Genomic DNA, 57166 nt, shown 5'->3' with positions numbered 1-57166 from the left:
CCCGACCAGCTGCGAGAAGTTCCGCACGATCACATACAGCGCACCGACCAAGGCGATCAGCGCCGCGGTCGGGGCGAGCAGGGTGTGCCAGATTCGGCCGTCGTGGCCGCCGCGACGGAAGAAGACGATGACCGCGAGACAGGTCAGCAGCATCATGGCGAGTATGCCGAGCGTGCCCGCCCACGACAGCCACAGATAGACATCGAGCGGACCGCTGCCCGAGATCAGGAAGATCAGCAGCAGTGCGGCGGTGATGGCGCTGGTCGCCAGCGACGCCCGCGAGGGCGCGCGATGCCGTTCGTGGATCGCCGCGAGCGCGACCGGCGCGACCGCCTCGGATCCGAGGGAGCGCAGATAGCGGGCGACGACATTGTGCATCGACAGCACGCCCGCGAAATAGCTGGTGACCAGAAGTATCTGCAGTACATCGCGCATCACCGGCGCGACATAGGTCCCGGCCAGATCCAGATACATTCCGGTGGGATCCGACTCCGCGACCTCGAGGACCCGATCCGTGCCGACCCCGACCGCGGTCGCCCAGCCCGAGAACGCGTAGAGCGCGCCGATCAGGGCCAGCGCGAGGAAGGTCGCGCGCGGCACGGTGCGATCGGGATCGCGTGCCTCGCCGCGGAATACGACCGTGGCCTCGAATCCGGTGAAGGTGAGGAAGGCCAGCATCAGACCGAAGCCCGGCGCGTGCGCCCCGGTCGTGGCCGCCGCCGGTGACAGCGAGGCCAGGCTCAGCCCGTCGTGTCTGCCGCGCACCACGATGGCCAGATCGACCAGCAGCACGCTCGACGCCTCCACCACCAGCGCGACCCCGAGCACGCGCCCGCCGATCTCGATATTGCGATAGCCCAGCAGTCCCACGACCAGTCCGAAGACCGCGGCCCACAGCCACGGCGAGGTGTCGAATCCGGCCCAGCGCCGCACCAATTGCACCGCGACCTGCCCGACATAGGCCAGCGCGCTGCCGACCATCGCGGAGTAGGCGACCACCGCGACGAAGGCCGTGCCGATACCGGGCAGCTCGCCCAGTCCCTCGCGCACATAGGAATAGAAGGCCCCGGCGTTCGCGACGTATTTGGTCATCGCCGTGAAACCGACCGCGAACAGCATGAGCACCGCACCGGCGATCAGGAAGTACACCGGCGCGGCCACCGACCCGCTGGTCGAGAACAGCACCGGAATCAAGGCGACCACGGCTCCCAGCGGCGCGGCCGCCGCGGTCACCATGAATACGATCGATCCGACTCCCAATGTCCCCCGTGGAATCTCCCCCGAAGAACTCTTGCCAACCACCGTGCTCACCTACTACCGGACCGCCGCGAAAGCCTCAGCGTAATGGCCTCATCCGGTAACGCAACCGGAAGGTCTGTTTATTGCCTCGTCACGGGCTCAGCGGTCCTCCATCCGCGTGATCGCGGTGCGCAGGGTCGCGCGCGTGCGCGCCAATTCGTCGGCGCGGTGATCGAGCAGATCCAGTTGCGCGCGCAGGGCGGCCAGGACGCCGGGGCAGGCGCGCAGCACGCCGTCGTTCTCCGCGCAGGGCAGGATGTGCTGGATCAGGCGGGTCGACAGGCCCGCGTCCAGCAGCGCGCGAATTCGCGCGACGGTCTGTTCGGCGTCGGCGTCGTAGCTGCGGTAGCCGTTGGCCTGACGCTGCGCGGTGAGCAGGCCGACGCGCTCGTAATAGCGCAGCTGCCGCTCGCTGGTTCCGGTGCGCCGCGCCAACTCCCCGATCAACATCGCCCGCGGTGCTCCCGATCCGGTTTGACCCTGTCACTGTGTCAGGGTTCAACACTGCTCCGGCGGACCTATTCCGCCAGTGACAGGAGCACAGGATGATCATCGACGCACACAGCCACGTCCACGATCCGGTGGACCGACATCTCGCACTGCTGGACGAGGCGGGCGTGGACAGGGCGGTGTTGTTCGCGACCCGGCCGCATCCCGAGCGCGCCGCCGATCTGGAATCGCTGCGCGCGGAGATGAGCGCGCTGTCGGCGGCGCTCGACGGACGCGGCAAGGGACCGGAGAGTATGCGCCTCGCGTGGGCGGAGCTCGATGCCGCGCTCGCGGCGCATCCGGATCGTTTCATCGGATTCGGCAGCGTACCAACGACTCTCGAGCAGACAGAGATCGCGGAGTACGTCGAGCGAGAGGTGATCGCCCGCGGCCTGCGTGGTATCGGGGAGCTGACTCCGCCGCCGGGGCAGGCCGGTCGGATCGAGCCCATTCTGCGGGCCTCGGCCGAACACGACGGATTGCCGGTGGTGGTCCACGGTTTCGCGCCGACCACCGCGGCGGACCTGACGACCCTCGCCGAACTGGCCCGGCGCTATCCAACGGTTCCACTGGTGGTCAGCCAGCTCGGCGGCCTGGAATGGCTGCGGGCCATCGAACTCGCCCGCGAGGTACCTAATATCTACCTCGAATTGTCTACGGCCCCGGTCATTTTCGCGATTCGATTGGCCATTCGTGAACTCCCCGAGCGCACCCTGTTCGGCTCGGACGCCCCGTACGGCGATCCGGTCCTCGCGCGCACCGCCGTCGAGCGGGTCACCGCCCCGGGCGAGGTCCGCGACCTCGTCCTCGGCGGCACCCTCGCGAAACTGCTGCGCCTCTGAACCAGCCTCGCCGACAGCGCGGAAACCAGGCCGCCGTCGACGAGCAGGTCCTGGCCGTTGATATAGGCGGCCTCCGCGGAGGCGAGGAAGGCGACCGCGGCGGCCACATCCTCGACCGCGCCGATGCGGCTCAGCGGGACACTCGCCGCGGCGGCGGCTTGGGCGGCTACGGAGGTTTCGGCGAGCCGGGCTGTCGTGTGCGGCCGGTGCTCGGACGCTGCCGCGCCCGGCGTAGGTTCACTGACACCTCAGACGGGATAAACACGACGCGCTCTCAGGGGAGGGGCCCGGGCGGTCGCCTTGCGCGCGGTGACTGCCCGGGCCACGGGTCACCTACTCAGGTACAGATGCCACAGGCCGTCGCCTTTATCGTTGCGGCAGTCGTAGTGGGTCCATGTGTCGTTGTCCCGGTTGACCTGGACGTGCGGGCCATCGGTCTGGCAAGCGGCCTGAGTGCTGTAGCTGCCTTCGACTTCCACCTCGTCGGCATAAGCGAACCCGGCACCGAGACCGATCCCCGCGAGTGTGATCGCACTGGTGATGAAAAAGCGTTTGCCCATGATGCTCACTCCTTTTCGATCGACAGATGTACTCATCTTTTCCACGGTCATTGCGTCGCAATGACATCGGAGATCTCCCGCTGTTGAAAGCCGGGCCGCCACGAGTGATTACGGCTGGCCGCCGAAGTAGGCGTTGCCCGCATCCAGCAGATCTTGTCCGCCGCCGCTGAGCAGTCCGATGCCGCCGCCGATCATCGCGCCCGGGATACCGCTGCCCAGGGCGAAGGTTCCCAGTACCGCGCCGATTCCCGCGCCGAGCAGGGCATCCGGTGCGGCGTGGCCGACCTCCCAATTCCACCAGTCCTCGGAGGAGTTGAAATCGCTTCTGCGACGGACGTTCACGGTCGGCAATGCGTCATCTGCGAGATCACGCTCGCTCGATGTTTGCACCGGGCCCGCCGGGCGATCGCCCGGACCAGCGGCGGGCGGTGTGGCCTGTGCGGCAGCTCCCGCCAATCCGATCAGCGAGGCGGCCAGCACGGTAGTTGCAACGACCTTGACACCCATGTTCAACCTCCAGATTCGATTCCGGACCCGCCGAAACGAGCGGGCGAGCGCCGGAAGGGAAATCGAAAGCCCGGACGTGGACTTCCGTCGATGACGACGTGAGCGATGCGACGACATGCGCACCGTCACCCGAGAGCAGGCAACCAAGCCCCGGACAGCCAGGATGCGACGTGCTTGGTCGAACGACCAGAACTGAAGGCGTCATCGAGCGCCCGGATCGCGCCATCTCGGAGTCTTCGAGCGTGATCCACACCACCGCCGCGCGCGTGATTCGGGATGCGGTTCGACGCATGCGCGCATGTGAACCGGTTGCTGAACGCGGCTTTTACCGGTCCGTGGGTGCGGTCGAGGATCTTGTCAGGTCAGGAGTTTCCGGTCGACCCACCCGCGGATCGGCCCCCGCAGAAACTCTCGAAGCTGCTCCCGCCGCGAGGGCGCCGATTCGCTGGTCATGAGCCACGGTAACAATCGGAGCGATGCAGCGCCTCGAACAGCCAGTAGTGCGGTTGTCCGGCCGTGGGCGTGGTGATCAGTTCCGCCGTCAGGGTCCAGTAGCGGCGCAGGCGGGGGTCGGTGTCGGTCGCGTCGGTCAGCAATTGGGCGCGGAAGTCGGAGGTGTCGTGTTCGCCCCGGGCCGTGGCGTGGGCCTCGACGTATCGGTCGAGTTCGCCGCCGGTGCGCGGCGCGATGCCCTGCGAGACCAGCGGAAGGACATCGACGAGGACATCGCCCACGGCGTAGAACAGGCCGCGGCGGTTGCGAATGGCCTGGGGTCTGGTTCGCCAGAGTTGGCGGCTCATGACGGTGGAAAGGTCGGGATCGGTGGCGAGGCCGGTCAGTTCGGCGTAGTTCACCACCTCCTCGACCGAGGGGGCCTCGGGTGGGCGGGGGACATTCGCGCAGACGAAGGTGTCGAATTCCAGGCGCGCGAGGCCGGTGAGCACGCGCCGCCAGAATCGGATGAGGTGGTCGTGGGCGACGCCGCCATCCTGCGCCGAGGCCAGGAGCGCGAGCCGTCGAGTGCGTTCGGGCGGATCGGCCGCCCGCAGCGCCCGCAGCGCGGCCCGTCGCCAGGCCAGCGACCTGAATTCGATATCCAGCCTGGCGCTTTCGGCCGCGACGACCTCGGCGATCGATCGATCGCCGCGCAAGATCTCGGCGATCGAGGCCAATCCGAGCCCGAGCGCACGCAACTGCCGAATCAATCGCAATCGCCGCGACGCGCCGTCCGCGTCGAACATTCGATGCCCACCCGCACTGCGCCGCGAGTCGAGAATGCCCTCGTCGCTGTAGAACCGAATTGTCCGCACCGGCAGCCCGGTCCTGCGCGCCAGTTCCCCGATACCTATCAGCGCGCCGCGCGATATGTCTTCCGTCACAATAGGTTGAACCTCCACCCCGGTGGAGCTCCTAGCCTACTCGAGTACCTGTTCGAAACTCGCAGGGAGAAGGGAACACAGTGATATCCGATGCGAACCTGGACCCCACCGCGGTCGAGATCGGCGATTTCCTGCCCCGACCGCCCGACGCCGTATGGCGCGCCCTGACCGAACCCCACCTGCTGCAACGATGGCTGATGCGTCCCATCGGCTTCAGCCCGACGGCCGGAACGCATTTCACCTTCACCGCCCCGATGCAGCCGCCCTCCGAAATCGTCTGCGAGGTCCTGACCGTTCTGCCCGGCAGACAATTGACCTACAGCTGGGCCTATGCCCGATCCGAGCGCCCCACGAATTGGATCGTCGACTGGACGATCCACCCCCAGGGCCGCGGCACTCGACTCCTACTGACCCAAACCGGTTTCGACCTCACCGACCGCCGCCAGAAGATGACCCGCAATGCGATGGAGCGCGGCTGGCGAAATGTCCTGCCCCGCCTGCGCGCGGTCCTCGACGCCGCATGATCGGACGCTGCCCTTGTTCGGAAATGCCGACACGACCGCCGAGCACCGATTCGCGCTACGCGCGGGTCTGGCAGACGCAGGTGGTGGGTGAGCTGTTCCAGTTGATCAGCAGCCGTTGAAGGTCAGCCCAACCGCTCCCCCAGCTCACGTGCGGCCGCATTCACCGCCGTACCGAAGAGGAGCTCCGAATCCGGGGTCAATCGGCTGATCGGAATGTTCACGCTCAGACTCGCGATCGGCTTACCGGCGCCGTCGAGCACGACCGCGGCCACCGCGCCGACATCCGAACGCCACTCCCCGCGATTGACCGCGAACCCTCGATTGCGGATATCGGCCAGATCGGCGCGCAAAGCGTCCGGATCGGTGATCGTCGTATCGGTATAGCGCGGCAGTTCCTCGACGAGCAGACGCCGTACCGTCTCCGAATCACTGTGTGCGAGCACCGCTTTGCCATTGGCCGAGGCATGCAGCGGAAGTGAGTGCCCCAGCGCCATATTGGTGCGCACGGGCTTGTCGGTCTCCAACCGCTCGATCAGCACCATCTTCCCGTCCTCCGGAATCGTCAGGTGCACGGTCTCCTCGGTGTGCCGTCGCAGATTCTCCATGATCGGCAGGGCCGCGCCGCGCAGCCCCAGATCCCCACCGCCCGCACGGCTGCCGACGGCCAGCGCCTTGGTGGTCAGCACCCAGCGGGTGACCTCACCGGAAGCGGGCCGAATCCAACCGGCCGCGTCCAGGGTGACCAATATCCGCTGCACGGAACTCTTCGGCATGTCCAGGACCCGGGACAATTCGCCGACTCCGATCGGCTGGCGGATCGCGACCTCTTCCAGTACGCGCAGCGTATTCAGGACGTTGCGCAAAGTCTTGACTCCTCTCGACGCCATCCCTACCCTTGCTGAACCTTCTCACGGCACAGCGTGCCATAACACGGCACAGAATGGATGAGAATCCGATGACCGCACGCAGTGGACGGCATTTTCTGCAAATCCCGGGCCCGACCAACGTCCCCGACCGGGTACTGCAAGCCATCGCCCGACCGACCATCGACCACCGCGGACCCGACTTCGCGGAATTCACCTTCGACCTCACGACCAGACTGAAACCGGTTTTCGGTACCCGCGAATCGATCGTCGCCTACCCCTCCTCCGGCACCGGAGCCTGGGAGGCCGCCCTGGTCAATACGCTGTCTCCCGGCGACCGCGTATTGGCTTTCGAGACAGGACATTTCGCGAGCCTGTGGCGCGATATGGCCGAACGCCTAGGACTGACAGTGGATTTCGTGCCCGGCGACTGGCGTCACGGGGCCGATCCGGCGATACTCGCCGAAAAACTCGCCGCCGACACCGCATACGAGATCGCGGCGGTGATGGTGGTGCACAACGAGACCTCCACCGGCGTCACCAGCCGCATCCCGGAGATCCGCGCCGCCATCGACGAGGCCCGCCATCCGGCGCTGCTGCTGGTCGACACCATCTCCTCGCTCGGCTCGATCGACTACCGCCACGACGAATGGGGCGTCGATGTGACCGTCGGCTGCTCCCAGAAGGGCCTGATGCTGCCGCCCGGACTCGGTTTCAACGCGATCAGCGAGAAGGCCCTGGTCGCCGCGACGCGCTCGCGACTGCCGAAGTCCTACTGGGACTGGACGCCCATGCTCGACAACAACGAACGCGGCTTCTATCCCTACACCCCGGCCACCAACCTGCTCTACGGTCTGCGCGAGGCGCTGCTGATGCTCGAGGAGGAGGGTCTGGCGAATGTCTTCGCCCGGCACCGCCGCCACGCCGCCGCGACCCGGGCGGCCGTACACGGCTGGGGGCTCGAGGTCCTGTGCGTCGACGCGCGGGAGTACTCCGGATCGCTGACCGCGGTCCTGCTCGACGAGCAATACGACGCGGACAAGGTGCGCCGAATCATCCTGGAGCGCTACGACATGTCGCTGGGCACCGGCCTCGGCCGACTCGCCGGGCGGGTGTTCCGGATCGGCCATCTCGGCGATTTCAACGATCTGATGCTGGCCGGAACGCTGTCCGGCGTCCAGATGGGTCTCGAACTGGCCGGCGTCACCGTCGACCCCGCCGGATTGCAGGCCGCGCTCGCGGTCTTGCGCGCCGACTGAAACCCATTCCCCCGAAACATCTCTCGCTCCACCGCTGAGCCACCTCCCGCTGTGACGGCCTCCAGCTCGACTCCCAATGCTCCGCTTCGAGCGATCCTCGCCCGGCTCCTTCCCGAGTCGGGATCCGATATACCCGCCGACGCCCAGCCCGCGCCGGCCACCTACGAGGAGGTAGGTCGTTGTCCGATATGAAGCGCTGGACCTACATTTTGCCCGTCGTCGTCTTCATCTACGTCATCTGTTATATCGACCGAACCAATATCAGTTTCGCGCTCCCGCATCTCGAGGCCGATATGGGCCTCACCAAGGCCCAGCAGGGCCTCGCCAGCGGCATCTTCTTCTGGGGTTATCTGTTGCTGCAGATCCCCGGCGGATATATGGCCGAAAGATGGAGCGCCAGAAGGTGGATCGCGATTCTGCTGGTGCTGTGGAGTATGGCCGCCATGGCATCGGGGCTCACCGATACCGTCGGCGAATTGCTGCTCTCGCGCTTCCTGCTCGGCGTCGCCGAGGGCGGCGTGCAACCGGCGCTGATGGCCACCATCCGATCGTGGTTCCCGTTCGCCGAACGCGGCCGGGCCTACGCGATCTTCAAGCTGTACACCCCGATCGCGGCGATAGTCGCCGCCCCGTTCTCCGGAATCATTCTGACGTATATGGATTGGCGCTGGATGTTCATCATCCAGGGCGGCGCGCCGCTGATCATCGGCCTCATCGCGTGGCTCGCGGTGGTCCGCGACACCCCCGCCAAGGCCGGCTGGCTCTCGGCGGCCGAACGCGACCACATCGAGCGGTCGCGACTGGAGGAGGGTGAGCCGCTGCAGCATCGCGGCACCTTCCGGGCCGCGTTCACCAGCGGAATCGTCTGGCAGTTCGCGCTGATCTACACGCTCACGCAGATGGGCCTGCTCGGCCTCACGCTGTGGCTGCCCAGCGTGTTGAAGAAGGCGTTCCACACGGATATGAAGGTGGGCTTCGTCGCGATCCTGCCGCAGATCGCCGCGGGTATCGCCATCATCGCCGTCGGCCGATCCGCCGATCGGCGCGGCGGGCATGTGGCGCATATGTCACTGGTGCTCGGCTCCGCGGCGATCATTCTCGGCGGCGCGAGTCTTGTTTCGCCGCAACAGAAGTGGCTGGTGCTCGGGGCTATGGTCCTCGGCACCGCGGCCTCGATCGCCTGGTACGGGCCGTTCTGGGCGACGGTCACCAAACTCGTCCCGGCCGCGGCCGCCGGTGCGGGACTCGGCCTGATCAACGGCGTCGGCAATCTCGGCAGCTTCTTCGGACCGTATATCGGCGGCTGGCTCAGCGATCTGAGCGGCGGCGGTTATGCCCTGACCCAGGCGTTCTTCGGCGGCGTATTCGCCGTGGCGGCGCTATTGGTCCTGACGCTGCGCAAGAAGCTGCGCGCGGCAACGCAATCGGTCCCGGTCGAGCCCATCGTCGTGACCGAACCCGCGCCCGATCGCGCACCGCTCACCTGAGTAACGCCGTAATCCGCCGCGTACCCATAAGGACTCCCATGAACTCCCCCACGATCGACACCACCGTAGGTATGCGCCTGGAACGCGCACTGCGCGAAACCCTGCGCGGTGAGGTCGCTTTCGACGATTACAGCCGCCACATCTTCTCCCGCGACGCGAGCATGTACGCGATAACGCCACTGGGCGTGGCCTTTCCGCGCGATGGCGACGATGTCGCGGCGGCGGTGAAGGCGGCGGCCGGGCTCGGTGTGCCGATCGTGGCGCGCGGGGCGGGAACGAGCCTGGCCGGGCAGACCGTGGGCCCCGGGCTGGTCCTGGACCTGTCCCGGCATATGAACCGCATCGTGCGGCTCGATCCCGCCAGTCGCACCGCGCTGGTGGAGGTCGGGGTGGTGCAGGATCAGCTCAATCAGGCCGCGGCCGCGCACGGGCTGATGTTCGGTCCCGACACCTCGACCAGCAATCGCGCCACCATCGGCGGCATGATCGGCAACAACTCCGCGGGCAGCGGCTCGCTGACCTACGGCATGACGATCGATCACGTGCGGGCGCTGGATGTGGTGCTCGCCGACGGCTCCCGGGCCCGGCTCGAGGCCGTCGACGAGGCCGAGCGCCGTCGCCGGGCCGCCGCCGATACGCTGGAAGGCCGTATCTACCAACAGCTTCCGGAAATCGTGCGCGGCAATGAGAAGGCCGTCGAGGCGGGGATGCCCGCATTCTGGCGACGCGCGGGCGGCTACCGCCTCGATCGACTGCTCGGTTGCGGCGGTGAAAACCCCTTCGATCCGGCCAAATTCGTGGTCGGGTCGGAGGGGACGCTGGTGATCGTCACCCACGCGCTGGTCGATCTGGTGCCCAAGCCCGCGCATACGGTGTACGCGGTCGGGCATTTCACCGATACGGTCAGCGCCATCGCGGCTACCACCGACGCGCTGAGCCGTGAACCGCACCAGGTCGAGCTGATGGACCGCACGATCCTCGAATTGTCCAGGCGCAAAATCGAATACGCCGAATTGGGCAATATTCTGATCGGCGATCCCGGCGCGCTGCTGTTCGTCTCGTTCAGCGGCGACGACGAAGCGAGACTCATCGACGAACTGGATGAGCTCGAGGCGCTCTGGCGGCGCAACGGGCACGGCTATCACACGCTGCGCGCGGTCACACCCGCCGATCAGACGGCCCTGCTGAAGGTCCGCAAAGCCAGTCTCGGACTGCTGATGGCCGCCGGTGAGGGCACTCGCCGTCCACTCGCCTTCGTCGAGGACACCGCCGTGGATCCGGTGCATCTGGCCGAATACACCAAGCGCTTCAAGGAGATTCTCGACGATCACCAGATGGAAGCCGGGTTCTACGGCCACTGCTCGGTGGGCTGCCTGCACATTCGGCCCTTCGTCGATCTGACCGATCCCGGCGAGGTGAGCAGAATGCGCGCGGTCGCCGAGGCGGTCAAGGACCTCGTGGCCGAATACGGCGGGGTCAACTCCAGCGAGCACGGCGACGGCCTGGCCCGCAGCGAGTTCAATCGCGAGATCTTCGGCGAGGAACTGTACGCGTTGATGCGAAAGGTCAAGCGACTCTTCGATCCCGGCAACATCATGAACCCCGGCAAGATCGTCGACGCGCCCTCGATGACCGAGAATCTGCGCGACCGCGACGCGCTGCCACCCGCGCCGCCGATCACCACGGCGTTGAAATTCGAAGTGGTGGGCGGTATGCGGGGCGCGGCGGATCGGTGTATGAACATCGGCCTGTGTCGCAAGGCGACCTCGGGGGTGATGTGCCCGTCCTATATCGCCACCAAAAACGAGGAGCATGCCACCCGCGGGCGCGCCAACGCGCTGGTGAAGGCGCTGTCGGAACCGGATCCACACGTCGCGCTCGGCGATGAGCGACTGCACGAGATCCTCGACCTGTGCCTGATGTGCAAGGCGTGCAAGAGCGAATGTCCGATGAGCGTCGATATGGCCTCACTGAAGGCCGAGGCGCTGGCGCATCACCACGAGATCCACGGAACTCCCTTGCGCTCCCGGATTTTCGGCTCGATCCGTACCCTCAACCGAATCGGCTCGGCCACCGCGCCGCTGTCGAATCTGCCCGGCCGCATCGGTCTGCTGCGCCGCACGATGGATCGAGCCCTGGGCATCACGGCCGCGCGGCCGCTGCCGGTCTTCGCGCGGCTGAATCTGCTGCGCGAATTCCGTAGGCATCGGCGAGCGGCTGGGATGGTGGCGTCGCCGCTGGGCACCGTCAATTGGCTCGCCGACTCCTTCACCACCTATACCGAACCGCATATCGGCATGGCGGCCATCGAACTGCTGGAGCGCTCCGGCTGGCGGGTAGAGCTCGCGAGCGGGGGGTGTTGCGGACGGTCGAGTATGTCCAAGGGTCTGGTCGATGACGCGCGCAAAAAGGCTGCGAGACTGCTTGATTCGCTGTGTACCCGTACCGAGGCGGATTCGCCGATCGTCGGTTGTGAACCGTCGTGCCTGTTCATGTTGCGCGACGAGTACGCGGCGCTGCTACCGGATTCGGAAGCCGTGCGCGCGGTCGCGGGGCGCGTCAAGCAGGTCGAGGAGCTGCTCGTCGAGGCCATCGATGCGGGCCGGTTGGTCCTGCGAAACGATTCCCCGCTGGCCGGGCGGCGCATCGTCTTCCACGGGCACTGCCATCAGAAGGCCGAGGTCGGCACTGCCGCGACAATGGCTCTGCTGCGGCGGATTCCGGGTGCGCGGGTCATGGAGATCAACTCCGGCTGCTGCGGTATGGCCGGGTCGTTCGGATTCGAGTCCGAACACTACGAGATGTCGATGACCGTGGGCGGCGACCGGCTGTTCCCGGCGCTCGCGGCCGAACCGGAGGACACCATCGTCGCGGCGACGGGCGTGTCCTGCCGTCAGCAGATCTTCCACGGCACGGGCCGAACCGCCTGGCATCCGGTGGAACTCGTGCGCCAGGCCCTGACCGAGGAATAGGAGAAACTCCCCGATCCGTCACCCGCTGGATCACCCTGAAACCGGGCGATACCGTCGAGGTCGAGATCTCCGATATCGGCACACCGCGCAATATCGTGGCCGGACCGCCCTCACCCGTCAACTCGGCGAATCGGCCCCGAATGATCGAATTCCCGAGGCCGCAAGCAATGCCCTCACGATCAACTCTGGCCCGATACCCACGGGCAGATCGGACACCTGCCCGTCACCGACCTCCACCACCCGCCAGACACCATCCGTACGTAACGCGAGATCCGTGGTGACGAAGCGCGCACCCAATCGCGCGACACACAATGCGACGCCGCCCAATACGGGAACCGGGAACTCCCCCGGAGTATCGGGATGCGCGCCGACCAGTATCGGTTCCCCGTCCAACCACCACACCCGGACCTCCGTCGCCCTGTCCGCACCGAGGCCGAAGGATTCGAAGGCGCGCAATACGATTCCGCCCGCCAGGTAGGAGCCCTGTTCGGCGACAAAGGCGGACACGATCCGGCGCAGCGCGACGGTATCGGCGAGATTCGGTATGTAACAGGCGGTTTCCCAGGCATGCTTGGCCGACTTGACGTAATCCTTGACAATGCCAGCACCGCCGCCGAGCGACGCCGCCAGCGCGGCCACATCCGGAACCCGGCCCGGCTCGGCGGGCAGCCACCGGCTGGCCGGAGTCACCTCCGCGAATGCCTCGTACCAGCCGGGCAATTCATGCGCGGCCCGATACCTCGCGGCGTCGACGATCAGCGGTGTCCCCCGAGCCTCGAGGGCATCGGCCAAGGCGGCGTACGCGGCCGAGGGGATCATCCAGCCGCGATACCAGGCAGGCCCACCATCCCGCGGAACATTCCGAACCGCCCGCGCCGCATCGCCGTTCAGCAGCAGGTCGTGATCGATGAGCCCGACGGTCGCACCGAGCCCGCGTGCGGCGGCGGTCTCGGCGGCGAAGTGGGGATCGGTGCGTCGCTCATTGAGCGGATCGGCACACGACAGCAGGCTGAGCATCGAGAAGGGTTCTCCAGAGGTGTCTTCGTCAGTGGAAGTACTCGAAGGCGTCCTCGCCCGGACGCCAGGTCATCCAGGACTTGTCGGGGAATCCGGAGAGGGTCGCTATCTCCGGGCCGACGAGTTCGTCGTAGGTCGGGCGGAGCGTGATCGCTCCGGCGGGAAATTCGACTCGAAGACCGGCTTCGAATGCTTCGGCCGTGGCGACGACATGTTCGGTGATGAACGAACGCAGCGCGTCGCCGTAGCCGACCTCATCTTGTCGGATCCGACCGGCCGCCCTGTGCACCACGGGAAAGATATCGCAGGTGAGGGTCGGTCGGAGGTCGGAGATGTGGGAGTCGAAGCACAGCTGGACGTAGTCCATGACGAAGACGACCGAGAACAGTCGACATCCGACCAGTCGGGACAGCAGCTCGTTCGGAATGTAGGCCATGCCTTCCTCCCTCCGGTCCGATGACGATATGCAGGTCGTCCTCACATGCCAACTCATTTTGCATGGTCGCGCAGCCAGCGACCGAGATCGGCGAGCGGGGTCGGACCGATGGGACCGATCGGGTCGTGCTGGAGATCGATTGCCTTGCCGAGGGAATGGCCCGATCGAGGGTAGGTGAGCAGGGTGTGGTCCCCGTTGCCCTCGGCGGTCAGGGCGCGGTCGAGCCGGGTGGCGGCCTCGATCGAGACATTGCCGTCGTTCTCGCCGTGCTGGATCAGGACGGGGACAGCGCACAGCGCGGCCGCCGAGGTCGTGACATCGGGTAGCGCGGTGGGGCCGCCGTAGAGCCGGAAGACGCCACCGGCCAACTGGGTGTCGACGAAATATGCTGCCGCCGTGAGCAATTCGCTGTCGAGATCGATGCGGCCATCACCGTCGAGATCGAAGGCCGGGCTCAACACCGCTGGATCGGAGTCGAAATCGCCGAGCACACCGAGGAGTTCGCGCGCGACCACTCCCCCGTCGCCACGCAGCGCTCGGCGCACCTCGTCCACTCCGACCGAACCATCGACCGCGAACTGCCGCAGATACGGGCGCACCACCCGATCCCATTGCGCGACAAGCCCTTCGCGCCACGGCACGCCGACCACGCCGTGCAGCACGAGCCCGCGCACCTCCGGCATCCCCGCCGCGACCGCGGCCGCCACGGCCGCGCCCTCGCTCCAGCCGTACAGATAGATCCGCCGCGCATCGATCCGCGAATCCGCCCGCGCCATCCGGATCGCCTCGCGCGCGTCCTCGGCCAGCCGGGCCATCGTGAGTTCGGCCGCGAACCGCGGATCGACGTCAATTCCGTTCACGTAGTGCTTGTTGTACCGAAGGGCCGCAAACCCCTGTCCGGCACGGGATTCCGCCACATCCGCGAGCACATGCCCCCGCGAGGCCCCACCGACGCTCGCATCATCGCCGTTCATATCCTCCGGCCCGGACCCACCGACGAGCACGACCACCGGCGCGGGCCCACTCACGGCGGGCAGCCGCAGCATCTCCCGGGAGACGAAGTCCCCGAAGGGGATCGCCAGCGCGACGGAATCCCCGCCGGAGCCGGATTCCCTCGCACACGCCGCCGCGAGAACGGCGACGACGACGGTACAGGCCGCGAGTATTCGACTGGTGCGCACGTCCGCGACGCTATGCGGGAATTTCCGGACCGCTGCCATACCCCAGAGGGATGACGGCTCAGCGCTTCGGTATGCGCCGAAAACCGTTGCACCGTCAGAACACTCGCCCCCGATCGGCCAGCAGCAACGGCGGCAGCGGCACGGGGACCGGTGAGGCACGAAAAGCGTCGATCATGAGTGCGGCGAAACGACGAGAAGCCGCGATCCGCGCCGCGGGTGTACTCGCCCGAATCCCGTTGTTGGCCATGATCATGAGGATCATGTCCTCCATGCCGATGTCGGAGCGCAGCTGTCCGGCGTCCTTGGCGCGACGGAGCAGTTCCGCGGCTCCGGCCATCGAAGAGGTACGGATCGCGACGAAATCCACCGCATGGGGGAATGCGGACATCAAGGCCGCGGCGAAACCGTGATAGCGCGCCTGCAACTGGCAGACCCGCTCGACAACGTGACAGAAGCCGTGCCACGGATCGGGATCGGCGAGACCCTCCTCCACGGCGGTTCGGCAGGCGCGCATCTGATCGGCGAACGCCTCGGTGACCAGCGCCTCCTTGGTCGGGAAATGGCGATAGAGGGTGGCGGGGCCGACCTCGGCGCGGCGGGCGATCTCCCGCATCGGCACGTCCAGGCCGCGGTCGAAGAAGATCGTGCGCGCCGCCGCGAGAATGCGTTCGCGGTTGTCCCGGGCGTCGGCACGCACGGTACGAGTCAAATGGGCGGTCACCTCTCTCACTTTAGCTAAACGGACGGGGGCGTCCGTTACGTTCGATCGGGTGAAAGCAGTGATAGTGCAGGCATTCGGCGGTCCGGAGAATCTCGCGCTCGTCAACCTTCCCGATCCGAATCCGGCCGCGGGACAGGTATCGATCGCCACCGAGGCGATCGGTGTGGGCGGACTCGACGCCCTCATGCGAAGCGGTTCGCTGACCAGCTTCGGCTATACACCCGGCCGCGTGCTCGGCAATGAGGTGGCGGGCGTGGTTACCGCGGTCGGCGCGGGCGTCGACACCGAATGGATCGGTCGGCGCGTATGGGCGTTCACCGGCGAGGGCGGCGGCTACGCCGAACAGGCCGTCGCCGCGGCCGCGATGGTCGTTCCCCTCCCGAGCGCGCTGTCGGCCGCCGACGCGGTGACGCTCGGCACCTCGGCGATGGTGGCCCACTTCGCCTTGCGCCACGCGCATTTCGCGCGCGGCGAGTCGGTGCTGGTGCGCGGCGCGGCGGGCGGTATCGGCGTCATGGTCGTTCAGCTCGCGGCGCGCGCGGGTGCGAGCGCGGTGGGGGTGACGACCTCGTCGGCCGAGCGCGGCGAGCGACTGCGCGAGCTCGGCGCGACCCATGTGCTCGACCGGGCCGGAGACGGGGCCGACGCCCGCGCGGGCTACGACGTCATCATCGATATCGTCGCCGGTGCGGATCTACCCTCGTTCTTCGCCAGGCTGAATCCGAACGGCCGCATGGTGGTCGTCGGCGCGATGGCGGGCATGCCGCCCGCGGACTGGGGTGCGGAAATGGTGACGGCCTTCCGCAAGTCGCTGTCCTTCGCGACCTTCAGCGCCGATACGATACCCGCCGCCGACAAGCACGCCGGGATCACCGAACTGTTCGCGGCCGCCGGTCGCGGTGAGCTGGAAGCCGTTGTCCACAAGGAACTTCCATTGAGGCAGGCCGTCGCGGCCCATCACCGGATGGATGCGGGCGAGGTGTTCGGCAGAATCGTGCTCGCGGTCTGACGAACAGCGTTCCACACGGGGAACAATGTTCGGGTCGAGCTATAGTGCGAGGCATGGCCACCGACCCCAGGCAGCGTCGGGCAGCGCGACACGCGCAGCCCGCCGCCACGCCCGCGAATCCGCCGACCCGCAAGGAACCCATCACGGTCGAGCGGATCACCGACGCCGCGCTGCGAGTCGTGGCCGAACAGGGCTACGACGCCCTGACCATTCGCAGTGTCTCGAACGCTCTCGGTACGGGCCCGTCCTCGCTCTACGCCCACATCGTCAACAAGGCCGATATCGATGACCTGCTGATCGACCGACTCTGCAGCCGGATCACGCTGCCGACACCCGATCCGGACCGGTGGCGCGAGCAACTGCGCGACGTCTATACGCAGTTGCGCGATCAATATCTGCAGTACCCGGGGATTTCCCGGGCCGCGCTCGCCACGGTATCGACCAATCTCGCGACCCTGCGCGTGAACGAGGGGATTCTCGCGATCGTGCTCGCCGGTGGCATCGACATTCGAACCGCGGTCTGGGGGATGGACGCCATCTCCCTCTACGTCGCGGGCTATGCGCTGGAGACCTCGCTGGTTCGGCAGCGGCAGAAGTCGTCGGATGAGACCTGGGTGCTGAGCCGAGCGGAACTGGTGCGCCGGTTCACCGCGCTGCCCGAGGCCGAATTCCCGAACACCAGGCGGTATGCGAACGAGCTGACCTCCGGCGACGGCCACGAACGCTTCGACTTCACCCTCGGACTGCTCATCGACAGCCTCACCCGACCGACCTCGATCTGATACTTGTCGGTGCCGTCACATACCTTTGGGCGCATCGTGATCGACCGGGAGGGACAACTGCTCAAACACGCCGCCGCCGCGGAACGGATCTGGTTCCAACGGTTCTGGGCGGGCCTCGACGAATCCGAATGCGACGGCTACTCCCGCCGCGACGAGGGCACCTTCGCCGTCGCCGACGGCGAATCGCTCGCCGATGTCATCGCCGAGTTCGAGCGCGCCAGTCAGCGGTCACGAGAGATCGCGTCGCGCTTCGCACTCGACGACACCGTGGACATCGCCCGCGAGGGCACGGTCAGCATGCGATGGACCCTGCTCGCCATGAGCGAGGAGTTCGCCCGGCACGCGGGCCACGGCGATATCCTCCGCGAACAGATCATCGCGGCCACGCCGTGAGTCCCGGCCCCGAGCCGTAGTCGTCCGGCCGCGGCGGTTGGTGGTCAGCAACGCGCGGACGCGGCGGGACGCGGCGGGGCCGTGGGCGGCTTCCACCCGGGACGTCAGCGTCGGCAGATCCGGTCGAAAGCCTTGGGCCTCGGGCGTTTCGAGGACCGCGGTCGCGACCGCGGTCCCGAGGTGGGCCGCGGTCGCCGCGTCGGCACCGCAGCGCAGCGCGGCCAGGAATCCGGCGCGGAAACCTGTGCCCGCGCCCCCGCGCCGCGCCGGGGCCTCGGTCGGTACCGCCGCGATTCGCCGGGCCGGTGCGGTGGCGGATTCGATGATCGCTCCGTTCGCACCGAGCGTGGTGACCCAGCATTTCACCTTCGACAGCATCGTCGCGCTCGTCCAATCCGCTCGATCGATCAGCGAATCCCGTTCGCGTTCATTCGTGAACAGCAGATCGGCCCCGGTGACGAGCGTCCGGACCTCGTCGCGCGCGAGCCGGGAAAACCGCGGACCCGGGCTTGCCACCAGCGAGTATCCGCCGCCGATGACGTGCCGCGTGCGCGCGAGCATGCTGGCGGAGTCATCATCCGCGACCACCACCCAGCCCATATCGTCGAACTGCTTCAGCATCGGAACCGGGTCGGAGCTATCGGTCCGCCGCACGTCCACGCCGTGGCCGAGCAGCAGCCGCCGCTCGTCGAAGCCCGCGCACGGCGCGGCCAGCAGCACGGGTGCCGCGCCGAGTACGGCGAGACCGTAACTCAACTCCGCCGCGTCGCCCGCGATGGAACCTGTAATGGAAATGCGCATTCGTCCTCCCGCTGTCACATTTCGAGCAGTATTCGAGTGCCGTGCAATCCGCCCGCCTCGACTCGCTGATGCGCCTTTACCGACTCGGAAAGCGGCAGGATTTCAACCGTCCGCGGCCGAAACGACATATCGAGCACACTTCCGTTGACGGCGTCCGCGGCCGCCCGCAACTCGCGCGTCGTAGCCCTCGATATGACGAAGCCGCGTATGGTCGCGTCCCGCATGTAGAACTCGCCGACCGGAAGTATCGAGCGCGACGCGGGCCCGGCGAGAAGTACGATTCGCCCCCGGGGCGCGAGCACCCCGAGCGCCGAGGGGAGGTCGTTTCTCCCCGATGTATCGACATGCAGATCCACACCGCGCGGCGCGAGCTTCATGATCTGCTCGACCAGATCACCGCGCCGGTAATCGATGACATGGGTCGCGCCCAGCTCGAGGCAGTACTCGTGATCGCGCGGATGAGCCGTCGCGATGACGACCGCGCCCGCGTTGGCGGTCAACGCGACCAGCGCGCTTCCGACCGAACCCGCTGCGCCGCCGATCAATACGGTCTCCCCGAACGCCAGCCTGCCCTGAGCGAACGCGGCGAGATAGGCGGTGGCCCCGGGGTGCGCGACGGCCAGCAGATCGGTCGGCTGCACCCCGGCCGGTAGGCGATACAGCCGATCCGCGCGCACGACCGCCAATTCCGCGGCCGCGCCCTGCCGCTGGTCGTGGCCGAGGCTGTTGCACCACACCCGATCTCCCGGTCGGAATTCGCGGCTATTGGATTCGGCGACAATACCGACGAGATCGCGCCCGATGACGAATGGGAAATCGAGCGGGGTCACATATCGACCCGAACGGACGAAAGTGTCGACGCGATTCACCGCGGTCGCGGAAACACGCACGAGGATCTCCCCCGGACCCGGGACCGGATCGGGCAGATCACCGTACCGGATGTTCTCCGGTGGTCCCAATTCTTCGATGTAAGCGGCGCGCATGCCTTTAAATTTTCCCGCTCCGGCCCCGGCGGTCGAGCCTTCTCCGATAGGTGTGTCACGTCACCGGCGCCGGTCGGCGTTACCCGCCCTAGAACGATGGTCTAGTATCGGATCATTGTTCTGGCAATGGGGCGCTGTTCGGGCCCCGGGAGGGATAGCTCGCCAATGCGCACTGTTGACATCGCGGATGTCGGAAGCCTGACCACTTCGCTGCGCGGACCGATCTTCACCCGAGACGCCGACGCCTACGACGCCGAGCGGGCCGGCTTCCAGACCGCCCGCTGGCATCGGCCCGAATTGATCGTGGGCGCAACGGGTCCCGCGGATATCGCCGCCGCCGTCACCTTCGCGGTCGATCGGGGATTGCCGGTCGGCGTGCAGGGCAGCGGCCACGCCCTGCTGGCCGTGGCCGCCGAGGAAGGCGTCCTGATCAACACCCGGCGGATGCGCGGCGTCCGGGTGAACAGCGAGACGCGGTCCGCATGGTTGGGCGCGGGCGTGCGATGGGATCAGGTGATACATGAAGCCGCGCAATTCGATCTGGCCCCGCTGTCGGGTTCGGCCCCGCATGTCGGGGCGGTGTCCTATGTGCTGGGCGGAGGGCTCGGACTGCTCTCGCGACGGTACGGCTACGCGGCCGATCATGTCCGCAGTCTCGATGTCGTGACCGCGGACGGCCGGCCACGCCATGTGACCCACCGATCCGATCCGGATCTGTTCTGGGCGCTGCGCGGCGGCCGAGACAACTTCGGCATCGTCACCGGTATGGAGATCGACCTCGTGCCGGTCCCGCGGTTCTACGGCGGGTCGATGACATTCGACTTCGACGACGCCGCGAGCATGGTTCAGGCGTATCTGCAATGGACCGAATACATTCCGGACGAACTGTCCTCGTCGGTCGCGCTGATCTCCTTCCCCGATGCGGACACCGTCCCGCCGCATCTGCGCGGACGGCGCATCGTGCAGATCCGTATGGCGTATCTCGGTGGCGCGGAAGCGGGTGAGCGGCTGGTCGCGCCGCTGCGGGCGGTCGCCACGCCGATCGTCGACACCCTGTCGGAAATGCCCTATTCGGCCGCCGGAACCATCTACAACGATCCGATCGAGCCCGGCCCCTTCGAGGGGGACAATCTGATGCTGGGCCCGTTGAGCGACGAGGCGGCCGTCGTCCTGGTCGATCTCGTCGAATCCGGCTCGCCGGTGCCCCAAATGGTCGAACTGCGGCAGCTGGGCGGCGAACTCACGCGCGGGCCCGCCGTGGGCAATGCCGTCGGGCATCGTTCGGCCCAGTTCGTCCTGGTGTTCGCCACCCGTACCGATCTGGCCGATATCGATGTCGTCCGGTACGCGCATACCCAACTGCTGCATACATTTTCGCGATGGAGCACCGACGGGCAGATGCTCAACTTCATGACCGGCGAGGGCGGCGCGCGGCATGTGCGCAATGCCTACGACCCGGACGATTATCGCCGCCTGGCCACCCTGAAGGCGCGCTACGATCGCTCCAACACCTTCCGCCTCAATCATAATATTCCGCCGAGCACCCTGAGTCCGGCGTAGCGCGCTCGACAGCGGCAACGTAGTCGGAGCGATCCGAATACGTTGCCGCTGAACTACTTTCGCCAATCAATCACTACGAGGCGGACCCGATGCGCGGCCGTTCACCCTCTACCACCGCCATCCGATCGGGTGCGCGCATGATCTGCGCGACGAGCGCCGCGACCACGATCAACCCGATATCCATCAGCAGCGCGATCGAATAGCCGTGTGCCGCCGCGTCCGTGGCGGTGCGGCCGGGCAGATAACTCGCCGCGGCCCCGATCGCCACGGTGTTGTACAGCGCGGTGCCGAGCGAGCCGCCCACCTGCTGGGTCGCGTTGTACATCGCGGACGCGGTACCGGTGTCCGACGGCCGGGTGCCCGCGATGGCCGCGCTCGTGGTCGCCGCCATGACGCAGCCGATCCCGAGCCCGATCAACAGCTGCGCGGGCAGCAGATAGAGCAGGAAGACATGCGCCGCATCGGGAGTGAGGCGCACCAGAATCAACAGCCCCAGCGCGGTCGCCACCAGACCCGGCGTCACCAGAGTGGTGATCGATACCCGCGCGAGCAGTCGTCCGGCGATCAGGGTCGAACCCGCCGCGCTCGCCACGGTGATCACCACGAGGGTGAGGCCGGATCGCAGCGGCGAATATCCGAGCAGCGTCTGGGTGTAGTAGGTCATGTACAGGTAGAAGCCGAACAGGGCGACCTGCAGCAGCCATATCGTCGCGAAGGCGCCACCGCGGGCTCGGTCGGCGAGAATCCGCAACGGCAGCAACGGATTTCGTGCACGTGACTCGACGAAGACGAACAGCACCACCAATACCGCGCCCCCGCAGAGCAATTCGAGCACCACCGGATCCGACCAGCCGCGCGACTGCGCCCGATCGAGGCCGAAGACCATGGCGGCCACGCTCGCGATGCTGACCACCGTTCCCGGAATATCCAGACCCCCGCGCCCGCCGTCACGTTCGTCGCGCCGCAGCGCCGGTGAACCGATCAACGCGCACAGCGCGATCGGAACATTGACGAACAGACACCAGCGCCAGTCCAGATATCGGGTCAGCAGACCCCCGACCACCAATCCGAGCGCGGAACCGCCCGCGCCGATGGCCGCGAAGACGCCGAAGGCCCTGCCCCGCACCGCGGCCGTCGCGTCGGCGCAGGCGATCGAGAGCAGCGACAGTGCAGCGGGGGCGAGGAAGGCCGCACAGATTCCCTGAACGGCCCGCGCGGCGAACAGGACGGGCGCGGTGGCCGCGAAACCGCCCAGAGCGGACGCCGCGGCGAAGCCGATGAGTCCGGCGATCAGCGTGCGCCGATGTCCGACCGATCCGCTGATCCGCCCGCCGATCAGCAGCAGCCCGCCGAAGGCGAGCGTATAGGCGGTGATCACCCACTGCCGACTGCCGTCGGACATCTGCAGATCACGCTGTGCCGACGGGAGTGCGACGTTCACGATGGTCGCGTCGAGCACGATCATCATCTGCACCAGACTCACCAACAGCAAGGTCGTCCACAGACGCGTGCCTACCCGCTCGTCCGTTTCCATGATTTCCCTCCGGCTCGACCAACCCCTCCTACTAGAACATAGATCTGGTACAGGATCAACGTTCTACCGGCGCATCAGCATGCGGCGGCGTACCGGTTCGGGGTGCTCAGTCGCGTCGCTGGAGCTGGACGGCAAGCCCGTCGAGCAGGTAGGTCAGGCCGTGGTCGAAATTGGCCGTCCAATCGGACCCGGACAGATAGCCGTGCTCGGCCAAGGCCGGAAAGCGATCCGCCTGAGAGGTCACCAACTCGTCGGCGGCGCGGAAATCCTCCTCGGACAACCGCAGGCTCGACTCGCTCGCGGCCGATCCGGCGACGTGACTGACCAGCGCCCAGCTCGCGGCGGACACGTGCGGGCCGACGAATCCGGCCCGAACCAGCGCCGCGCGCAGGAATTCCATCCAGGCAAGGAAATTCGGCCCGAGCAGCGGGCGGCGATTCGCCGCCAGACCCGCCGTCCAGGGATGGCGAAGCAGTGTGGCGCGCCATCCGGTCAGCAGCGCGGTGAGGTCGGCGCGCCAATCATCGCTGTGCCGTTCGGGAATCGGCGTCTCGCCGAAGATCGCGTCCACCGCGAGGTCGATCACATCGTCTTTGGTGTCGAGATGCCAGTACAGCGTGGTGGATCCGGTGCCGAGCCGCTGGGCGAGGCGGCGCATGGTCAGTCGCTCGAGCCCCTCCTCGTCGAGCAGCGCGACCGCGGCCTCGACGATGCGCGCGCGGGTGATGGGCGGTTCGGTGCGACCGGGCGAGGTCGGCCGCAACCAGACGCTGCGGGTCCGGCCGTCGTCGCGCTCACTGCCCTGCGCCGCCTCAACCATGCGTGCACCACCTTGTCGCCGATGTCGAATGTCGAACAGTCTTCAGAGAGTAGTACATTGATCTGTACCGGATCGTTGTTCTAGAGTATGGATCATCGTTCTACAGGAGGAACAATGAAACTCGCCGTATTCGGGGCCAACGGTCAAACCGGACAGCTGGTCGTCAAGCAGGCGATCGCCGAGGGTCACGAGGTGACAGCGGTCGTCCGGCGCCCCCACGAGTACACGCTCAGCGCTCCCAACCTGACGGTCGCCAAGGCCGACGCGATGGATCCGGACGCGGTGAAGCGGGTGGTAGCCGGAAATGAGGGGGTCGTCTCCGCCCTCGGCAGCCAGGGCTACACCAAGGAGGAGGTCACGCTCTACTCCAAGGGCGTGTCGAACATCCTCGACGCGATGGCAACCCACGACGTTCGCCGCATGTCCTGCATCAGCACCACCGGCGTGACATTCAAGGCCCCGCCCGGAGAGAACCTGTTCATGCGGTTCATCGTCCTTCCGATGCTGTTGCGCATGGGCCGCACCGCCTATGAGGACAACGCGCGCATGGAGAAGATTCTGCAGAACAGCAATGCGGAATGGACCATCATGCGGGCGGCGGGCCTGTTCGACACCGACACCCGCTCCAACTACGAGATCCGCACACCGCCCACGGCCGGGCACTACACCGCCCGCATCGACCTCGCCCACGCCCTGCTGCACGCGGTGGTCGACGGGCAACTGATCCGCAGAACCGTCGAGGTCATCACCACCGAGGGCACGCCGACCATCTTCGACATCCTTCGTCGCGAGGCCTTCGGACGCTCTCAGTAGCAAGAACGAGCGGGTGGCCGGACCGAGGTCGCCCACCCGCTCGAATTCTTGATCAATTCACCTGGCATTACTTGGAGCAATCACTAGGCAATTGCTCCGCCTCCGACTCATCCAGCCGTCTGCTCGCCACCCACCTCATAAATAGGGTCTTCATCCAGGTAACGAAGTGTGGTAATTGTGTGCGCGGCCGAAGCCAACGTAATGTGCCGATGCCAGCCGGAAAACGATCGACCGGTGTAGTCACCGATGCCGACCCGTTCCGCGGCCGGTAAGAAATTCTCCTCGACGCTGTCGAGCAGGCCGCCCAGGCGAAAAAGTTCCATGAACGGCACCGACCGCATATTGGACAGAATCAGCTTCGCGGGATCCGGCTCGCCATGTCGACCCGACCCCATCAACACCAATTCTCGATCCATACCCGAGGCATTACCGGTCGCATCGACGGGCATGACGACGCGCACCCGCGCCACCCAGCCGTCACGACGCTCCCGATGTAGATGAACCGGAATTCGATGTCTGATTCCCTTGGTGGCCGCCATTATCTGCGCAGCCGACATCGGCTTCGCGGTGCTGTGCCCGGCCAATGCCTCGTCGGCAATGCGCAGCGGCACGGCCCCGTCGATCCGGGCCACGACCGATGCGCCCAGATCGCCGAGCTTCCGCACCGCCGACGGATCCATCTCGCGGGCATCGAGCACCACGGGCCGCGCGGGCAGGGACCACTCCCCCATCTCCTTGTACAGCTCCACCGCGCGGTCGCCGAGATTTCCCGATCGCACCTCTCCGGGGATGGCGGCGCGTCGCCGCCGCGAATTGTCGTCGAGCCAGGCCTCGGACAGGTCGAGACCCCAGTCGACCGGCGTCCCGAGCTCGTTGGCCGCAGCCCACACGCCCACCGCGCGTTGAGTATTGAGCGCGCGCCCGGCCGAGCGGACGAAGCGCCGCTCCACGCCGACCGAATGCCGCCCGGCCTTGAGCACGACCATGGGTTGTACGACCCAGGCGTCCACTCGCAACCGCTCGAGCACATAGGCGGCCAGCGCTCTGCGCATCGGCACCCAGTCCCAGGTGGACCCATAGATGAAATGATGAAGGCGTTGATCGGAAGCCTGTCCGTCGGCCGACTTCGAGATTCGACGAATCGACTTTCGGCCGGACGTTTGGAGCAGGCCATTGAGGTAATCCATCCCACGACTGCGTTGATCGCTTCGCGGTAGCGAGGAGAACATAACTTCTGATAGTTCCGAAAATACGGGATCATACAAAGAAATCGGCCCCCGAGTGCATAAACCACACCCACGAGACGGCATGCGTCGAACCAGGACGCTATGGCGCCGCAGGGTTGGTGGATTCGAGTCTTCGAGCGTAGAATTCGCTCTGAACTACATTCGATACATATGACACGCGGCTGTAAAGTATTACCCCCCTTCGTGAGTGGCCGCGTGAGCGGATGACATCACGTACCGAATGGCCTCGATGTTACCTGGCTCGACCAGAGATTTCAACAGATTCCAGGTGGCACTAGTAGTCATTCTTACCGGGCGCTTGATAGTCATATTCGCAATCGCTCAGCAACGCGACATTGTTCCGAAGCGGATCCGGTAATCCACCACGACTTTTGCGGAAGATCACATAAATTGCGATGAACATCGGCCGGTAGGAACCGGCGAGTGCAACCGATTTGCAACCAGATTCGCCGGCGAACCGTTAGGCGAGACGCTACATACCGCCGCCGGACTTGACAAACTATGCCCCGGCCATGACTTGACGGACTTGCCCAGCCCGCGTTGACGGGTGCGTCCCGCCGTCTGCACGCTGAATCCATGATGGAGAATCCGACCGCAGCGGCCCTTTTCCGAATCCGCTCCGATATTCACGTCTTCGCATCACCCGATGAGGTCTACGACACGGTCAGCGATCTGCCGCGCAGCAGAGAATGGAGCGCGGAATGCATCGGCGGTCGGTGGATTTCCGGAACTCCACGCGCGGTGGGATCGGTTTTCCGCGGCGAGAATGTGCGCAGCGCGGACGTGGTCGCGTGGGCGCCGGTGGTACGCGGGCAGTGGAGTACCGAAGCGCAGGTCGTCGCGGCTGAACCGGGCCGCACCTTCGCGTGGGCCATGCGCGACAAGGCCGGCAACGTGCAGGAGAGCCGCTGGTCGTTCGACCTCGAACCGACCGACTACGGTTGCCTCGTCACACACCGGTTCCACATGGGAACCGCCACGGAAGGAATTCGCGGCATTACCGCGGATATGGACCGTCCGACATTCGATAAATTCATCGAACAATGGTCGGCCAAGGTGGCCGGGGATATGCAGGCGACACTCGTCCGGATCAAAAAGGTGGTCGAGGACGCACGCCTGTCACCGTCCGGCCATTCGGGAAGGCTCGAGCAGCAATGATATTTCAGCGTATCGGTAACCGCGGTATTCGGCTGGGCACCCTGTTCGAGCGAGCCGCTCGTGATCACCCGGCCAATCATCTCGTTCTCGATCACGATCTCGACATCGCACCGGGGCTGGGCCGACGGCCGACGATCGTCGAGCTCGCCGAGCTGGTCGACGACTGGGCGGCTCGGCTCTGGGCCGCGGGCGTCCGCCCCGGTGAACACGTCGTCGTATTCAAGTCCGATTCCTTCGACATCCCGCTGCTGGCCTGCGCCGCCGGACGCATCGGGGCCGTTCCGGTGCTGCTGTCGCCCAAACTCGACGGTGACGTGGTCGAGACGCTGGTACGCCGGATCGTCACCCCCAGCCTGCTGACCGACGAGTCCATGCTCGCGAATGTGCTGAGCCCCAGCATCTTCGAGGCGGCCGGACGGGTCCTGCTCACCTCCGGCAATCATCCGGACGCGACCGCGCTGTGGACACTCGACGCGGTCGAGCGCGTCACCCCGATCATCGCCCCGCCGACCCGGCCCGCGCTGGTGACGCACACCTCGGGCACCACCGGCACGCCGAAACTCGCGGTGCACACCGGCCGCACCCTGCAGGCTCGATACCGGCCGCAGGCCCTGGTCGCGGGCATGGTCCGCAAGCGACGGCCGGTGGCGATCCATGTCTCGTTCGTGCATTCGCGGCTGTTCACCGCATTGGCCATCACCCTGCTGCGCGGCTTCCCCCTGCTCATCCTGGCCGACGACGATCCGGAGCGGGTGGCCGAGATGTTCCTGCGGGTCCGCCCGGGCGCGATCGAGGCTCACCCCAATTCGTTCATGCGCTGGGAGGATCTGGCCGCGGATCCGCGTCGCCCGCTCGCGGCGGTGAAGTTCTTCAGCAGCACCTTCGACGCGCTGCACCCGCGAACTGTGCGGCGCATGCTCGACGCGTCGGACCATCGGTTCCCCGTCTTCGGCCAGCTGTACGGCCAGAGCGAGGTGGGACCGGTTGTGGCGCGGGCGTTCACCAAGTTCCGCAGTGACCGCTCCGACGGCCGCTGCGTCGGTGTGCCGTTCCCGGGAATGACCGGGATTCGCGTGGTCAGCCGCGACGGCGGCCGTCCGACGGCGGCGACGCCCGGATATATCGAGGTGCGCACCGACGGGCGCGTCCTGACCTATCTCGGCGAGGACGATCGCTATGCCCGCCAGGAGCACGGCGGCTGGTGGCGCATGGGCGATATCGGATACCGAACGCGTTGGGGCTGTGTGCATCTGCTCGATCGGGAGGTCGACGAGATTCCCGGCTTCGGCAGCACGCTCGCCACCGAGGATGCGCTGCTGACGCGGATCAAACAGATCACCGAGGTGGTGATCGTCCCGAATCGGGACGGCCCGCCGATTCCGGTGGTGTGCACCAAGAACGACCAGCCGCTGGATCCGCGGGCCTGGCGGCTCGCGGTAGCCACGCTGCCGACGATGTCCGATCCGGTGCAGCTGCGCCTTGCCGACCTGCCGCAGACCGCGACGACCAAGATCAAGCGGCTGGAGCTCGCCCGTCGGCTCGGCGACGACCAGAACCGCTCCGGCCGACCGCAGAGGGTGTAGATGTCACATATCGTGATCGCCGGCGGTGGCATCGGCGGACTTGCCACCGCGCTGAGCGTCGTACGCAACGGTCATCGCGCAACCGTCCTCGAGCGCGGCGATTTCACCGAGCTCGGACTGGGAATCCAATTGGCACCCAACGGGATAGCCGCCCTCGACGAACTCGGACTCGGAGCCGCGATCCGGCGGATCGCCGTACACGTCGACGAGTTGCGCTTCTTCGATGGCGTCCTCGGCCGCCATGTGACGAGCATGCCGCTGACGGAAACGTATCGGCGGCGGTTCGGCTATCCCTATGTCGTGATCAACCGGGGAGAGCTGTATCGGACGCTGCTCGACGCCTGCCGCGAGAATCCCCGGATCACGCTGATCGGCGGGATGACCGCGGTGGGCTATCAGCAGACCGCGGATACGGCAGCGGCAGTACTCGACAACGGGCACACCGTCGAGGGCGACGCGCTCATCGGCGCCGACGGCGTGCGCTCGGCCATCCGGCGACAGCTGGTCGGCGACGGGATGCCACGCGTCGCGGGCATCACGGTGTACCGCGCGATCGTCCCGATGGACCGGGTGCCCGCCGAATTCCGATGGAACGCCGTGAGCTGGTGGGCCGGTCCGGGACGGCATTTCGTGCACTATCCGATCGCGGGCGGAGCCCATCTGAATCTCGCGCCGAGCCGGGAAACCGGTGTGACAGAAGAGTTCTCGGGCGTGCCCGTCACCGAGGCCGAGGTGCTGGCGCAGTTCGAGCCGCTGTGCGAAACCGCGCGACGGCTACTGGAACTGGGCGCCGATTGGAAATCCTGGTCGCTCATCGACCGCGACCCCGTTCCCAACTGGATCGACGCGCGCGTGGCCCTGCTCGGCGACGCGGCCCATCCGAGCCTGCACTATCTGGCGCAGGGAGCGTGCCAGGCGCTCGAGGACGCCGTCGCGCTCGGCGAACTGCTCGACTGCGCCGCCCGTGAGATACCCGGCCGACTGCTGAACTACTGCGCGCGGCGACGCGAGCACACCGCCCGGATTCAGCTCGCGGCCCGCGACAGTATCCGGCTCTGGCATCCGGCCGGACCCGCGGCGGAGGCGAGAAACGCTGCCCTGTCGGCACTTTCGGAGTCGGAACTACACGATCACATCGAGTGGTTGCATCGGCCGAGAATCGGCAACCCGCACGTCGAACAGGTGGTACCCGATGTACTGCGAAAATCGTGAGATCTGCATCGTCGGTATGGGCCCGCGTGGACTGTCCGTGCTGGAGCGCCTGTGCGCGAACGAGCGAGCGAAGCGATCGTGTCGCCGATTGACGGTGCACGTCGTCGACGACGCCGAACCGGGCGCGGGAAAAGTCTGGCGCACCAACCAATCTCGGCATCTGCTGATGAATACCGTCGCCTCCCAGATCACCCTGTACACCGATGACAGCGTCGATCTCGAGGGCCCGGTCGAATACGGGCCGAACCTCTACGAGTGGGCGCACAGCCTGAGTTCGACCGCGCCCGAAGACATTCGGCGGGAGGCGGCGACCCTCGGACCCGACAGCTATCCGACGCGCGTGCTCTACGGCCGCTATCTGCGCGAATGCTTCCAGCGCACGGTGGACGGGGCGCCCGCCCATCTCGAGGTGCGGTTGCATCGGTCGCGGGCGGTGGCGATGGCCGATACGCATGGCGTGGCCACCGGTCCGCAGGGCGTCCGGCTGCGCGACGGCACTCGGCTGGATCATCTCGACGCGATCGTGCTCGCGCTGGGACATACGCCCGTCGATCCGACGGCCGGTCAGTCGCGGGCCGCCAGCCTGGCTCGAATTCATCGCCTGCGCTATGTCGAGCCCGCCAATCCCGCCGATCTCGAGCTCGGCGATATCGGCGCGGGCGAAACGGTATTGCTGCGCGGATTGGGTTTGAGCTTCTTCGACTGTATGGCGTTGCTGACCGTCGGGCGGGGCGGCGCGTTCGTGCGCGCCGACGGACGCTGCCGCTATGTGCGATCCGGCGACGAACCCCGGCTCTACGCGACCTCCCGGCGCGGACTGCCCTATCACGCCAGGGGCGAGAACGAGAAGGGCGCGTCCGGCCGCTACGAACCTCGATTGCTCACTGCCGCGCACGCCCTGGCCCTGCGGGCCGACCGCCCACTGCGATTCGGCACACAGGTGTGGCCGCTGATCGCCCGCGAGGTCGAGGCCGTCTACTACGAATCGCTGCTCCGGGCGGCGGGCAGGCATGCCGACAGCGCTCGCTTCGCCGCGGAATACCTTGCGCTGCCGTTGGATTCGGATACCGCCACGATCGTCGACCGCTACGGGCTCGGCGACCGCCGATGGGACTGGCGTCGCATCGGCGATCCCCTCGCACACCGCGAGTTCGCCGATCGCGAGCAGTTCCGCCGGTGGCTGACCGACTATCTGTCCCGCGATGTGGCCGCGGCACGCGCGGGCAATGTCAGCGGTCCGGTGAAGGCCGCCCTGGACGTACTTCGTGACCTGCGCAACGAGATCCGGCTGGCGATCGATCACGGCAATCTCGACGGTGAATCGTTTCGGGACGACCTCGACGGCTGGTACACCCCGCTCAATGCCTTCCTGTCGATCGGCCCGCCGGTGTCCCGGATCGAGGAGATGATCGCCCTACTCGACGCCGGGGTGCTGGAGCTCACCGGACCGGACACCACCATCGGAATCGACGTTCACGAACCGGCATTCGTGGCGTGGTCGTCGCGGGTGCCCGGGCCGCCGATCCGATCGAAGACCCTGATCGAGGCGAGGCTGCCCGATACGGATATCCGACGGACCTCGGATCCGCTGCTGCGGCACCTGCTGGCAACGGGGCAGTGCGCCGAATTCCGGATCACGCATCCGGGCCGCGCGTCCTTCGCGACCGGCGGTCTGGCCGTCACCGAACGCCCGTATCACCTCATCGACGCCACCGGCCAGCCGCATCCGCGGCGATTCGCCTTCGGCGTGCCGACCGAGGGGGTGCACTGGGTGACCGCGGCGGGCATTCGGCCGGGAGTGAATTCGATGACGCTCACCGATACCGACGCGATCGCGCGCGCGATGCTCGCCGTGGCGCCGACCACCTTGGGGCGCAAGATCTCCGGATCGGTCACCACCCCCGAAATCGCACAGGTGGTGGTCTGATGACTCGCACACGAACCGGCGGCATGCCGCTGCCGTGGGTGCTGTCGGCGGATACCCTTCCACGACTGCGGGCGGGCGCTGGCCGATTACGCGAGCGAGTGCTCGAACATCCGGACTGGACCGCGATCGATATCGGTTATTCGCTCGCGGTCCGGCGCGACGCCGACGGTTGCCGGGCGGTCGTCACGGGTGCGGACCGTGCGGAGTTGCTCGCCGGATTGGCAGCGCTCGAGGTCGGTGACACCGGGCCGAACGTCTGTATCGGGCGGCCCGCGCGGCAGCGGTCGACGGTGTTCTTCGTACCCGCCCCGCGCGCGAGCGATCTGCTCGGCGTCGACCGGTTGGCCGCGGAGGTGCCGGCGTTCGCGGGACAGCTGCGCCGCTGCTCGGACCTGCTGTCCGGGCATGTGGGTTGGGACATCGCCGATCTGGTCACGAGCGGCTCGACTCCGCGCGCACCGGATGCGCTCGGCCCGGTCGGTTTCGCGGTGCAGGTGGCCCTCGCGCGCACCTGGCGCTGCTACGGCGTGGTTCCCGACCGCGTGGTGGGCGAGACCGGCAGTGCGGTGGCTACCGAGGTGATCGCGGGGCGGCTGTCCGCGGCGGACGCGGCGGCGCTGGCGGCAGGCTCGTCCGCACATCCGGGTACCGCCTCGCGCCGGGAGGCGATATCCGATGCCGGCACCGTGATCGAGATCAGTCCGCGGCCCCCGTCGGAATGCGATGAGCGCGAACCCGGCGCGAACGCCTTCGCGTACGCGCTCTCGCGCGCGTATGTATCCGGCGCTTCGGTCGGCTGGCCCGCCCGGTTCACCGGCCGATGGGCGATGTCGGTCGATCTGCCGCAGCTGTGAGATCCGGTGCGGGCCCACGCCGTCGTGGACGGCACGGGCCCGCACGCCGGTCGGCTAGGCCGTGATGAACGCGCGGCTCTTTCGGGATATCCACTCCCCCACCGTGATATCGGCGGGCTCGTTCTCCTCGGCCGAATCGCCCAGCAGCGGAATCGGTTCGAAGGGGGCAGCGGGATCCGCCTGGTAGAAGAACGGGATCGAGATACGCGAACTCCGGTGTCCCTGTACGGGATTGACCACCCGGTGCATCGCGGAGATCCATCGGCCGCCGGTCCACCGGGCCATCACATCACCGATATTGACGACGAAACTGCCAGGGACGGCCGGAACCGGCAGCCATTCGCCGGTCCGCGCCTGGACCTGCAGGCCGCCGATGTCGTTGTCCTGGTATAGAACTGTCACGGCGCTGAAGTCCGAATGCGCCCCGCGCCGCAACTGCCCCGGCAGCGGCGCCTCGATTTGCGGATAGTAGTAGTTGGCCGACAGCGAGGACATGTGGTTGGCGAATCGATCGTCCAGGTAGTCCTCGTTCAGCCCGAGTCCGAGCGCCATCAGATGCACCAGCTCGGCCGACAGCGCGGTCATCGCGTCGATGTACTCGTTCCAGATGCCGCGGAACTCCGCGGGCTTCGTCGGCCAGAGGTTGGCGACGCGGGCGGGCAGCCACTCGTCACCGAGTTCGGCCCGCTCCGCCTCCGGCAGATCGCCTTTGACGTGTACGCCGAACAATTCGGCCAGATCCGGCGGGGTGTCGTTGTCGCGGGTCCGCGCCGCGGTCGTGGAGCGGAACAGGCCGCCGAAGCCGGGCCGGGCGGCGATCGCATCCTTCTCCTCGTCCGACAGCGCGAACAGTGCCGCCGTCGTCGCATAGGTCCGGTCGATGAGCTCCTGCGGGACTCCGTGACCGATGATGACGAAGAATCCCCCGTCCGAGCATGCCCGGTCGAATGCGGCCGCGATCGACCGGCGACCATCCGCGGTATCCCGATTACTCAGGTCGATAACCGGTATTACTTGTTCCATAGCCGATCCCCGTAAATCAGTCGATTTTCTCATATTTGGATTGTCGCCGCATCACGCGTTCAGGGCCATTAACGTTCGAAAAGTCTGTCAACTCCGCTGGGATTCGAGCGCTCTCCGCAAATATGCGATTTCCGCGAACGTATCCGCGGATTTTCTGGTCGACAGCCAGGCGATCAGAGCGGCCGCTGTCGCCAGAACGAAAGGAATCCACGAGACCCACGGATTCTGCGGACGGGCGAGCACGAGAAATACGATGGCCGCCGCGAACATCGGAATTCCGCACTGCGCGACGCCCGGCAGTCCGGAACGTCGCCCGAAATCGACTCGCACGCGAGTTCCTGTTTGCCATCGATGCAGCCGCATACCCGTGATGATCGCGATCGCCATGATCGCCGCCGCCGACGCCACGACGGGCGGGATCCAGATCTCCGACTCGATCGCCACGAGGATCAGACGCACAGCAGGTTCCTCGATCTTCGTTCTAGTTGTGGATCAATGATCCATCGCAGGATCATCGTACCAGAACTTATCCGTGCGTGACCAGTTCCACCAGCACACCACCACAATCACGCGGATGCAGGAACGTCGCGCGCGAACCCATCGCCGCCGGGCGGGGCGCGGCGAACAGTACGCCCATCCCCCGCTGCCGGAACGCGGCCGCGGCGGCGTCCACATCCGGTGTGCCGAAGGCGATGTGATGCACTCCCGGACCGCGCGTCGCGAGGAATTTGCCCACCGGGGAGTCCGGCCGGGTGGGGCTCAGCAATTGGAGATAGGTCGCGTGCCCGTCGTCGGTGCCGTTGATGCGCAGCATCGCCTCGTCCACACCCTGATCGTCATTTATCTCGCGATAGCAGACATCGAATCCGTAGGCGACCCGATGAAATCTGATGGCTTCGTCCAGATCGGCGCACGCTATTCCGATGTGATCAACCCTGGTCAGCATTTCTCTCCCACTGCTCGCTCGAGCGGATACTTCCCCCGATCCTGCACGTCCCGCACTCGGCAACGCACCGATCGGCAGACGATTTGTCAGGTGTTGTCTATTCGGCGCGGGGGGATACGGCAGTTGACGAATAATTCGCCGACGCATTGACCCCGAATCGGCGGCTTCGGATAGTGGTCATTACCGACCGGGGACGGATCCATAGGAGTAATCGTGAAGAAATCGCTGTACGAACTGGGTGAAACACCGCCGACCGGACATGTTCCGGAGCATATGTACGCCTCGCTGATCCGGCCGGAGCGTTACGGCTCGCCGGGGGAGGCATTCCGAACCGAGGTGGTGGATGTGCCCCGGGTCGGCCGGGGGCAGGTGCTCGTCTACGTCATGGCCGCCGGGGTGAACTACAACAACGTGTGGGCGGCGATGGGTCAGCCCTTCGACGTCATCGCGGCGCGTATGCGCGCGGGTGCGCAGGAGGAGTATCACATCGGCGGATCCGAGGGTTCCGGGATCGTCTGGGCGGTCGGCGACGGCGTCGAACAGGTACGGGTCGGCGATCACGTCGTGCTGTCGAGCTGTCAGTGGAACGAATCGGCGGCCGATATCCGGGCGGGTGCGGATCCGATGACCTCGGCGACCCAGTCGGTATGGGGGTATGAGGAGAACTTCGGCTCCTTCGCCCAGTTCACCGTTGTGGAGGAGTACCAGTGCCATCCGAAGCCGCAGCGCCTGTCGTGGGCGGAGGCCGCGGCCTTCATGCTCACCGGCGCCACGGCCTATCGCCAGTTGACGGGATGGCATCCGAATGTCGTGCGGCCCGGTGATCCGGTATTGATCTGGGGCGGTGCGGGCGGTCTGGGATCCATGGCGATCCAGATCGTGCGGACCTTCGGCGGATATCCGGTGGCGGTGGTGTCCTCGCCGGAACGCGAGGACTACTGCAAGAAGCTGGGTGCGCACGGCGTCATCGATCGGCGCGGCTACTCCCACTGGGGCCGGATTCCCGATATCTCCGACGCGGAGGCCAGTGCGGAGTGGCTGCGCGAGGCACGCCGCTTCGGCAAGGCGTTCTGGGAGGCCCTCGGCGAACGTCGGTCGCCCCGAATCGTTCTCGAACACGTCGGCCAGCACAGCATCCCCACCTCCATGTACCTGTGCGATACCGCGGGCATGGTGGTGATCTGCGGCGGCACCTCCGGCTATCACGGCGATGTGGATCTGCGATATCTGTGGATGCGCCAAAAGCGTTTGCAGGGTTCGCATTTCGCCAACTTCCAGCAGTGCCGGCAAATCGTCGAGCTGATCGCCAACGGCGCCATCTCGCCGTGTCTGTCCTATGTCGGCGACTTCGACGAGATCGGCTCGGTCCATCAGATGATGCGCGACAACAACCATCCCCCGGGCAATATGGCCCTGCTGGTGAACGCCACCTCGAGCACCTCGTGACCGGTCGCGCCCATGCACGATGACACCGTTCCAACTCCGGAACAGCGATCCGGAGATGGATCGCTGGACTACACTCGCCGTCATGAGTGACGCGACGCAGCGGCAAGCCGGTGGCCGAGCGCAGCAGCGGGTCGGCTCGCGCTCGGTGTGGCTGCGCCCCGCGCCCGTGGTGCGCGAGGGCCCGCCGCTGAGCCGGGTCAGAATCACCGAGGCGGCCGTTGCCCTGCTGGATCAGGGGGGTATGGAAGGGCTGACCATGCGCCGCCTCGCCGAGCGGCTGGGAGTCGGCTCGACCACGCTGTACTGGCATGTCGACACCAAGGACGATGTCATCGATCTGGCCATCGATGCGGTCTTCGCGGAGATCGCGATTCCGGATCCGCCGTCCGAGCGCTGGCGTGACGATATCGTCGCCCTGCTCACCGACCATCGCGCGGCGCTGCTGCGACATCCGTGGACCGCGGTGATGCCGTCACGGCAGTCGCCGCCGATCGGGCCGAACTTCCTGCGCTGGATGGAGTTCCTCTACGCGACCCTCGCACGCACCGGCTTCGCCGAGGTGCAGATCGCGGCGGTGAGCTGGATGCTGCTGAGCCATGTGCAGGGATCGGCGACCAGCGAATCGAGCATGCTGCTCTCGGCCGCCGACGCCCGGGCGGGCCGCGAGCGAATCCTGGCGGATCCGCAGAGGTATCCCACGCTCATCGATCATCGGTTCCTGGCTGATCGCGACTGGAACGACGGATTCGTACTGAGTTTGAATGTGCTTCTGGACGGGATCGAAAGCCAGGTCGCGAACCGGCACTGAAAACATGTGAATGGCCCCGCTCGCCATTGAGCGGGGCCATTCACGTGCCCGATCGAAGGATCAGGCAAGCTCGAAATTATACTTCTTGCCGAGCTTTTCGATATCGGTGAACTGGATGGACGAGGTGGTCTGCTCCAGGCCGATCTGATAGGCCGTGGCAACCTCGATCATGCGTGTGGTCTGGTAGTTGATCGCGGCCAGATTGTCATCGCTCACATTATTCGGCTTATGCCACGAGGAATTACAAGTGCCATAGGGCAGGCCGCCGTTCTGCTCGGTGGTCAGAATATCGACGCTACTGCCGTTCGGGATGATCAGCGAACCCCAATGACAGACCGCATTGTGCACGGCGAGAATCGTCGTCTCCTGACCGGCATGCAGACCGGCGCCGGAGGTGAAAACCGATACCGCCTTGTTCATCAGCTTGCCCGGAATGGAAACCATCCCGGAATGATTGATGAAATGAATGAGCTCCGGCGCGGGCAGTCCGAAGACGACCGGAGTGCCGATCATGATCGCGTCGGCCCACACCAGATCGTCGTGGGTGGCATCGGGAATATCCGCCGTGGCCTCGTTCAGGTCGGCGTAGGCCTGCACGTCCAGCAGACGGGGATCGGCCAGCTTGGGCACCTTGCGCAGGCGCGTCTGCGCACCCAGCCCCTCGGCCGTCGCGGCGGCCGCCGCGGCGAGGCGATGCACATTTCCGCTCTGCGAGTGATAAATGATCGAAAGCCTGATCACGAATATTCTCCTTGTTGTGCTGTCGGTCCGTCGGACGCGAATACCTCAGACCACCGTATCGAGGATTTCGACTACTCGGCCACACCCGCTACAAGATTTGTCAGGTCTTCACCCCAATGCGCTTCCGGCGACCTGACTTATCGTTCCGAAGCGCGTTGACGGTGCCCGGGACGCTGCGCTGGACTGATCTCATGACCGATTCAACCACCACGAACATCGAGCTTCCCACCGAGCCCGGACAGCTGTCGAAGGTGTTCGAATTCGCATTCAACTCCGGCAATATCGAGCTGATGGAGAAACTCCTGGATCCGGCCGCGATCCATGTGGTTTCGCCGGGTAATTTCCTGACCGGAGAAGAACGGCGACGCGCCACCGCGAAGGCCCTCGAGAATCCACTGCCGGTCACCTCCACGATTCGGCACGTCTACGAGGTCGGCGATATCGCGCTACTGATCAACGATTATGTGCACGAGGGCATCGGACCGGACGGCGAGCCGACTCGGATCGAGGGCACCGCGACCGATATCGCCCGCCGCGGCCAGGACGGCATATGGCGCATCGTCGTCAGCAATCCGCCCGGCGCCAGCCGCGCCTGATCCGGATCGGTCCGGTCACATGAACGCGGAGACCACGCAGCACACGGGCGGTCCCTGGCGGAACGCGATCGACGTGCATCACCACATCCTGCCGCAGTCCTATTTCGAGCGGCTTCGCGATGTCGGTGTGCGCGAGATCGTGCTCCCGCATGTGGATCGACCGGTATGGAGCGCCGAGGCCAGCCTGGCGATGATGGACCGGCACGGCATCCGCGCCGCGGTGGTCAGCCTGTGGCCGGGCGTTCCGGCCCTCGATCGCGATGCCGCCGCGCGGTTCGCCCGGGAGTCGAACCAATTCCTCGCCGACTTCGTCGCGGAGCGTCCGGAGCGCTTCGGCGCCTTCGCGGTGCTGCCGTTTCCACATCTGGACGCGGTGCTGGCGGAACTGGAGTACTGCCTCGACGTACTCGGCCTCGACGGCGTCGGGCTGATCACCAATTACAGCGGGGTCTATGTGGGCGACCGCGCCCTCGATCCGTTTCTCGCCGAGGCGCAACGGCGGTCCGTCCCACTGTTCGTCCATCCGGCACTGCCGCCGTCGAGCGGACAGCCCGACTTCGGACTGCCCGGCTCGCTGTACGAATTCCCTTTCGACACAGTGCGACTGGCCGCGCAGCTGCTCTACAACCAGACCCTGGAACGCTTTCCGAACCTGCGCATGATCCTGTCCCACGGCGGCGGCGGCATATCCCACTACGCCGGCCGGCTCACCTACGGACCGCAGATCAGTCGCTGTCTCGCGGACCGCTTACCGGCCGATCCTATCGGCGATCTGCGGCGGCTCTACCTCGATGTGGCGATGAGCGGCGATCCGCACAGCCTGGCCGGGCTGCGGTCGTTCGCCGATACCGGCCGGCTACTGGTGGGCACCGATTTCCCGCTCATGCCGGACACCTTCAGCGCCGACGACGCGCGTTCCTTCCTCGACCACGGGAACTTCACGGCGGACGAGCGGATTCGTATCGACCACCTGAACGCCGAAGATCTCTTTCCGAGATTCAAGACCTCAGAGAAGCAGAGTGAGTAATGCTGGACGACAAGCGAATTACCCAGTACCTGGAACGCATCTCGGCGGACCGTCCGCACCGCCCCGACCTCGACGCACTGCGACATCTGCAGGAACGCCACGTGCTCTCGGTGCCGTGGGAAACCCTCGCGCTCCGCTTCGGCGACGAGATCCCGCTCGACGAGCGGATTCTCGAGAAAGTCGTCGACCGGCGTCGCGGCGGCGGCTGCTGCGAGGTCAATCCGGCGCTGTATTTCCTGTTGCAGTCCTTGGGATTCGAGGTCACCGTACATCAGGGCCGCGTCTGGATCATCGATGGATTCACCCCGCCGTTCAACCATCTGGTACTGAAGGTGCGACTGGACGGCGTCTCCTGGCTGGTCGACGTGGGCTTCGGCAAGATGAGCCGCTATCCGCTGCGACTGGGTTCGACCGAACCGCAGCTCGACCCGCACGGCGAATTCTCCACGCGCCGAGTCGAACCCGACGCGACCGAGGTGATCCGGGACGGGAAGCTGCTGTACCGGTTCTACGACGCCCCGGTCGAACTGTCGGATTTCGTCTACACCCTGTGGTGGTACCGGACCTCACCCGACGCCTCGCCCCGGCACCATCTGCTGTGCTCGATGCCGTCGGAAAACGGTTGGACGACATTGAAGAACGACACACTCACCCTGACCACACCCGAGGGCACCGAAGTTACGAAACTCGCCGACGATGCGGAAGTCATTGCGGCGCTGGACAAATGGTTCGGCGTCAAGATCGACGAGTTGCCGGAGAAGGGCCCCTACGAACAGCATCCGCTGCGGATGTCGTTCGAAATGGATTGACGGGAGCGCGATCATGCCGAAATGGACACTGGCTCCGGTGACACCGCTGAGCCTCTACGTGAAGACACCGAAGCGGCGCGTCACCAATGCCGAATTGTGTGAGCGGCTGGACAGTACGCCCGAGTGGATCGAAGAACGGGTGGGCATCCGGGAACGCCGGTTCATGGACCCCGAGGTCGGCCTGGCGGAATTCTCCGCCGAGGCCGTCGACAAGGCGATCGCACTGGCGGGCCTGACCCCCGGCGATATCGATGTGGTGATCTCGGTGACCTCGACGCCGGATTGGTTCTTCCCATCGTTCGGCGTCACGGTCGCCGGTCAGGCGGGCATCGCGACCACCCGAATCGTGGATCTGACCCAAACCGCCTGCGCCGGAGCGATCTACGCCCTCTACACCGCCGGATGCCTGCTACAGGAGCCGGGTCTCGAGAACGCGTTGATCGTGGTGGCCGACCGGTATTCGAGCATTACCGACCCGGATGATCGCCGGATTCGCATCCTGTTCGGCGATGCCGCGGCCGCGATGGTCGTCCGCCGCTGCGAGTCCGGCGGGGTGCTCGGCTACGACCTCGGGAATCAGCCGTCGGGCGGCGCACGCCTGCCGACACCCTGGCATCTGCGCGGCGATTCGGACTCGACGGAGCTGCCGCGCGGCCCGTATCTACATCTCGACGGGCGCGATGTCTGGCAGGCCGCGGTCACCCTGCTGCCGGATTCACTGCTGCGCGCGCTGTCGGCCGCCGGGGTGAAGGTCGAGGACGTCAGCGGATTCGCCCTGCACCAGGCCAATGTTCGAATGCTGGAGTCCATGACCCGCACCCTGGGCGCGGATCCCGAACTGGTGCCGATCACCGCGGACACGCTGGGCAATACCGCCGCGGTGGCCTCGCTGACCGCCCTGCACCAATTGGCCCAGGCAGGCCGGGCCAAGCGGCGTGACGTGATTCTGATGGGCGCCATCGGCGCCGGGTACATGTGGGGGTCCGTGTGCTTCGAACTCGCCGACGACCTCCGAGTGGGAAGTAGCTGAGCCGACCGATGAAGAATATTCTGAGGCCCGGCACGATGTCGGCGGCCGATATCCGACCGGAACTCGCTCTGCAGCAACCGGATTGGGGCGACGTCTCGCAAATCCAGCACGTCCGAGCGGAATTGGCCGCTCGTCCGGCCCTGGTCAACGCCGTGGACGTCTACAACCTGCGCAACCTGCTGGCCTCGGTCGCCGTGGGCAGCGCCTACGTCATCCAGGCCGGCGATTGCGCCGAGGATCCCGCCGAGCGGACGGCCGCCGATATCGCGCGCAAGGTCGGCCTGCTGGAAGTGCTCGCGGGAACGATACGGATGAATACCCGCAAGCCGGTGCTGCGCGTGGGACGCATCGCGGGCCAATTCGCGAAACCTCGCTCCAACGACTACGAGCGGGTGGGCGGGCTGGATCTGCCGGTCTATCGCGGTCATTCGGTCAACGCGCCCGAGCCGACCCTGGAACATCGGCGGCCGGACGCGTTCCGAATGGTCAGCTGTTACGAGGCCGCCGCCGAGATCATGCACCACCTCTCCTGGCGGGGTCGGCACCGCCGGTCCTGGACCGACGCGCCCGTGTGGACCAGTCACGAAGCGCTGCTGCTCGATTACGAGATCCCGTTCCTGCGCGAGGACGCGTCCGGACAGCTGCTGCTCGGATCCACCCACTGGCCGTGGATCGGCGAGCGGACGCGCGATGTGGACGGTGCGCACGTCGCCATGCTCGCCGAGGTCGCGAATCCGGTGGCCTGCAAGGTCGGTCCGAATATCGACGCCGATGAACTGCTCGCGCTGTGCGAGCGTCTGGATCCCGAACGCGAACCCGGCCGCCTGACCCTGGTGGCCCGTATGGGCGCCGATCTGGTCGCGGACCGGCTCCCGCGTCTGGTCTCCGCACTCCGGTCGGCGGGCCACCCGGTGATCTGGCTGTGCGATCCGATGCACGGCAACACCGTCTCCGTGCCCGGCCTCGGCAAAACCCGCTATCTCGACGCGATCGTGCGGGAGACGCGCCTGTTCCAGCAGGCCGTGCGCGGCGCGGGCGGCATAGCGGGCGGGCTGCACTTGGAAACCACGCCCGAGGGCGTGACCGAATGCGTCACCAACGAGCAGTTCCTGGACCGAGCGGGCGGTAAACGCACCAGCCTGTGCGATCCGCGGCTCAATCCGGATCAGGCCGTTGCCGTCGTCTCGCAGTGGCGCGGATAGATGGAGAAATCATGGAGAACAAAACCGCACTGGTCACCGGCGCGGCCGGTGGTATCGGCAGCGCGATCGTCCGGGCGCTCGGGGAGCAGGGCGCCACGGTCGCGGCCGTGGACCGCGACGAGGAGCGGCTGCGCGAAGAGGTCGACCTGCTGACCGGAAAAGGCTTGCGGGTCCACGCTTTTCTGGCCGATGTCACCGATTCCGAATCCGTCGAATGCGTGGTGGACGCCATCGAACGCCGGCTGGGCCCGGTGGACTATCTCGTCAACGCCGCCGGAGTGCTTCGCCTCGGCGCGGCGTGGGAGCTGTCGGAACAGGATTGGGAAACTGTGCTCGGGGTCAACACGACCGGGGTCTTCCACATGTCGAGATATGTTGTCGACCGGATGATTCCGCGTTCCTCGGGCAGCATGGTCACAATCGTCTCCAACGCGGCGGGCACGGCTCGGACGGGAATGGCGGCGTACTCGGCCTCCAAGGCGGCCGCGGCGATGTTCACCAAATGTCTCGGACTCGAGGTGGCGCGCTATGGAATTCGATGCAATCTGGTCGCGCCGGGCTCGACGAATACGCCGATGCTCGCCTCGATGTGGCATGACGAGACCGGGCCCGAGCGCACCCTCGACGGCAGTTCGGCCGAATACCGCGTCGGGATTCCGCTGCGGAAACTGGCCGAGCCCGAGGATATCGCCGACGCGGTGCTGTTTCTGCTCTCCGATCAGGCCGCGCACATCACGATGCACACTGTCACCGTCGACGGTGGCGCCACGCTGGGGGTCTGATATGCGTGCGGACACCGAAGGGCGGCCGGTGGCGGCGATCCCGCCGATCGGAGAATATCCGATGCCGACGGCGGCCGATCTACCACCCAATGTCGCCGATTGGTCCGTCGAACCGGATCGAGCGGTTCTGCTGATCCACGACATGCAGCGCTATTTCCTGCGCCCCTTTCCCGATTCGGTGCGCCGATGCCTGGTCGCGAACGCCGTGGCATTGCGCACCCGCAGCGATCGACTGGGCATTCCGGTCGCCTATACGACTCAGCCGGGCGGCATGTCCGATACCCAACGCGGACTGCTGAAGGATTTCTGGGGTCCGGGTATGCGCGTGGATCCCATCGAACGCGCGGTCGTCGACGAGTTGACGCCCTCGTCCGCCGATTGGATGCTCACGAAATGGCGCTACAGCGCGTTCTTCCGATCCGATCTGCTCACCCGAATGCGTGCCGCGGGCCGGGATCAGCTCATTCTCTGCGGCGTCTATGCCCATATCGGTGTGTTGACGAGTGCCGTCGACGCGTTCAGCCATGACATTCAGCCGTTCCTGATCGCCGACGCGATCGCGGACTTCTCGGCGGAATACCACCGAATGGCCATCGCATTCGCCGCGCAGCGCTGCGCGGTGGTCGGCCTCACCGCGGATGTGTTCGCATGAGCGGCATCGACGAGCACGCCCGCGCCGTGCTGAATCGGATACTCGTCCCCGAGCCGCCGCCGTTCGCGATCGTGCACCGGCCGGTGACCGGGCCCGCCACGGCCGTACAGCTGTTCGTCGGCACGGTGTCGACGCCCGCGCTGCTGAGCGAGATCGTGCTGCCGCCAACCGATTCCACGGCCCATCCGATCGACGACGCACTGGTCGTCGTCCCGTTTCGCCAGGTGGCCGAGCGTGGCTTCGACTGTATCGACGACGGCAGCCCACTGCAGGTCCTGCACATCACCGACCGCGCCGAGCTGGACCTGGCGGCTCTGCCGCACCTCCTGCCCGATACGCGGATCTCTTTGCGCAACAGCGGTTTCGACCTGGACGACGCGGCCTATGCGCAGCTCGCGGCGCGGATCATCGCGGAGGAGATCGGCGCCGGAGCGGGCGCGAACTTCGTCCTGCGCCGATCGTATCTGGCCGATATCTCCGGCTACGAGTTGTCGATGGCGCTGTCATTCTTCCGCCGCCTGCTCACCCGAGCATCGGGTGCGTACTGGACCTTCATCGTGCACACCGGCGATCACACCTTCGTGGGCGCGACGCCCGAACGGCATGTGAGCCTGAAAGACGGTACGGCCGTGATGAATCCGATCAGCGGCACCTATCGGTATCCGCCGTCGGGGCCCGTATTGCGCGAGGTCCTGGAGTTCCTGTCCGACCAGAAGGAGGCCAGCGAGCTCTACATGGTCGTCGACGAGGAACTGAAGATGATGTCGCGGTTCTGCGTCTCCGGCGGCCGGGTCGTCGGACCCTATCTGAAGGAGATGGCCGACCTCGCGCACACCGAATATTTCATCGAGGGCCACACCGACAGCGACCCGCGCGACATCCTGCGCGAGACGATGTTCGCCCCGACGGTGACCGGCAGCCCGCTGGAGAACGCCTGCCACGTCATCAGCCGGTACGAATCGAGCGGCCGCGGCTATTACAGCGGCATCGCCGCACTGCTGGGGCGGGACGGAAATGACGGCCGGACAATGGATTCCGCGATCCTCATCCGCACCGCCGATATCGCCCGCGACGGCAGACTGCGCATCGACGTCGGCGCCACGATAGTCCAGGACTCCGATCCGGCCTCGGAGAGCGCCGAAACCCGCGCGAAGGCAACGGGTTTGCTGACGGCCCTCGGCGCGGTCGAGCGGGTGAGTTTCGGCGAACATCCGGAGGTGCGCGCGGCGCTGGCCCGGCGCAATACCGCCATCGCGGAGTTCTGGCTCGACGGCGGCGCGAACCGGCCCGAGGTCGTGCCCGCCCCGCGCAGCGTACTGGTGGTGGACGCCGAGGACACCTTCACCGCGATGCTCGGTCACCAGCTGCGCGCCCTGGGACTGGCGGTGACGATATGCCGCTTCGATCAGGCGGCGGATTTCGAGCGCTACGACCTCGTCGTCATGGGTCCCGGTCCCGGCGATCCGCGGCGCACCGGCGATCGGAAGATCGCGCACCTGAGCCGGACGATCGACGCCCTGCTCGCCGCGCGGCATCCGTTCCTCGCGGTATGTCTCAGCCACCAGGTGCTCGGCGGCCGCCTCGGATTCGACCTCGTGCGGCGTGCGACGCCGAATCAGGGTGTGCAGCGCCGCATTTCACTGTTCGGCAGCTGGGAGCGGGTGGCGTTCTACAACACCTACATCGTGCGCAGCGACAGCGACGACATGGCGTGCGCGGGCATCGGCCCGGTCGAGATCAGTCGCGATCCGGACACCGGTGAGGTCTACGCGCTGCGCGGGCCGCATTTCGCCTCGATGCAGTTTCACGCGGAATCCATTCTGTCCAAGGACGGTATGCGCATCATCGCCGATCGGATCACCGATCTGGTCGCCACCGATGAGCGAGTTCCGCTGCACCCCAGGTGATTACACAATTCTCAACGAATAGAGGTTTGTCATGTACGCGCCGTTCCTCTGGTTCGATCTCGACGGGGTGCTGCTGTACCCATCCGCCGAGACGAATCACGTCATGGTCAATACGCTTCGCTACCTGCGTGATTTCGCCGGTTTCGGCATCGGGGTGCTGGCGAACGAGCCGTGCGGCTGGGGACAGTCCCGCAAACAGGTGATGGCCGAACTGGGCGGGGTCGATGCGGTGGTCGATTCCCGCACCGCCGATGCGGGGACATCTCACCGCGACCTGTTCCGAATCGCCGAGCGGGAGGCTGGAATTCCCGCGAACATCTCCATTCTGGTCGATCGCGACGCCGAGACCTGCGCCGCGGCGAATGCGTCCGGCTGGCGGTCGATCCAGTTCCACGACAATTCTCGAACCTGCCGGGAGCTGAAGTGCGCCACCGGCATACAGGCAATCCTCTGACCGCGCCAGGATTTCACCCGAAAGAGGGATACCACCCATGCAGACCGAAATCGGAATACTCGCGACCGGTTCCTATCTCCCCACCAAGGTGATGTCGAGCGCCGCGATCGCGGAACGCGTCGGCGTCGAAGCGGACTGGATCCTGCGCAAGACGCTCATCGCGGAGCGACGCTTCGCGGCCCCGGAGGAGGCCACCTCCGATCTCGCGGCGAAGGCAGGCGCCGATGCCATCGACCGCGGTGGCCTGGACGCGGCGAGTATCGACTATCTCATCGTCGCGACATCCACGCCCGACTCGCCGCAACCGCCCGTGGCGTGTCTGGTTCAGGCGCAGCTCGGCGCGTGGAACGCGGCCTGTTTCGATATCAATGTGGTCTGCAGCGGCTTCGTCTACGCCCTCGAGCTCGCACGCAGCCTGGTTTCCGCCAGACCGTCGGCGCGCGCACTGGTGATCGCGGCCGATGTGTATTCGCGCTCACTGGATTTCGACGATCGTAGAACGGCGGTGCTGCTCGGCGACGGAGCGGGTGCGGCGGTGGTCGGACGGGTGCCTTCCGGATACGGCATCCTCGCAACGCATTTGGCCTCGCGCGGCGACCAGCGCCAGCTGATCCGAGTGGAGGCCGGTGGCAGCAGGCTGCCCGCCTCGCACGAAACCGTCGACAGCGGCGGCCATTACTTCAGAATGGACGGCCGCGCCGTCCGCGACTTCGTCATGGATAATGTGCCGCCCGCACTGGAGAAGCTTTTCGCCGAGGCGGGTGTCAGCCCCGCCGACCTGGTCCACGTGGTGCCGCATCAGCCCAACGGGGTGCTGCTCGGCCAGCTCATCGAGCTGGCGGGTCTCGACCACGCGCGGACGCATCGCACGCTGGATCGTTACGGCAATGTCGGCAGCGCCTCGGTGCCGGTCACTTTGGACGACGCGAATCGGTCCGGATTCCTGCGCACCGGGGATCTGTTGCTGCTCACCGCATTCGGCGGCGGCATGTCCATGGGTCACTGCCTGATGCGCTGGACCGCGGATCGGGCCTGAGGGGCCGTGCGATGAGGTTCGATCACACCGTGGTCTGGACCGCCGACGGATTCGAGACCGCCGAATTCTGGGCGGATATCCTCGGCGGGCGGTTGGCCGGTCGAGTCGGATGGGATATCGCACTCGCCTTCGACAATGAGGTCACCGTGCGGTTCGCCGATATCGGATCGTCGTCTCGCGATCCGGGGATTCAACAGCAGCGCTATGCGATCACGGTCTCGGATGACGATTTCCGGACGGCCCTGAAACTGATCGAACAGCGGCGGATTCGATACTGGGCCGACGCCCGTCGAACCGAGGAGGGCAATACCTACCGGCACGGCGACCATCGAGGGTTCTTCGTCCTGGACCCGAACGGTCATCTGCTCGAACTCATGGCCTTCACGATCTCCTCATGATCATTGCCGCACGATGGGCGCATGACCACGACCGTCCTGTCCGGCCCGGCGACGTCGACACCGAAATCCGCGCGGATCCTGGGGATCGACACCGCGCGCGGAGTCGCCGTACTGGGGATGATCGTCGCGCATGTGGGCCTCACCAGGGAGCTGCGCTGGGGCGATACCGGAAGCTGGCTCGCGCTCGCGAACGGGCGATCGTCGATCCTGTTCGCCCTGCTGGCCGGTGTGTCGCTGGCCCTGCTGAGTGGGCGGGTACGGCCGCCGGTCGGTGCGGAGCTGGTCGCGGCGCGGTTGCGCATCGTGATCCGGGCGCTGCTGTTGTTCGCGCTCGGGGGCGTACTCACCGCCCTCGACAGCGGGGTGTCGGTAATCCTGCAGACCTACGCGCTGCTGTTCGTGTGCGCTCTGCCGTTCCTGTCGTGGAGTCCGCGCCGGCTGCTCATGCTCGCCGCGGGCTGGGCGGTGATCGCGCCGCCGGTGGCGGTGTGGCTGGCTGATCTGCTGCCCGCCTCGTGCGATCCGGAGGTCGCGTCCTGCGCCGGGGCCCAGATCACCGATCTGGCCGTCACCGGCGATTATCCGGCGCTGGTGTGGATCACGTTCGCGCTCACCGGACTCGCGCTGGGGCGCAGCGATCTGGGCGAGCACGCGGTTCGGGTCCGCATGCTCGTCGCCGGTCCGGTGATGATGCTCGCCGGATACGGATCGGCCTGGGCGATCGGCCGCTTCACCGATATCGACACCGAGTCGAGTTGGGGGCGATTGCTCAGTGCCGAACCACATTACGGCTCCACCTTCGAGATCGTCGGCTCGCTCGGCTTCGCGATGACCGTGCTGGCCGTGCTGCTGCTGTCGGCCGACCGCCTGCGTCCCGCGCTGTATCCGATCGCCGCCGTGGGTTCGATTCCCTTGACCGTCTACGCGGCGCATATCGTCGCGATCCGCCTGCTCGGTGACGCCTCGACGGCCCCTACCGGCAACGGCCTGCTGGCGGCGTTCACGATCGCCGTGATCGCCGCCGCCACGGTGTGGGTGGCCACCTTCGGCCGCGGACCGATCGAACGGCTGGTCACCTGGGTGAGCGGCCGATCGACCCGAGCGTGAGCTCAGGCGGGCCGGATGGTCCGCACGGTGCGCTCGAACTCCCAGAACGCCCGCAGGGCAATGATTTTGCCCGCCTCGTTCACCCGATAGGTGAATACGCCCTCGGCATCGAGCGTCTGCCCGCCGCTGCTGCTGCGAACCGTGCCGGTGAAGGCGACCTCGTTCCCGCAGGCGAAGGAGTCCGCGATCAGAAACTCGATCGAATCGTTGTGCGCGATGGCCTTGTCCCAGAACGCCGAAATCTCCTCGAGCCCACGGTGTCCCCGACCTTTCGGATCGAAATCCGAAGGCCCGACCGGATCTTCGACAACGGCATCGGCCGCGAACATCTCCAACCAGGCATCCTTGTCCCCCGCCTCGACCGCGGCATGCAATGCCCGGCTGACCGAACGCGCCACACTCATATCGCGACCTACCCTCGCCCCATCCCCGGAACCGCCAACGCGACCACCCCGGCAATCCCCACGACAGCAATGCCCATCGAATCTCTCCGATCCATACGACCACGGGTTGTCAACCCGCACCCCGGCCACCCGGCCGAGCCACCGTCGAGATTAGGAACCCGAGCGCAATCCCGGCGTCATCCGGACATAAGCGCGCACGTCCGCGCGAGGTTTCGTACCGGCTGCCCAAACGGCACACTTCACCGAACCACGTGATCGAAATATGTTGCGAGACGTTCGCATAACGTATTCAAGCCAGGTCCGTCGATACGAGGACCATCACTCCAGGAGTCGAACCAGTACACCTCATCCGGCGTGCCCCGCGGACGAACAAACACATGCTGATGAAAATGCGCCACGCTACGACCCGTAACCGCGGAGAACACGAACTCGGGCGCAAGCTCCCCCCGCAACGCACACGCGGCCCGCCGAACCGCCCACCCCACAGCGGCCGCCTCGGCATCACCCAAATCGGCCAAAGCCGCTGCGTGCCGCACCGTCTCGACGAACAGATAGCCAGGCATCGCCGCTCCCTCCGACAGCGGACGATGTGTCACAACAACGAGTCGATCCGAGTAGATCACCGGCCCCACCAAACGACCGACACCACGATGCTTCGCACAGATCAAGCACTCGTTCCCCACCCCGCGACAGTACCCAGAAAGTTCACCACCCGCCGAGCCCAGCACGACCAGGGTCAATTACACCCACGCGGATCCTCGAACCGTCCCACATACGCGAGCGCACGCCGCCAGGGATCATGAGCGAACTCGACCCGCGTCCGATACCAATACCGAGCACACAACTCCGCGAGACCCAGATCTATTCGCTGACATCGATACCGCGCCCCCGGCTCGGCCGCCCGGCTGACCTCGACCAACTCGGCCTCGAGAGTCCACCCACCATGATCGAAAGCCCAAACCCCATCGGAGACATACACATGACCGGGATCAGCCCCACCCTCCGGCCACAGCCCCATCACCGCGAACCCGGCCGGATACACCTCGAGAAACGCGAAGGCCAGAATATGGCAAGCGCCAGCGGCGAAGAACCACTGATCGGCACGACACCACGCAAGCTCCTGATCAGCCCGCTCCAAGGGGGTCCGCCGAAACTCCGAGCACGGAACATACACCGGCCCACCATATTCTGAGGTGGGCGTGCCAAGCGAGAATGCACTGTGCTCTACCGAATGCGAATCTACGATGCCGTCCCCGAGAACCTCACGATCTTCCACGAGTTCTTCCGGGACTGGCTGCTACCTGTCCAACTGCGCCACGGGGCCCGACTCATCGGGCGATGGCAAACCGACGATGATCGTGTGGTCGCGGTGTGGGAGTACGACGACCGCGATACCTACGAGCGCATCCAGCGCGACGTGCGCGCCGACCCGGATTGTCATCGCGCCCAGGCACATCGACAGACGCTGCCCACCCTGTTCACCACTCGAGACGAGGTATTCATGCACGCCGCACCCCAATTGGATCACCCGACGTAACCGAGCGAGATCCAGTTGGACACTGGCAATCATGCGGCGACGGTACGGAAACCAGTATTCCCCATGGTGGAATCCGGTGTGTTCGATGAGCGAGCGGCAGTGCGGTACCGAGTGCAGTAACTATCGTGACAGAGATACGAGCCGCCGCGCAGCACCCGCGACTCCCCCACAGCCGCGCCCTGCGGATCGCGCACATGCTCCGCTCTGGCGTTGTGGCTGTAGGTGTTCGGAGAGAATCGATCGAAGCACCACTCCCAGACATTGCCAGCCATCTGCCACAGTCCGTATCCATTGGGCTGATAGGAGCGGACCGGCGCGGTGGTCAGTAATCCGTCCTCCCGGGTGTTGACGGTCGGGAAATCGCCCTGCCAGATATTCGCCCGCCACCGACCGTCGGCGCCCGGCGCCTCGTCACCCCAGGGATAGCGAGCTCCGGAAAGGCCGCCGCGCGCGGCGAATTCCCACTGCGCTTCGGTCGGCAGACGTCGGCCGGCCCAGTCGCAGTAGGCGAGGGCATCGTGCCAGGAGAATCGGCCTTCCCCTCGAGCGGAAGGCCGAGGCGGACGAATTGGGAGTCCGGTGCGTCGTTGGCACGCATGAGCTCCACGAGCAGGTCGATCATTCGCAGTTCGAGCTCGTCGTCGACGAGCGGATTCTCCTGATGCGGATCGCTTTCCAGGTCGAACAGACCGGTGCCGAAGGCGAACGGGTCGCCCACGGCGAAGCCGGATACGCGCAGCACCGGAACGCTCTTGGTGAACGGGAGCGGGCCGACCAACTCCGCGTTCGCCAATTCGGCCGGGGTGAAACGGGAGGCCATATGCGTGGGCATCAGGGTGTGCTCGAACAGCGGCGAATTGCCCGGCGCGGCCGGGGCCCGCAGATACACATACCGCCCGTCGGTGACATTGACATGCCCGCCGAAGACCCCGAACAGTGCGCCCGCGCGGTGTCGGCCCGGCGTCGGCTCGCGCAGCAGCGGCAGCAGGGATCGGCCACGCATATCCGCGGCGGGCTCGAGGCCGAAGAAATCCAGCAGAGTGGGGCCGAAGTCGATGGTCTGCACCAGATCCCGGCAGGTGCCCGCCTTCGTCCGAGCCACCGGATCCCAGACGAACAGCGGCGTATGGATGTTCTCGTCGTACCAGGGCTGCACATTCTTGCCCCACCAGCCGTGCTCTCCGAGTAGGAAACCGTGGTCGGTGCAGACGATCAGCAGCGTGTCGTCCCACAGGCCCAGCTCATCGAAGACGTCCAGGACCCGCCCCAGCGACGCGTCGCACATGGTGAGCAGCGCGGCGTATTCGGCGCGCGTGCGCCGCACGGTGTCCGAATCCTCTTCCACCCGTTTGTAATCGGGCCACGCAGGGGCATCGCTGTCGGCATCGAGGTCGGGATAGTGGCGCGCGTAGTCGCGGTGGGAGAAGTACGGTTCGTGCGGGTCGAAGCACTCGATCTGCACGAACCACGCGTCGTCGGCGTGATTGGTGCGAATGAACTCGAGACCGGCGTTCACCGTCCGGACCTGTGGGTGATCCTCGGCTCGCGTCAGGTACCGCCGGTTCACCAGATCCTGCCGCCACAGATGGTGACGAACCCGACGCGGACTCTGCGGCTGCGGCGGATCGGCGACCTGCCCCTTCCACGTGTCGCCCTCCTGACCGCGGAAGAACTCGAAGGTGCGGAATCGGCTGTGGTAGGTCGCACCGCCGTCCTCCCAGTAGTGCGGGTGGTCGGTGACCAGGTGCGGATATATCCCCGCCGCGGACAGCATCTCCGGCACGGAATCGTCGAACGGCTCCAACGGTCCCCAGGAGCGGTGCAGGAAATTGTGGCGGCCGGTGTGCATTTCGCGGCGGGCGGGCATGCACGGCATCGAGCCGCCGTAGCAGTTGTCGAACCGCACCGTGTGCGCGGCGAGCCGGGTGAAGTTCGGTGCGTGTACCCACTCGGAGCCATAGGGCGGCAGTAACCGGCGACTGAGACTGTCGAACAACATCAGGACCGCACGCATCAGCCGCCTGCCTTACTCGGGTACGCCGAACCCGGCATCAGTCACACCAGGGCCGCTGCGTCAGCCGCCCGTCCGTATCGACTACGAATTTTTGACTTTACTGAGAGTCAATCAGATTGCCGCACTCCTGGTCAATACGGCGCGACGCGACACACACCGTGGCGCAGGAGGGCTGGTCACAAGCCCGTAATACCAAGGCGCCGTTGGGATCACCCGCGCCAGCGAGTGAGATCGTCCGAGTCCCCGTCGTCGATCGGGTCGCGCAGCAGCACACTCGCGGCCGGACCGGTCATGCGCACCGCCACGAGCACGGCAGCTATCGATCGGGGCGGCAGGCGGTAACGATGTCCGGGAGTTGTTCGCGCACAAGGTATTCGATGACCGAATCGAGCCGGGCAGGCCATCGCTCAGAGTTCGTATCGACCGCAAGTTCCGACGAGGCGAGATCGAGGACGCCATGGTCTGCGAGGAAGCGCTGCCAGCGACGCGCTTGCCGCCGCGGTGTCAGAGTCCAGCACGGTCCATAGAAGGTCAATACGCATGCGATCGCTCCGACGACGCCGAGCGCGATATTGTGCGCAGCGAGACCCGCGCCAGCGGTAGCGATTCCACCGGCAAGAGGGCCTTTGCTCTGCGGCCGGCAAGCATTCGGATCGGAGTCGGCCCCTACGCCTCCATCGACCGCAACATCCTGTGGTGCAACGGAACAGCCGTACCCATCGGCCGACTACTGCTCGAGATCGGTGGACGACTCGCCGCAGCCATCCCCGCCCTCGGCACCCGCGGTCCGTACCGGGCTCGGGCGCTCACCCGGAAGCAGCAACTGGACCGGCGGTCGGGAGTGAAAGAAGGCAAGTAGCGCGGATCGAGTGAGCTGCGGCAGACGTGATAGTGAGCACTGGCTTTCCATATTGACCAGTGGGCGCCGCCGTGGGAAGGATGATCCACAACAATATTGATTCCATATGGAATTTGATAGCGGGATCGGAGCGGAAATGCGTCGCCTCCTCCACCTCGGCCGCCGCAAGCCAGGCCGCCCCTTCACGGCGGCACTGCTGACAGCGGGCGCGATCGGTTTCGCGCATGTGATTGCCGCGCCCCAGATTTGCGCATCCCCCGCGTCGGACGTCGCCGCGGGAACCCTGCTTCAGACCGGTCCCGACGATCACCTGGATCCCCAGCTCGCATCGACGGTCGGCGAGGCGAGGCGATTCGTCTATCGCTCCACTGGCCTCGCGGGGAAACCAGCGGTGGTCAGCGGCGTCTACCTCACGCCCGCCGGTATGAAACCCCGGGAGGGCTGGCCGTTGATCGCGCTGGGCCACGGCTTCGCGGGCATGCTCGAACAGTGCGCGCCTTCCGCGGACCCGAGCATGTACGGGTCCCTGCCCGTAGTGCAACGACTCATCGGGCGCGGTTGGGCGGTGGTGATGACCGATTACCAGGGGTTGGGCACCCCGGGGCCGCATCCGGCGCTCAACACGGCCGTCGCCGGCGCCGACATCCTGGATTCCATTCGCGCGGTACGGCAGCTGACTTCCGACATCGCTACCACGACAACGCTTCTCGGTATCTCGGAAGGGGGCCACGCCGCGGAATCCGCAGCCGAGATGGCCCCGCGATACGCTCCGGAACTACGGCTGCGCGCCCTGGCACTGGCTTCCCCCGCGCTCGACCTCGCCGCCATGCCGGACTTGATCGACCAGGGCAGACTGACACTCAGCCAAGAAGCCGGGATGCCGCTGGTGGCCGCCGCGGTCGCCGCCTCGACAGACCCATCGCTGCCCCCGACTGAGGTCGTGCACGGCGTACTCGCCGCGGGAGCATCGACCTTGCTGCAATGCACCACCGTCGACAACCCGCAGAAAGCCGCGATCGCGGCTCTGGCACGCCCTTCCGACGTGTCGTTCTCAACTCCTCGCGCACGCACCGATTTCCAAACCTTCCTCTCCGACAACGCATTACCTCGCTCCCCTCACACTCTGCCGACCTTCATCGCCCGAGGCAGTGAAGACACGCTCATACTCCCGGAGTGGACAACCGCCGCGGTGGCACACATGCGGCAGCTCGGCACGAATGTCGACGACCATGTCGGCCCCGTCGACCACAACGACCCAGCGACAGCCGACTGGGCTATCGACTGGGTCGCACAACAACTGCACAACCAGTCCTGAGAACTCGCCCGCGCGGCTGGTATCAGGAAGCTCGGCACGGCTCCCGATTCGTCCCTCGAACCCCGCCAACTCACCAGCACTAACGTGTCTCCATCGCTGAGCGGTGAAAATGGTTGCGAACGGATACAAGCACGGCGACTCTGACGGATCTACGTCGCGATATACCCACCCAACTGGACCTCTGCGGCTGCCACAGCGAGATCGGCACGCCGACTAGGGGTAGCCGACAGGGTGCATGGGGCGATTCATTCCGTTCGGCAGATTATCGGCAGCTCCGGTAGATCGTTCGTTTAGCATGATGATCGCAGTCAATCACCTTGAGCCAGTGTGGATTTCAACGCTCGAGGATGATCTTCTCCTGGCGAGGGGCAATGAGGGGGACGTTATGACATCCTGTCGACAGCACCCGAGACGCGATCGGCGGCGCCGGACCCGTGTGGTCCGTGCCGCCTCGGTCCTCGTGGCGATCACCGTGCTCGCTTTCGATCCCGCGGGCGCAGCGGCCCGACCGGCTGATCCGCCCTACCCTATCGGCGGGGCGATCAAGGTCGAGTACGACGAGGCCGGTGGGTTCGATTTCTTCGGCAACGCGACAAACCCTGAATCCGATGCCGGACGCGGAGGTCGCTGGCAGGCCTTCGAGAAGAACAGCTCCATCTACTGGCATCCCCTGGTGACCAACGGTCACGCCCATCAGATCGGCGGTAGGATTCGGGACAAGTGGGGGGAACTCGGCTGGGAGAACGGGACATTGAAGTATCCGACCACCAGAGAGACCCCGACACCCCAGAAGCCGGGAGCATTCAACCACTTCGAGGGCGGGTCGATCTACTGGTCGGGCGCGACCGACGCGCACAACATCTGGGGATTGATTCGGGACAAGTGGGAATCGCTCGGCTGGGAGAACGGCCAGCTCGGGTTCCCGACCAGCGACGAGTTCCGCGCGCGCGACGGCGGTGCCGGTCAGCACATGCAGGGTGGCGAGTTGTACTACTCATCGCGCACCGGCGTCCATCCGGTCTGGGGAGCGATCCGTGACCAGTGGGTGCAAGCGGGATGGGAGAACGGCCGCTACGGCTATCCTTCCTCCGACGAGGTCGGCGGCGGAAACGTGAACGGCAAGGGCGGCTACGTCGGCCAGTGCCAGTACTTCGAAAAGGGCTGGATCACCTCCGGTGTCGGCCCGCTGACCGACAAGAACAACTCCGTCGACGTGACCTACCGGCGCATGACGATCAAATCGAAAACGAAGTACGGGTCGGCATTGGCTACCGGTGTCAGCACCTGGAACAGCCTGGGCCGCATCAATGTCACCACGGACGTTCCCGCCGGTACCGAGGAAAAACTCGAAATAACAGATATCAACCTGCCCGACGTCTCCTGGGAAGGGCAATACACGCGTGGCGCCACCCACGACGGAATCATGTTCAACACCCACTTCATGGATAGCAACAGCGACGCCGAAAACCGGCACGTCGCAATCCATGAGCTCGGGCACGCGGTCGGCCTGAAACACAGTTGCCAGGGACAGATCATGACGGCCTACACCGACGACAACACCGAGCTCGGCCCGATCGACATCGACTCGTACCGTCAGTTGTGGGGGTAGGCAATGAACCGGAAAACGATCTGGAAGGCCATGGCAGCGACCGCCGTGTCTGCGGCAGCCTGCGCGGTAGCCGTGGCCTGCGGCCCGACCCCCGACACCTTGGACCCCGGGGTACAGACAACAATCATGGAGCCCTCGTGGGCCTTCGACCCCGGTGACCAGCGCCAGCTGGCGGGCTGGGCGGATGCGATCTTCGTCGGGACGGTCGTGGAGAAGTCCGGCACCGACACCCGCATGTCAACGCTGCCCGAAACCCAATTCCGCGTGACGATGATCAAGGCGTTGAAAGGAGAACTCCCCGACTCCGTCACGGTGAACCAGCAAGGCGGCTATGTCACGGGCAAAGGAGAACTCGTGCTCGTAGACAATGATCCCTTGATCTCCGCGGGCAAGAGCTACCTGTTCGCCACCCGATTCCTGCCCGAGAAGAACTGGTATACCGTCGCACCCCGCATCGGCGACGTCGAATTGACCCCGGCGGAACTGCAGGCAGTGCAATCGTCGCTGCGTAACCGCAGCACGGCCGAACCGGAAACCCTCCAGAGAATGCGGGATTCGATCGCCCACCAAATCCCCCTCGGGGACAAGCGCCCGCCCCAGGCGCCGGCCACTCCGTCGACGCCACCTCCGTCGGCACCCAGCACCCCCGAATCACCTGGGCATACACCTTCACCGGGCACGCCATCACCATCCGTTCCGGCATCGGTCATCCCCGGACGCTGATGGCTCGAGGACATTCAAGGAGTGCCGCCAACTCGGTCAACACATCGACTCGCCCGACGAACCGACTGTCGGGCTCCCATCGGAATCCAATGTCGGGCAGGTCCTTGGCGAAACGGCGGTCGTGCTCGCGCAACATGATCGCCTCGGCCTCGGCCATGCTTGGACAAACCGGAACGACGAAGAACGTCGCCGTAAAGCGACGACATCAGATGGTCCATATATGGTCCGTAACACTGGGATTCGGCAGGTAATCCGGGGCAGCTTCGGGATTGCCATCGGAAACAAAAAGCAGGTAGATGCCGATCCATCTGGATCGCTATAGATGCGAACTCAGATCAGCGGGGTTGGGTCGAATAGCACAGGTCAGGCCCGGCGATTCGCCGGGCCTGACCTGCGTATCTATGTGGGCCTAACGCCTCACAACCCGAATCCCCTCACGGTCCAAGGTCCCGAGATTCGAATCAAACCGGTCGGCACGCGGCAGATGTCCGGTGATGATCACTGATGACCGCCACGGTGGAGCTGCGGC

At 66.1% G+C, this 57166-nt stretch carries 54 protein-coding genes and 4 pseudogenes (1 of these 58 only partly in view); 34 read left to right on the top strand and 24 right to left on the bottom strand.

Annotated features, from left to right (window positions below):
• Both NP4_RS02345 and NP4_RS02340 read right to left on the bottom strand, forming a co-directional pair.
• A protein-coding gene (locus NP4_RS02345; RefSeq protein ID WP_147287829.1) for an APC family permease crosses the window boundary here: on the bottom strand, positions 1–1311 show its 5' portion. It extends 117 nt beyond the left edge of the window; the window shows 1311 of its 1428 coding nt (coding positions 1–1311); it begins with the start codon at positions 1309–1311; the stop codon falls past the left edge of the window.
• An 87-nt stretch (positions 1312–1398) separates the two neighbouring features.
• Positions 1399–1749 (bottom strand): MerR family transcriptional regulator, encoded by a 351-nt coding sequence (locus NP4_RS02340; protein ID WP_067991050.1) that lies wholly within the window; start codon positions 1747–1749, stop codon positions 1399–1401.
• 95 nt (positions 1750–1844) lie between these two features.
• Between NP4_RS02340 and NP4_RS02335 the strand changes: the two genes are divergently transcribed.
• The gene (locus NP4_RS02335) at positions 1845–2630 is read left to right on the top strand and encodes an amidohydrolase family protein (RefSeq protein ID WP_067991047.1); all 786 of its coding nucleotides are present in this window, start codon (positions 1845–1847) and stop codon (positions 2628–2630) included.
• 38 nt (positions 2631–2668) lie between these two features.
• On the opposite strand, the pseudogene NP4_RS39565 reads toward NP4_RS02335, so the two are convergent.
• From NP4_RS39565 to NP4_RS02320, 4 genes and pseudogenes are all read right to left on the bottom strand, one after another.
• Positions 2669–2788, bottom strand: a pseudogene (locus NP4_RS39565) (SDR family oxidoreductase); the annotation flags it as partial.
• A gap of 171 nt (positions 2789–2959) precedes the next feature.
• On the bottom strand, positions 2960–3190 hold the full coding sequence (locus NP4_RS02330) for a hypothetical protein (protein WP_067991983.1): 231 nt from the start codon (positions 3188–3190) through the stop codon (positions 2960–2962).
• 108 nt (positions 3191–3298) lie between these two features.
• Positions 3299–3697 (bottom strand): hypothetical protein, encoded by a 399-nt coding sequence (locus NP4_RS02325; RefSeq protein ID WP_067991044.1) that lies wholly within the window; start codon positions 3695–3697, stop codon positions 3299–3301.
• A gap of 449 nt (positions 3698–4146) precedes the next feature.
• A complete protein-coding gene (locus tag NP4_RS02320) occupies positions 4147–5076 on the bottom strand; it encodes a MerR family transcriptional regulator (protein WP_211335722.1) in 930 nt (309 codons plus the stop codon).
• Positions 5077–5156: 80 nt separating this feature from the next.
• Between NP4_RS02320 and NP4_RS02315 the strand changes: the two genes are divergently transcribed.
• Positions 5157–5600, top strand: a complete 444-nt coding sequence (locus tag NP4_RS02315) for an SRPBCC family protein (protein ID WP_067991041.1) — start codon at positions 5157–5159, stop codon at positions 5598–5600.
• 122 nt (positions 5601–5722) lie between these two features.
• Here NP4_RS02315 and NP4_RS02310 read toward each other — a convergent pair whose 3' ends face one another.
• A complete protein-coding gene (locus tag NP4_RS02310) occupies positions 5723–6463 on the bottom strand; it encodes an IclR family transcriptional regulator (RefSeq protein WP_067991038.1) in 741 nt (246 codons plus the stop codon).
• 92 nt (positions 6464–6555) lie between these two features.
• Between NP4_RS02310 and NP4_RS02305 the strand changes: the two genes are divergently transcribed.
• The 3 genes from NP4_RS02305 (at position 6556) to NP4_RS02295 (ending at position 12181) form a co-directional block, all read left to right on the top strand.
• The gene (locus tag NP4_RS02305) at positions 6556–7722 is read left to right on the top strand and encodes a pyridoxal-phosphate-dependent aminotransferase family protein (RefSeq protein WP_067991976.1); all 1167 of its coding nucleotides are present in this window, start codon (positions 6556–6558) and stop codon (positions 7720–7722) included.
• A gap of 188 nt (positions 7723–7910) precedes the next feature.
• Positions 7911–9209 carry an MFS transporter gene (locus tag NP4_RS02300; protein WP_067991034.1) on the top strand — a complete coding sequence of 433 codons (1299 nt, stop codon included), beginning with the start codon at positions 7911–7913 and terminating at the stop codon, positions 9207–9209.
• 38 nt (positions 9210–9247) lie between these two features.
• Positions 9248–12181, top strand: coding sequence for an FAD-binding and (Fe-S)-binding domain-containing protein (locus NP4_RS02295; protein ID WP_067991032.1), 2934 nt, complete (start codon positions 9248–9250; stop codon positions 12179–12181).
• Between the two features lie 117 nt (positions 12182–12298).
• Here NP4_RS02295 and NP4_RS02290 read toward each other — a convergent pair whose 3' ends face one another.
• The 4 genes from NP4_RS02290 to NP4_RS02275 form a co-directional block, all read right to left on the bottom strand.
• Entirely contained in the window at positions 12299–13198 is a 900-nt protein-coding gene (locus tag NP4_RS02290; RefSeq protein ID WP_067991030.1) for an ATP-grasp domain-containing protein, read from the bottom strand.
• 28 nt (positions 13199–13226) lie between these two features.
• Positions 13227–13634 (bottom strand): hypothetical protein, encoded by a 408-nt coding sequence (locus tag NP4_RS02285; protein WP_067991026.1) that lies wholly within the window; start codon positions 13632–13634, stop codon positions 13227–13229.
• A gap of 53 nt (positions 13635–13687) precedes the next feature.
• Positions 13688–14815 carry an alpha/beta hydrolase family protein gene (locus tag NP4_RS02280; RefSeq protein ID WP_169813639.1) on the bottom strand — a complete coding sequence of 376 codons (1128 nt, stop codon included), beginning with the start codon at positions 14813–14815 and terminating at the stop codon, positions 13688–13690.
• 94 nt (positions 14816–14909) lie between these two features.
• On the bottom strand, positions 14910–15536 hold the full coding sequence (locus NP4_RS02275) for a TetR/AcrR family transcriptional regulator (protein ID WP_174556086.1): 627 nt from the start codon (positions 15534–15536) through the stop codon (positions 14910–14912).
• 49 nt (positions 15537–15585) lie between these two features.
• Between NP4_RS02275 and NP4_RS02270 the strand changes: the two genes are divergently transcribed.
• The 3 genes and pseudogenes from NP4_RS02270 to NP4_RS39560 all read left to right on the top strand — a co-directional run.
• The gene (locus NP4_RS02270; protein WP_067991016.1) at positions 15586–16545 is read left to right on the top strand and encodes a zinc-binding dehydrogenase; all 960 of its coding nucleotides are present in this window, start codon (positions 15586–15588) and stop codon (positions 16543–16545) included.
• Between the two features lie 53 nt (positions 16546–16598).
• On the top strand, positions 16599–17327 hold the full coding sequence (locus NP4_RS02265) for a TetR/AcrR family transcriptional regulator (protein WP_067991005.1): 729 nt from the start codon (positions 16599–16601) through the stop codon (positions 17325–17327).
• A gap of 9 nt (positions 17328–17336) precedes the next feature.
• Positions 17337–17642, top strand: a pseudogene (locus NP4_RS39560) (mycothiol transferase); the annotation flags it as partial.
• Here NP4_RS39560 and NP4_RS42310 read toward each other — a convergent pair.
• Entirely contained in the window at positions 17556–18281 is a 726-nt protein-coding gene (locus NP4_RS42310) for a PfkB family carbohydrate kinase (protein WP_245997018.1), read from the bottom strand. The pseudogene NP4_RS39560 and the gene NP4_RS42310 sit on opposite strands and share 87 nt — an antisense overlap.
• A gap of 254 nt (positions 18282–18535) precedes the next feature.
• Positions 18536–19504 (bottom strand): NADPH:quinone reductase, encoded by a 969-nt coding sequence (locus tag NP4_RS02255; RefSeq protein WP_067990992.1) that lies wholly within the window; start codon positions 19502–19504, stop codon positions 18536–18538.
• Between the two features lie 165 nt (positions 19505–19669).
• Between NP4_RS02255 and NP4_RS02250 the strand changes: the two genes are divergently transcribed.
• On the top strand, positions 19670–21064 hold the full coding sequence (locus tag NP4_RS02250) for an FAD-binding oxidoreductase (RefSeq protein ID WP_067990990.1): 1395 nt from the start codon (positions 19670–19672) through the stop codon (positions 21062–21064).
• Positions 21065–21137: 73 nt separating this feature from the next.
• Here the strand turns inward: NP4_RS02250 and NP4_RS02245 are convergent, their stop codons facing one another.
• Together NP4_RS02245 and NP4_RS02240 are read right to left on the bottom strand one after the other, a co-directional pair.
• Positions 21138–22598, bottom strand: a complete 1461-nt coding sequence (locus NP4_RS02245; RefSeq protein ID WP_211335720.1) for an MFS transporter — start codon at positions 22596–22598, stop codon at positions 21138–21140.
• A 106-nt stretch (positions 22599–22704) separates the two neighbouring features.
• Positions 22705–23418 (bottom strand): TetR/AcrR family transcriptional regulator, encoded by a 714-nt coding sequence (locus NP4_RS02240; RefSeq protein WP_067990988.1) that lies wholly within the window; start codon positions 23416–23418, stop codon positions 22705–22707.
• Positions 23419–23532: 114 nt separating this feature from the next.
• Between NP4_RS02240 and NP4_RS02235 the strand changes: the two genes are divergently transcribed.
• A complete protein-coding gene (locus NP4_RS02235) occupies positions 23533–24231 on the top strand; it encodes an NAD(P)-dependent oxidoreductase (RefSeq protein ID WP_067990985.1) in 699 nt (232 codons plus the stop codon).
• 107 nt (positions 24232–24338) lie between these two features.
• On the opposite strand, the gene NP4_RS02230 is transcribed toward NP4_RS02235, so the two are convergent.
• A complete protein-coding gene (locus tag NP4_RS02230; protein WP_082875453.1) occupies positions 24339–25541 on the bottom strand; it encodes an IS701 family transposase in 1203 nt (400 codons plus the stop codon).
• Between the two features lie 513 nt (positions 25542–26054).
• Between NP4_RS02230 and NP4_RS02225 the strand changes: the two genes are divergently transcribed.
• From NP4_RS02225 to NP4_RS02205, 5 genes are read left to right on the top strand one after another with little or no spacing between them, the layout of a single operon-like run.
• On the top strand, positions 26055–26636 hold the full coding sequence (locus NP4_RS02225; protein ID WP_067990978.1) for an SRPBCC family protein: 582 nt from the start codon (positions 26055–26057) through the stop codon (positions 26634–26636).
• Positions 26633–28219, top strand: a complete 1587-nt coding sequence (locus NP4_RS02220) for a class I adenylate-forming enzyme family protein (RefSeq protein ID WP_067990973.1) — start codon at positions 26633–26635, stop codon at positions 28217–28219. Before NP4_RS02225 ends, NP4_RS02220 begins: the two co-directional genes overlap by 4 nt.
• Positions 28220–29431, top strand: a complete 1212-nt coding sequence (locus tag NP4_RS02215; RefSeq protein WP_067990971.1) for an FAD-dependent monooxygenase — start codon at positions 28220–28222, stop codon at positions 29429–29431. It begins immediately after the preceding gene.
• Positions 29412–31358, top strand: coding sequence for an FAD/NAD(P)-binding protein (locus NP4_RS02210; protein ID WP_067990969.1), 1947 nt, complete (start codon positions 29412–29414; stop codon positions 31356–31358). The genes NP4_RS02215 and NP4_RS02210 overlap by 20 nt, the downstream gene beginning before the upstream one ends.
• The gene (locus NP4_RS02205) at positions 31358–32212 is read left to right on the top strand and encodes an acyltransferase domain-containing protein (protein ID WP_067990966.1); all 855 of its coding nucleotides are present in this window, start codon (positions 31358–31360) and stop codon (positions 32210–32212) included. The genes NP4_RS02210 and NP4_RS02205 overlap by 1 nt, the downstream gene beginning before the upstream one ends.
• A gap of 54 nt (positions 32213–32266) precedes the next feature.
• On the opposite strand, the gene NP4_RS02200 is transcribed toward NP4_RS02205, so the two are convergent.
• The 3 genes from NP4_RS02200 to mce all read right to left on the bottom strand — a co-directional run bounded on the left by NP4_RS02200 (position 32267) and on the right by mce (position 34181).
• Complete coding sequence (locus NP4_RS02200; RefSeq protein WP_245996924.1) at positions 32267–33235, bottom strand: isopenicillin N synthase family dioxygenase; 969 nt, start codon at positions 33233–33235, stop codon at positions 32267–32269.
• 87 nt (positions 33236–33322) lie between these two features.
• Entirely contained in the window at positions 33323–33694 is a 372-nt protein-coding gene (locus NP4_RS02195) for a hypothetical protein (protein WP_067990960.1), read from the bottom strand.
• A gap of 67 nt (positions 33695–33761) precedes the next feature.
• Positions 33762–34181: a methylmalonyl-CoA epimerase gene (gene mce, locus NP4_RS02190; RefSeq protein WP_067990959.1), complete on the bottom strand. Its 420-nt coding sequence runs from the start codon at positions 34179–34181 to the stop codon at positions 33762–33764.
• 213 nt (positions 34182–34394) lie between these two features.
• Between mce and ccrA the strand changes: the two genes are divergently transcribed.
• Together ccrA and NP4_RS02180 are read left to right on the top strand one after the other, a co-directional pair.
• Positions 34395–35627: a crotonyl-CoA carboxylase/reductase gene (ccrA, locus tag NP4_RS02185; RefSeq protein ID WP_067990957.1), complete on the top strand. Its 1233-nt coding sequence runs from the start codon at positions 34395–34397 to the stop codon at positions 35625–35627.
• 82 nt (positions 35628–35709) lie between these two features.
• Positions 35710–36435, top strand: a complete 726-nt coding sequence (locus NP4_RS02180) for a TetR/AcrR family transcriptional regulator (RefSeq protein WP_067991972.1) — start codon at positions 35710–35712, stop codon at positions 36433–36435.
• Between the two features lie 60 nt (positions 36436–36495).
• Here NP4_RS02180 and NP4_RS02175 read toward each other — a convergent pair whose 3' ends face one another.
• Entirely contained in the window at positions 36496–37176 is a 681-nt protein-coding gene (locus NP4_RS02175; protein ID WP_114755448.1) for an NAD(P)H-dependent oxidoreductase, read from the bottom strand.
• A gap of 191 nt (positions 37177–37367) precedes the next feature.
• Between NP4_RS02175 and NP4_RS02170 the strand changes: the two genes are divergently transcribed.
• The 12 genes from NP4_RS02170 to NP4_RS02115 are packed head-to-tail and all read left to right on the top strand — an operon-like array spanning position 37368 to position 48176.
• Positions 37368–37772, top strand: coding sequence for a YybH family protein (locus tag NP4_RS02170; protein WP_062507745.1), 405 nt, complete (start codon positions 37368–37370; stop codon positions 37770–37772).
• A gap of 19 nt (positions 37773–37791) precedes the next feature.
• Entirely contained in the window at positions 37792–38799 is a 1008-nt protein-coding gene (locus NP4_RS02165) for an amidohydrolase family protein (protein WP_067990952.1), read from the top strand.
• Positions 38799–39608: an arylamine N-acetyltransferase family protein gene (locus NP4_RS02160; RefSeq protein WP_067990949.1), complete on the top strand. Its 810-nt coding sequence runs from the start codon at positions 38799–38801 to the stop codon at positions 39606–39608. The genes NP4_RS02165 and NP4_RS02160 overlap by 1 nt, the downstream gene beginning before the upstream one ends.
• Before the next feature lie 13 nt (positions 39609–39621).
• Positions 39622–40638, top strand: coding sequence for a 3-oxoacyl-ACP synthase III family protein (locus NP4_RS02155; RefSeq protein WP_067990947.1), 1017 nt, complete (start codon positions 39622–39624; stop codon positions 40636–40638).
• Positions 40639–40646: 8 nt separating this feature from the next.
• The gene (locus NP4_RS02150; protein ID WP_067990945.1) at positions 40647–41840 is read left to right on the top strand and encodes a 3-deoxy-7-phosphoheptulonate synthase; all 1194 of its coding nucleotides are present in this window, start codon (positions 40647–40649) and stop codon (positions 41838–41840) included.
• An 11-nt stretch (positions 41841–41851) separates the two neighbouring features.
• On the top strand, positions 41852–42622 hold the full coding sequence (locus NP4_RS02145; protein WP_067990942.1) for a 2,3-dihydro-2,3-dihydroxybenzoate dehydrogenase: 771 nt from the start codon (positions 41852–41854) through the stop codon (positions 42620–42622).
• A 1-nt stretch (position 42623) separates the two neighbouring features.
• A complete protein-coding gene (locus tag NP4_RS02140; protein ID WP_281277629.1) occupies positions 42624–43274 on the top strand; it encodes an isochorismatase family protein in 651 nt (216 codons plus the stop codon).
• A complete protein-coding gene (locus NP4_RS02135; protein WP_067990940.1) occupies positions 43271–45181 on the top strand; it encodes a chorismate-binding protein in 1911 nt (636 codons plus the stop codon). The genes NP4_RS02140 and NP4_RS02135 overlap by 4 nt, the downstream gene beginning before the upstream one ends.
• Before the next feature lie 31 nt (positions 45182–45212).
• Positions 45213–45635: an HAD family hydrolase gene (locus NP4_RS02130; protein WP_067990937.1), complete on the top strand. Its 423-nt coding sequence runs from the start codon at positions 45213–45215 to the stop codon at positions 45633–45635.
• Between the two features lie 37 nt (positions 45636–45672).
• Positions 45673–46671, top strand: a complete 999-nt coding sequence (locus NP4_RS02125; RefSeq protein ID WP_067990932.1) for a 3-oxoacyl-ACP synthase III family protein — start codon at positions 45673–45675, stop codon at positions 46669–46671.
• An 11-nt stretch (positions 46672–46682) separates the two neighbouring features.
• Entirely contained in the window at positions 46683–47069 is a 387-nt protein-coding gene (locus tag NP4_RS02120) for a VOC family protein (protein WP_067990929.1), read from the top strand.
• A gap of 21 nt (positions 47070–47090) precedes the next feature.
• A complete protein-coding gene (locus NP4_RS02115) occupies positions 47091–48176 on the top strand; it encodes a heparan-alpha-glucosaminide N-acetyltransferase domain-containing protein (protein ID WP_082875450.1) in 1086 nt (361 codons plus the stop codon).
• A 2-nt stretch (positions 48177–48178) separates the two neighbouring features.
• Here the strand turns inward: NP4_RS02115 and NP4_RS02110 are convergent, their stop codons facing one another.
• Complete coding sequence (locus NP4_RS02110) at positions 48179–48580, bottom strand: nuclear transport factor 2 family protein (RefSeq protein ID WP_067990926.1); 402 nt, start codon at positions 48578–48580, stop codon at positions 48179–48181.
• A gap of 239 nt (positions 48581–48819) precedes the next feature.
• Complete coding sequence (locus NP4_RS39555; protein ID WP_211335719.1) at positions 48820–49143, bottom strand: HIT family protein; 324 nt, start codon at positions 49141–49143, stop codon at positions 48820–48822.
• Between the two features lie 668 nt (positions 49144–49811).
• On the opposite strand from NP4_RS39555, the gene NP4_RS02100 reads away from it, so the two are divergent.
• Complete coding sequence (locus NP4_RS02100) at positions 49812–50117, top strand: NIPSNAP family protein (protein WP_067990921.1); 306 nt, start codon at positions 49812–49814, stop codon at positions 50115–50117.
• A 29-nt stretch (positions 50118–50146) separates the two neighbouring features.
• Here NP4_RS02100 and NP4_RS39550 read toward each other — a convergent pair.
• Together NP4_RS39550 and NP4_RS42305 are read right to left on the bottom strand one after the other, a co-directional pair.
• A pseudogene (locus NP4_RS39550) lies at positions 50147–50644 on the bottom strand (formylglycine-generating enzyme family protein); the annotation flags it as partial.
• Between the two features lie 422 nt (positions 50645–51066).
• Positions 51067–52116 (bottom strand): annotated as a pseudogene (locus NP4_RS42305) (sulfatase); the annotation flags it as partial.
• A gap of 370 nt (positions 52117–52486) precedes the next feature.
• On the opposite strand from NP4_RS42305, the gene NP4_RS02090 reads away from it, so the two are divergent.
• The 4 genes from NP4_RS02090 to NP4_RS02075 all read left to right on the top strand — a co-directional run bounded on the left by NP4_RS02090 (position 52487) and on the right by NP4_RS02075 (position 56637).
• Complete coding sequence (locus NP4_RS02090) at positions 52487–52990, top strand: hypothetical protein (RefSeq protein WP_067990917.1); 504 nt, start codon at positions 52487–52489, stop codon at positions 52988–52990.
• A 106-nt stretch (positions 52991–53096) separates the two neighbouring features.
• Positions 53097–54305, top strand: a complete 1209-nt coding sequence (locus NP4_RS02085) for a lipase family protein (protein ID WP_067990913.1) — start codon at positions 53097–53099, stop codon at positions 54303–54305.
• A 460-nt stretch (positions 54306–54765) separates the two neighbouring features.
• Entirely contained in the window at positions 54766–55914 is a 1149-nt protein-coding gene (locus NP4_RS02080) for a M57 family metalloprotease (protein ID WP_245996922.1), read from the top strand.
• A gap of 126 nt (positions 55915–56040) precedes the next feature.
• Positions 56041–56637, top strand: coding sequence for a hypothetical protein (locus NP4_RS02075; protein WP_067990909.1), 597 nt, complete (start codon positions 56041–56043; stop codon positions 56635–56637).
• Positions 56638–57166: the final 529 nt, after the last annotated feature.

It is taken from the genome of Nocardia pseudobrasiliensis NBRC 108224, assembly GCF_001613105.1.
Lineage (GTDB): Bacteria > Actinomycetota > Actinomycetes > Mycobacteriales > Mycobacteriaceae > Nocardia > Nocardia pseudobrasiliensis.
This window is presented reverse-complemented; position numbering and strand designations above follow the sequence as displayed.

Bases quoted from the DNA above. Each gene is read 5' to 3' on its own strand.
- NP4_RS02340 (WP_067991050.1), bottom strand. From the start codon at position 1,749: ATGTTGATCGGGGAGTTGGCGCGGCGCACCGGAACCAGCGAGCGGCAG.
- NP4_RS02335 (WP_067991047.1), top strand. From the start codon at position 1,845: ATGATCATCGACGCACACAGCCACGTCCACGATCCGGTGGACCGACAT.
- NP4_RS02330 (WP_067991983.1), bottom strand. From the start codon at position 3,190: ATGGGCAAACGCTTTTTCATCACCAGTGCGATCACACTCGCGGGGATC.
- NP4_RS02325 (WP_067991044.1), bottom strand. From the start codon at position 3,697: ATGGGTGTCAAGGTCGTTGCAACTACCGTGCTGGCCGCCTCGCTGATC.
- NP4_RS02305 (WP_067991976.1), top strand. From the start codon at position 6,556: ATGACCGCACGCAGTGGACGGCATTTTCTGCAAATCCCGGGCCCGACC.
- NP4_RS02300 (WP_067991034.1), top strand. From the start codon at position 7,911: ATGAAGCGCTGGACCTACATTTTGCCCGTCGTCGTCTTCATCTACGTC.
- NP4_RS02295 (WP_067991032.1), top strand. From the start codon at position 9,248: ATGAACTCCCCCACGATCGACACCACCGTAGGTATGCGCCTGGAACGC.
- NP4_RS02290 (WP_067991030.1), bottom strand. From the start codon at position 13,198: ATGCTCAGCCTGCTGTCGTGTGCCGATCCGCTCAATGAGCGACGCACC.
- NP4_RS02285 (WP_067991026.1), bottom strand. From the start codon at position 13,634: ATGGCCTACATTCCGAACGAGCTGCTGTCCCGACTGGTCGGATGTCGA.
- NP4_RS02265 (WP_067991005.1), top strand. From the start codon at position 16,599: ATGGCCACCGACCCCAGGCAGCGTCGGGCAGCGCGACACGCGCAGCCC.
- NP4_RS42310 (WP_245997018.1), bottom strand. From the start codon at position 18,281: ATGCTCGCGCGCACGCGGCACGTCATCGGCGGCGGATACTCGCTGGTG.
- NP4_RS02255 (WP_067990992.1), bottom strand. From the start codon at position 19,504: ATGCGCGCCGCTTACATCGAAGAATTGGGACCACCGGAGAACATCCGG.
- NP4_RS02250 (WP_067990990.1), top strand. From the start codon at position 19,670: ATGCGCACTGTTGACATCGCGGATGTCGGAAGCCTGACCACTTCGCTG.
- NP4_RS02245 (WP_211335720.1), bottom strand. From the start codon at position 22,598: ATGGAAACGGACGAGCGGGTAGGCACGCGTCTGTGGACGACCTTGCTG.
- NP4_RS02240 (WP_067990988.1), bottom strand. From the start codon at position 23,418: ATGGTTGAGGCGGCGCAGGGCAGTGAGCGCGACGACGGCCGGACCCGC.
- NP4_RS02235 (WP_067990985.1), top strand. From the start codon at position 23,533: ATGAAACTCGCCGTATTCGGGGCCAACGGTCAAACCGGACAGCTGGTC.
- NP4_RS02230 (WP_082875453.1), bottom strand. From the start codon at position 25,541: ATGCCGTCTCGTGGGTGTGGTTTATGCACTCGGGGGCCGATTTCTTTG.
- NP4_RS02225 (WP_067990978.1), top strand. From the start codon at position 26,055: ATGATGGAGAATCCGACCGCAGCGGCCCTTTTCCGAATCCGCTCCGAT.
- NP4_RS02220 (WP_067990973.1), top strand. From the start codon at position 26,633: ATGATATTTCAGCGTATCGGTAACCGCGGTATTCGGCTGGGCACCCTG.
- NP4_RS02215 (WP_067990971.1), top strand. From the start codon at position 28,220: ATGTCACATATCGTGATCGCCGGCGGTGGCATCGGCGGACTTGCCACC.
- NP4_RS02210 (WP_067990969.1), top strand. From the start codon at position 29,412: ATGTACTGCGAAAATCGTGAGATCTGCATCGTCGGTATGGGCCCGCGT.
- NP4_RS02205 (WP_067990966.1), top strand. From the start codon at position 31,358: ATGACTCGCACACGAACCGGCGGCATGCCGCTGCCGTGGGTGCTGTCG.
- NP4_RS02200 (WP_245996924.1), bottom strand. From the start codon at position 33,235: ATGGAACAAGTAATACCGGTTATCGACCTGAGTAATCGGGATACCGCG.
- mce (WP_067990959.1), bottom strand. From the start codon at position 34,181: ATGCTGACCAGGGTTGATCACATCGGAATAGCGTGCGCCGATCTGGAC.
- NP4_RS02180 (WP_067991972.1), top strand. From the start codon at position 35,710: ATGAGTGACGCGACGCAGCGGCAAGCCGGTGGCCGAGCGCAGCAGCGG.
- NP4_RS02170 (WP_062507745.1), top strand. From the start codon at position 37,368: ATGACCGATTCAACCACCACGAACATCGAGCTTCCCACCGAGCCCGGA.
- NP4_RS02165 (WP_067990952.1), top strand. From the start codon at position 37,792: ATGAACGCGGAGACCACGCAGCACACGGGCGGTCCCTGGCGGAACGCG.
- NP4_RS02160 (WP_067990949.1), top strand. From the start codon at position 38,799: ATGCTGGACGACAAGCGAATTACCCAGTACCTGGAACGCATCTCGGCG.
- NP4_RS02155 (WP_067990947.1), top strand. From the start codon at position 39,622: ATGCCGAAATGGACACTGGCTCCGGTGACACCGCTGAGCCTCTACGTG.
- NP4_RS02150 (WP_067990945.1), top strand. From the start codon at position 40,647: ATGAAGAATATTCTGAGGCCCGGCACGATGTCGGCGGCCGATATCCGA.
- NP4_RS02145 (WP_067990942.1), top strand. From the start codon at position 41,852: ATGGAGAACAAAACCGCACTGGTCACCGGCGCGGCCGGTGGTATCGGC.
- NP4_RS02140 (WP_281277629.1), top strand. From the start codon at position 42,624: ATGCGTGCGGACACCGAAGGGCGGCCGGTGGCGGCGATCCCGCCGATC.
- NP4_RS02135 (WP_067990940.1), top strand. From the start codon at position 43,271: ATGAGCGGCATCGACGAGCACGCCCGCGCCGTGCTGAATCGGATACTC.
- NP4_RS02130 (WP_067990937.1), top strand. From the start codon at position 45,213: ATGTACGCGCCGTTCCTCTGGTTCGATCTCGACGGGGTGCTGCTGTAC.
- NP4_RS02125 (WP_067990932.1), top strand. From the start codon at position 45,673: ATGCAGACCGAAATCGGAATACTCGCGACCGGTTCCTATCTCCCCACC.
- NP4_RS02120 (WP_067990929.1), top strand. From the start codon at position 46,683: ATGAGGTTCGATCACACCGTGGTCTGGACCGCCGACGGATTCGAGACC.
- NP4_RS02115 (WP_082875450.1), top strand. From the start codon at position 47,091: ATGACCACGACCGTCCTGTCCGGCCCGGCGACGTCGACACCGAAATCC.
- NP4_RS02110 (WP_067990926.1), bottom strand. From the start codon at position 48,580: ATGAGTGTGGCGCGTTCGGTCAGCCGGGCATTGCATGCCGCGGTCGAG.
- NP4_RS39555 (WP_211335719.1), bottom strand. From the start codon at position 49,143: ATGCCTGGCTATCTGTTCGTCGAGACGGTGCGGCACGCAGCGGCTTTG.
- NP4_RS02100 (WP_067990921.1), top strand. From the start codon at position 49,812: ATGCGAATCTACGATGCCGTCCCCGAGAACCTCACGATCTTCCACGAG.
- NP4_RS02085 (WP_067990913.1), top strand. From the start codon at position 53,097: ATGGAATTTGATAGCGGGATCGGAGCGGAAATGCGTCGCCTCCTCCAC.
- NP4_RS02075 (WP_067990909.1), top strand. From the start codon at position 56,041: ATGGAGCCCTCGTGGGCCTTCGACCCCGGTGACCAGCGCCAGCTGGCG.